General features: G+C 38.0%; 65 protein-coding genes (2 of these 65 cut by a window edge). 24 read left to right on the plus strand and 41 right to left on the minus strand.

The window, feature by feature from the left end:
* The 5 genes in view from ACK3CR_RS19075 to ACK3CR_RS19095 are tightly spaced (at most 21 nt apart) and all read right to left on the minus strand, a layout consistent with a single transcriptional unit that may run on beyond the window.
* Positions 1-4,541: the 5' portion of an amino acid adenylation domain-containing protein gene (locus ACK3CR_RS19075; protein WP_488975952.1), read on the minus strand. Its footprint begins 2,587 nt before the window's first position; 4,541 of the gene's 7,128 nt are visible here — the first part of the coding sequence; the start codon lies at positions 4,539-4,541; its stop codon lies off the left edge, out of view.
* 16 nt (positions 4,542-4,557) lie between these two features.
* A complete protein-coding gene (locus ACK3CR_RS19080; protein WP_243518689.1) occupies positions 4,558-5,439 on the minus strand; it encodes an isochorismatase in 882 nt (293 codons plus the stop codon).
* A gap of 16 nt (positions 5,440-5,455) precedes the next feature.
* Positions 5,456-7,075 (minus strand): (2,3-dihydroxybenzoyl)adenylate synthase, encoded by a 1,620-nt coding sequence (locus ACK3CR_RS19085; RefSeq protein WP_243518687.1) that lies wholly within the window; start codon positions 7,073-7,075, stop codon positions 5,456-5,458.
* Complete coding sequence (gene dhbC, locus ACK3CR_RS19090; protein ID WP_328122610.1) at positions 7,072-8,247, minus strand: isochorismate synthase DhbC; 1,176 nt, start codon at positions 8,245-8,247, stop codon at positions 7,072-7,074. The genes ACK3CR_RS19085 and dhbC overlap by 4 nt, the downstream gene beginning before the upstream one ends.
* Before the next feature lie 21 nt (positions 8,248-8,268).
* Entirely contained in the window at positions 8,269-9,048 is a 780-nt protein-coding gene (locus tag ACK3CR_RS19095) for a 2,3-dihydro-2,3-dihydroxybenzoate dehydrogenase (protein WP_243518685.1), read from the minus strand.
* 444 nt (positions 9,049-9,492) lie between these two features.
* On the opposite strand from ACK3CR_RS19095, the gene ACK3CR_RS19100 reads away from it, so the two are divergent.
* The 5 genes from ACK3CR_RS19100 to ACK3CR_RS19120 are packed head-to-tail and all read left to right on the plus strand — an operon-like array spanning position 9,493 to position 14,154.
* Positions 9,493-10,449 carry an ABC transporter substrate-binding protein gene (locus tag ACK3CR_RS19100; protein ID WP_243518683.1) on the plus strand — a complete coding sequence of 319 codons (957 nt, stop codon included), beginning with the start codon at positions 9,493-9,495 and terminating at the stop codon, positions 10,447-10,449.
* Between the two features lie 18 nt (positions 10,450-10,467).
* Positions 10,468-11,475 (plus strand): FecCD family ABC transporter permease, encoded by a 1,008-nt coding sequence (locus tag ACK3CR_RS19105; RefSeq protein ID WP_268583913.1) that lies wholly within the window; start codon positions 10,468-10,470, stop codon positions 11,473-11,475.
* Positions 11,468-12,490 carry a FecCD family ABC transporter permease gene (locus ACK3CR_RS19110; protein WP_488975953.1) on the plus strand — a complete coding sequence of 341 codons (1,023 nt, stop codon included), beginning with the start codon at positions 11,468-11,470 and terminating at the stop codon, positions 12,488-12,490. Before ACK3CR_RS19105 ends, ACK3CR_RS19110 begins: the two co-directional genes overlap by 8 nt.
* Positions 12,491-12,500: 10 nt before the next feature.
* Positions 12,501-13,328 (plus strand): ABC transporter ATP-binding protein, encoded by an 828-nt coding sequence (locus tag ACK3CR_RS19115; protein ID WP_243518677.1) that lies wholly within the window; start codon positions 12,501-12,503, stop codon positions 13,326-13,328.
* A 19-nt stretch (positions 13,329-13,347) separates the two neighbouring features.
* Complete coding sequence (locus tag ACK3CR_RS19120) at positions 13,348-14,154, plus strand: alpha/beta hydrolase (RefSeq protein ID WP_243518673.1); 807 nt, start codon at positions 13,348-13,350, stop codon at positions 14,152-14,154.
* 29 nt (positions 14,155-14,183) lie between these two features.
* Here the strand turns inward: ACK3CR_RS19120 and ACK3CR_RS19125 are convergent, their stop codons facing one another.
* Together ACK3CR_RS19125 and ACK3CR_RS19130 are read right to left on the minus strand one after the other, a co-directional pair.
* A complete protein-coding gene (locus ACK3CR_RS19125) occupies positions 14,184-14,501 on the minus strand; it encodes a thioredoxin family protein (protein WP_243518670.1) in 318 nt (105 codons plus the stop codon).
* A gap of 39 nt (positions 14,502-14,540) precedes the next feature.
* Positions 14,541-15,242, minus strand: coding sequence for a copper homeostasis protein CutC (locus ACK3CR_RS19130; RefSeq protein ID WP_243518668.1), 702 nt, complete (start codon positions 15,240-15,242; stop codon positions 14,541-14,543).
* A gap of 174 nt (positions 15,243-15,416) precedes the next feature.
* Between ACK3CR_RS19130 and ACK3CR_RS19135 the strand changes: the two genes are divergently transcribed.
* From ACK3CR_RS19135 to ACK3CR_RS19160, 6 genes are all read left to right on the plus strand, one after another.
* Positions 15,417-15,980 carry a biotin transporter BioY gene (locus tag ACK3CR_RS19135; RefSeq protein ID WP_488975955.1) on the plus strand — a complete coding sequence of 188 codons (564 nt, stop codon included), beginning with the start codon at positions 15,417-15,419 and terminating at the stop codon, positions 15,978-15,980.
* 28 nt (positions 15,981-16,008) lie between these two features.
* Positions 16,009-17,448: an AMP-binding protein gene (locus ACK3CR_RS19140; protein WP_488975956.1), complete on the plus strand. Its 1,440-nt coding sequence runs from the start codon at positions 16,009-16,011 to the stop codon at positions 17,446-17,448.
* A complete protein-coding gene (locus tag ACK3CR_RS19145; RefSeq protein WP_243518662.1) occupies positions 17,445-18,536 on the plus strand; it encodes an acetyl-CoA C-acyltransferase in 1,092 nt (363 codons plus the stop codon). The genes ACK3CR_RS19140 and ACK3CR_RS19145 overlap by 4 nt, the downstream gene beginning before the upstream one ends.
* Positions 18,533-18,919 carry an FAS1-like dehydratase domain-containing protein gene (locus ACK3CR_RS19150; protein ID WP_243518660.1) on the plus strand — a complete coding sequence of 129 codons (387 nt, stop codon included), beginning with the start codon at positions 18,533-18,535 and terminating at the stop codon, positions 18,917-18,919. The genes ACK3CR_RS19145 and ACK3CR_RS19150 overlap by 4 nt, the downstream gene beginning before the upstream one ends.
* Positions 18,916-19,263: a MaoC/PaaZ C-terminal domain-containing protein gene (locus tag ACK3CR_RS19155; protein ID WP_328122607.1), complete on the plus strand. Its 348-nt coding sequence runs from the start codon at positions 18,916-18,918 to the stop codon at positions 19,261-19,263. The genes ACK3CR_RS19150 and ACK3CR_RS19155 overlap by 4 nt, the downstream gene beginning before the upstream one ends.
* Positions 19,264-19,491: 228 nt before the next feature.
* Positions 19,492-19,782, plus strand: coding sequence for a HesB/YadR/YfhF family protein (locus ACK3CR_RS19160; RefSeq protein WP_040056535.1), 291 nt, complete (start codon positions 19,492-19,494; stop codon positions 19,780-19,782).
* 24 nt (positions 19,783-19,806) lie between these two features.
* Here ACK3CR_RS19160 and ACK3CR_RS19165 read toward each other — a convergent pair whose 3' ends face one another.
* The 6 genes from ACK3CR_RS19165 to acnA all read right to left on the minus strand — a co-directional run bounded on the left by ACK3CR_RS19165 (position 19,807) and on the right by acnA (position 24,485).
* A complete protein-coding gene (locus ACK3CR_RS19165; RefSeq protein ID WP_488975957.1) occupies positions 19,807-20,226 on the minus strand; it encodes an acyl-CoA thioesterase in 420 nt (139 codons plus the stop codon).
* 96 nt (positions 20,227-20,322) lie between these two features.
* Positions 20,323-20,556, minus strand: a complete 234-nt coding sequence (tlp, locus tag ACK3CR_RS19170; RefSeq protein ID WP_243518655.1) for a small acid-soluble spore protein Tlp — start codon at positions 20,554-20,556, stop codon at positions 20,323-20,325.
* 85 nt (positions 20,557-20,641) lie between these two features.
* The gene (locus ACK3CR_RS19175) at positions 20,642-20,785 is read right to left on the minus strand and encodes an acid-soluble spore protein N (protein ID WP_019392050.1); all 144 of its coding nucleotides are present in this window, start codon (positions 20,783-20,785) and stop codon (positions 20,642-20,644) included.
* Positions 20,786-20,841: 56 nt separating this feature from the next.
* The gene (locus ACK3CR_RS19180; protein WP_019392049.1) at positions 20,842-20,973 is read right to left on the minus strand and encodes an FbpB family small basic protein; all 132 of its coding nucleotides are present in this window, start codon (positions 20,971-20,973) and stop codon (positions 20,842-20,844) included.
* 83 nt (positions 20,974-21,056) lie between these two features.
* On the minus strand, positions 21,057-21,617 hold the full coding sequence (locus ACK3CR_RS19185; protein ID WP_243518653.1) for a TlpA family protein disulfide reductase: 561 nt from the start codon (positions 21,615-21,617) through the stop codon (positions 21,057-21,059).
* 147 nt (positions 21,618-21,764) lie between these two features.
* Positions 21,765-24,485, minus strand: a complete 2,721-nt coding sequence (acnA, locus tag ACK3CR_RS19190) for an aconitate hydratase AcnA (RefSeq protein WP_243518651.1) — start codon at positions 24,483-24,485, stop codon at positions 21,765-21,767.
* Between the two features lie 390 nt (positions 24,486-24,875).
* On the opposite strand from acnA, the gene ACK3CR_RS19195 reads away from it, so the two are divergent.
* Both ACK3CR_RS19195 and ACK3CR_RS19200 read left to right on the plus strand, forming a co-directional pair.
* Positions 24,876-25,019, plus strand: coding sequence for a small acid-soluble spore protein P (locus tag ACK3CR_RS19195; protein WP_019392045.1), 144 nt, complete (start codon positions 24,876-24,878; stop codon positions 25,017-25,019).
* Positions 25,020-25,122: 103 nt separating this feature from the next.
* Entirely contained in the window at positions 25,123-25,518 is a 396-nt protein-coding gene (locus tag ACK3CR_RS19200) for an Hsp20/alpha crystallin family protein (protein WP_328122606.1), read from the plus strand.
* Between the two features lie 29 nt (positions 25,519-25,547).
* Here the strand turns inward: ACK3CR_RS19200 and ACK3CR_RS19205 are convergent, their stop codons facing one another.
* Positions 25,548-25,706 carry a hypothetical protein gene (locus ACK3CR_RS19205; RefSeq protein ID WP_243518647.1) on the minus strand — a complete coding sequence of 53 codons (159 nt, stop codon included), beginning with the start codon at positions 25,704-25,706 and terminating at the stop codon, positions 25,548-25,550.
* Between the two features lie 120 nt (positions 25,707-25,826).
* Between ACK3CR_RS19205 and ACK3CR_RS19210 the strand changes: the two genes are divergently transcribed.
* Positions 25,827-26,255, plus strand: coding sequence for a DUF2621 family protein (locus ACK3CR_RS19210; protein ID WP_480380412.1), 429 nt, complete (start codon positions 25,827-25,829; stop codon positions 26,253-26,255).
* A gap of 34 nt (positions 26,256-26,289) precedes the next feature.
* Here the strand turns inward: ACK3CR_RS19210 and ACK3CR_RS19215 are convergent, their stop codons facing one another.
* The 4 genes from ACK3CR_RS19215 to ACK3CR_RS19230 form a co-directional block, all read right to left on the minus strand.
* Complete coding sequence (locus ACK3CR_RS19215) at positions 26,290-26,778, minus strand: CcdC family protein (protein WP_019392041.1); 489 nt, start codon at positions 26,776-26,778, stop codon at positions 26,290-26,292.
* A 119-nt stretch (positions 26,779-26,897) separates the two neighbouring features.
* Positions 26,898-27,470, minus strand: coding sequence for a DUF2179 domain-containing protein (locus ACK3CR_RS19220; protein WP_019392040.1), 573 nt, complete (start codon positions 27,468-27,470; stop codon positions 26,898-26,900).
* A gap of 215 nt (positions 27,471-27,685) precedes the next feature.
* Positions 27,686-28,054: a response regulator gene (locus ACK3CR_RS19225; protein WP_488975958.1), complete on the minus strand. Its 369-nt coding sequence runs from the start codon at positions 28,052-28,054 to the stop codon at positions 27,686-27,688.
* An 82-nt stretch (positions 28,055-28,136) separates the two neighbouring features.
* Positions 28,137-28,847, minus strand: coding sequence for a cytochrome c biogenesis CcdA family protein (locus ACK3CR_RS19230; RefSeq protein WP_328122605.1), 711 nt, complete (start codon positions 28,845-28,847; stop codon positions 28,137-28,139).
* Positions 28,848-28,988: 141 nt separating this feature from the next.
* On the opposite strand from ACK3CR_RS19230, the gene ACK3CR_RS19235 reads away from it, so the two are divergent.
* The gene (locus ACK3CR_RS19235) at positions 28,989-29,189 is read left to right on the plus strand and encodes an aspartyl-phosphate phosphatase Spo0E family protein (protein WP_206765231.1); all 201 of its coding nucleotides are present in this window, start codon (positions 28,989-28,991) and stop codon (positions 29,187-29,189) included.
* Positions 29,190-29,448: 259 nt separating this feature from the next.
* Here ACK3CR_RS19235 and ACK3CR_RS19240 read toward each other — a convergent pair whose 3' ends face one another.
* The 8 genes from ACK3CR_RS19240 to yneA all read right to left on the minus strand — a co-directional run bounded on the left by ACK3CR_RS19240 (position 29,449) and on the right by yneA (position 35,612).
* On the minus strand, positions 29,449-30,582 hold the full coding sequence (locus ACK3CR_RS19240) for a site-2 protease family protein (RefSeq protein WP_488975959.1): 1,134 nt from the start codon (positions 30,580-30,582) through the stop codon (positions 29,449-29,451).
* Between the two features lie 175 nt (positions 30,583-30,757).
* Positions 30,758-30,946 (minus strand): DUF4083 family protein, encoded by a 189-nt coding sequence (locus ACK3CR_RS19245; protein ID WP_488975960.1) that lies wholly within the window; start codon positions 30,944-30,946, stop codon positions 30,758-30,760.
* A 210-nt stretch (positions 30,947-31,156) separates the two neighbouring features.
* Positions 31,157-31,378: a YneF family protein gene (locus ACK3CR_RS19250; protein ID WP_026009529.1), complete on the minus strand. Its 222-nt coding sequence runs from the start codon at positions 31,376-31,378 to the stop codon at positions 31,157-31,159.
* Between the two features lie 81 nt (positions 31,379-31,459).
* Entirely contained in the window at positions 31,460-31,906 is a 447-nt protein-coding gene (gene sirA, locus ACK3CR_RS19255) for a sporulation inhibitor of replication protein SirA (protein WP_243518630.1), read from the minus strand.
* A gap of 148 nt (positions 31,907-32,054) precedes the next feature.
* The gene (gene tkt / locus ACK3CR_RS19260) at positions 32,055-34,061 is read right to left on the minus strand and encodes a transketolase (RefSeq protein WP_243518627.1); all 2,007 of its coding nucleotides are present in this window, start codon (positions 34,059-34,061) and stop codon (positions 32,055-32,057) included.
* A 185-nt stretch (positions 34,062-34,246) separates the two neighbouring features.
* The gene (locus ACK3CR_RS19265; protein WP_243518625.1) at positions 34,247-34,480 is read right to left on the minus strand and encodes a DUF896 domain-containing protein; all 234 of its coding nucleotides are present in this window, start codon (positions 34,478-34,480) and stop codon (positions 34,247-34,249) included.
* A 76-nt stretch (positions 34,481-34,556) separates the two neighbouring features.
* On the minus strand, positions 34,557-35,228 hold the full coding sequence (locus tag ACK3CR_RS19270; protein WP_040056542.1) for a YneB family resolvase-like protein: 672 nt from the start codon (positions 35,226-35,228) through the stop codon (positions 34,557-34,559).
* 66 nt (positions 35,229-35,294) lie between these two features.
* Positions 35,295-35,612: a cell division suppressor protein YneA gene (yneA, locus tag ACK3CR_RS19275; RefSeq protein ID WP_243518620.1), complete on the minus strand. Its 318-nt coding sequence runs from the start codon at positions 35,610-35,612 to the stop codon at positions 35,295-35,297.
* Between the two features lie 161 nt (positions 35,613-35,773).
* Between yneA and lexA the strand changes: the two genes are divergently transcribed.
* The gene (gene lexA / locus ACK3CR_RS19280; RefSeq protein ID WP_488975961.1) at positions 35,774-36,397 is read left to right on the plus strand and encodes a transcriptional repressor LexA; all 624 of its coding nucleotides are present in this window, start codon (positions 35,774-35,776) and stop codon (positions 36,395-36,397) included.
* 58 nt (positions 36,398-36,455) lie between these two features.
* On the opposite strand, the gene ACK3CR_RS19285 is transcribed toward lexA, so the two are convergent.
* Positions 36,456-36,668: a hypothetical protein gene (locus ACK3CR_RS19285; protein ID WP_019392027.1), complete on the minus strand. Its 213-nt coding sequence runs from the start codon at positions 36,666-36,668 to the stop codon at positions 36,456-36,458.
* A 153-nt stretch (positions 36,669-36,821) separates the two neighbouring features.
* Between ACK3CR_RS19285 and ACK3CR_RS19290 the strand changes: the two genes are divergently transcribed.
* The gene (locus tag ACK3CR_RS19290) at positions 36,822-37,793 is read left to right on the plus strand and encodes an LCP family protein (protein ID WP_243520765.1); all 972 of its coding nucleotides are present in this window, start codon (positions 36,822-36,824) and stop codon (positions 37,791-37,793) included.
* Between the two features lie 157 nt (positions 37,794-37,950).
* On the plus strand, positions 37,951-39,156 hold the full coding sequence (locus tag ACK3CR_RS19295) for a Gfo/Idh/MocA family protein (RefSeq protein WP_488975962.1): 1,206 nt from the start codon (positions 37,951-37,953) through the stop codon (positions 39,154-39,156).
* Positions 39,157-39,264: 108 nt separating this feature from the next.
* Here ACK3CR_RS19295 and ACK3CR_RS19300 read toward each other — a convergent pair whose 3' ends face one another.
* From ACK3CR_RS19300 to ACK3CR_RS19330, 7 genes are all read right to left on the minus strand, one after another.
* A complete protein-coding gene (locus ACK3CR_RS19300) occupies positions 39,265-39,768 on the minus strand; it encodes a DinB family protein (RefSeq protein WP_243518616.1) in 504 nt (167 codons plus the stop codon).
* Positions 39,769-39,993: 225 nt separating this feature from the next.
* Positions 39,994-41,439 (minus strand): DHA2 family efflux MFS transporter permease subunit, encoded by a 1,446-nt coding sequence (locus ACK3CR_RS19305; RefSeq protein ID WP_243518614.1) that lies wholly within the window; start codon positions 41,437-41,439, stop codon positions 39,994-39,996.
* 43 nt (positions 41,440-41,482) lie between these two features.
* The gene (locus tag ACK3CR_RS19310) at positions 41,483-42,049 is read right to left on the minus strand and encodes a TetR/AcrR family transcriptional regulator (protein WP_019392022.1); all 567 of its coding nucleotides are present in this window, start codon (positions 42,047-42,049) and stop codon (positions 41,483-41,485) included.
* A gap of 210 nt (positions 42,050-42,259) precedes the next feature.
* Positions 42,260-42,661 (minus strand): hypothetical protein, encoded by a 402-nt coding sequence (locus tag ACK3CR_RS19315; RefSeq protein WP_488975963.1) that lies wholly within the window; start codon positions 42,659-42,661, stop codon positions 42,260-42,262.
* A 26-nt stretch (positions 42,662-42,687) separates the two neighbouring features.
* Positions 42,688-42,966, minus strand: a complete 279-nt coding sequence (locus ACK3CR_RS19320; protein WP_328122597.1) for a hypothetical protein — start codon at positions 42,964-42,966, stop codon at positions 42,688-42,690.
* Between the two features lie 195 nt (positions 42,967-43,161).
* Entirely contained in the window at positions 43,162-43,662 is a 501-nt protein-coding gene (locus ACK3CR_RS19325; RefSeq protein ID WP_488975964.1) for a cupin domain-containing protein, read from the minus strand.
* A 197-nt stretch (positions 43,663-43,859) separates the two neighbouring features.
* The gene (locus tag ACK3CR_RS19330; RefSeq protein WP_243518604.1) at positions 43,860-44,162 is read right to left on the minus strand and encodes a hypothetical protein; all 303 of its coding nucleotides are present in this window, start codon (positions 44,160-44,162) and stop codon (positions 43,860-43,862) included.
* A gap of 199 nt (positions 44,163-44,361) precedes the next feature.
* Here ACK3CR_RS19330 and ACK3CR_RS19335 point away from each other — a divergent pair, with 199 nt between their 5' ends.
* Positions 44,362-44,556: a hypothetical protein gene (locus ACK3CR_RS19335; protein ID WP_243518602.1), complete on the plus strand. Its 195-nt coding sequence runs from the start codon at positions 44,362-44,364 to the stop codon at positions 44,554-44,556.
* A 55-nt stretch (positions 44,557-44,611) separates the two neighbouring features.
* On the opposite strand, the gene ACK3CR_RS19340 is transcribed toward ACK3CR_RS19335, so the two are convergent.
* Together ACK3CR_RS19340 and ACK3CR_RS19345 are read right to left on the minus strand one after the other, a co-directional pair.
* Complete coding sequence (locus ACK3CR_RS19340; RefSeq protein ID WP_243518600.1) at positions 44,612-44,899, minus strand: hypothetical protein; 288 nt, start codon at positions 44,897-44,899, stop codon at positions 44,612-44,614.
* Positions 44,892-45,734: a TrmB family transcriptional regulator gene (locus ACK3CR_RS19345; RefSeq protein ID WP_328122595.1), complete on the minus strand. Its 843-nt coding sequence runs from the start codon at positions 45,732-45,734 to the stop codon at positions 44,892-44,894. The genes ACK3CR_RS19340 and ACK3CR_RS19345 overlap by 8 nt, the downstream gene beginning before the upstream one ends.
* Positions 45,735-45,871: 137 nt before the next feature.
* Between ACK3CR_RS19345 and ACK3CR_RS19350 the strand changes: the two genes are divergently transcribed.
* On the plus strand, positions 45,872-46,813 hold the full coding sequence (locus ACK3CR_RS19350; RefSeq protein ID WP_061805282.1) for a DMT family transporter: 942 nt from the start codon (positions 45,872-45,874) through the stop codon (positions 46,811-46,813).
* A 61-nt stretch (positions 46,814-46,874) separates the two neighbouring features.
* Here the strand turns inward: ACK3CR_RS19350 and ggt are convergent, their stop codons facing one another.
* The gene (gene ggt / locus ACK3CR_RS19355) at positions 46,875-48,455 is read right to left on the minus strand and encodes a gamma-glutamyltransferase (RefSeq protein ID WP_488975965.1); all 1,581 of its coding nucleotides are present in this window, start codon (positions 48,453-48,455) and stop codon (positions 46,875-46,877) included.
* On the minus strand, positions 48,452-49,699 hold the full coding sequence (locus ACK3CR_RS19360) for an MFS transporter (protein WP_488975966.1): 1,248 nt from the start codon (positions 49,697-49,699) through the stop codon (positions 48,452-48,454). Before ACK3CR_RS19360 ends, ggt begins: the two co-directional genes overlap by 4 nt.
* A 218-nt stretch (positions 49,700-49,917) precedes the next feature.
* Here ACK3CR_RS19360 and chrS point away from each other — a divergent pair, with 218 nt between their 5' ends.
* The 4 genes from chrS (at position 49,918) to ACK3CR_RS19380 (ending at position 52,076) form a co-directional block, all read left to right on the plus strand.
* Complete coding sequence (chrS, locus tag ACK3CR_RS19365) at positions 49,918-50,394, plus strand: chromate efflux transcriptional regulator ChrS (protein WP_061805278.1); 477 nt, start codon at positions 49,918-49,920, stop codon at positions 50,392-50,394.
* Between the two features lie 19 nt (positions 50,395-50,413).
* Positions 50,414-51,004, plus strand: a complete 591-nt coding sequence (chrB, locus tag ACK3CR_RS19370; protein WP_328122591.1) for a chromate efflux transporter ChrB — start codon at positions 50,414-50,416, stop codon at positions 51,002-51,004.
* Entirely contained in the window at positions 51,004-51,540 is a 537-nt protein-coding gene (gene chrA, locus ACK3CR_RS19375) for a chromate efflux transporter ChrA (protein WP_410914710.1), read from the plus strand. Before chrB ends, chrA begins: the two co-directional genes overlap by 1 nt.
* Before the next feature lie 161 nt (positions 51,541-51,701).
* Positions 51,702-52,076: a hypothetical protein gene (locus ACK3CR_RS19380; RefSeq protein WP_488975967.1), complete on the plus strand. Its 375-nt coding sequence runs from the start codon at positions 51,702-51,704 to the stop codon at positions 52,074-52,076.
* Positions 52,077-52,148: 72 nt separating this feature from the next.
* On the opposite strand, the gene ACK3CR_RS19385 is transcribed toward ACK3CR_RS19380, so the two are convergent.
* The 3 genes from ACK3CR_RS19385 to ACK3CR_RS19395 all read right to left on the minus strand — a co-directional run.
* Positions 52,149-52,427, minus strand: a complete 279-nt coding sequence (locus tag ACK3CR_RS19385; protein WP_243518584.1) for an AbrB/MazE/SpoVT family DNA-binding domain-containing protein — start codon at positions 52,425-52,427, stop codon at positions 52,149-52,151.
* Positions 52,428-52,617: 190 nt separating this feature from the next.
* Entirely contained in the window at positions 52,618-53,814 is a 1,197-nt protein-coding gene (locus ACK3CR_RS19390; RefSeq protein ID WP_243518581.1) for an HD-GYP domain-containing protein, read from the minus strand.
* 311 nt (positions 53,815-54,125) lie between these two features.
* Positions 54,126-55,264 carry the 3' portion of a nucleotidyltransferase domain-containing protein gene (locus ACK3CR_RS19395; protein WP_488975968.1) on the minus strand. It continues 103 nt past the right edge of the window, so 1,139 of the gene's 1,242 nt are visible here — the last part of the coding sequence; its start codon lies off the right edge, out of view; its stop codon occupies positions 54,126-54,128.

A 55,264-nucleotide genomic window follows, 5' to 3' on the forward strand; every position in this document is an offset into this window, starting at 1 on the left:
GCTTTCTCTTCAAATAATTGAGCAATTGTAGCCGGACTGTCTTGTGTAGCGATGCTTGGTTGTTTTACTAGTTTTGTTTTTTCTTCCTCTGTTAAGATATCTAAGAAGGAAATGTGCTCATCTTGATGATCTACGGCTTCTTCTAAAAGTTTGCACCATCTTTCGACCATTTTTATGGCACTCTCTTCTGTAAACAGATCTTTGCTATACTCTAAAAAGCCGTGAATTCCTTGCTCACTTCCGTTTTTGTCATACTGCTCGCGCAGCTCAATTGTTAAATCAAACTTTGAAGCTCCCACATTAGGCATTTCCACTTCTGCTTCTGTTCCCTTAAGCACGAGAGAAGGTTCTGCCGTATTTTGTAGAGCCAGCATAACTTGAAACAGAGGATGTTTTGATCTTGAACGCGTTGGATTTAATTCTTCTACTAGTCGTTCAAATGGTATATCACTATGTTCGTATGCATCTAAGTTCACCTTGCGAACGCGTCCAAGCAATTCGCGGAACGTAGGGTTTCCTGACGTGTCTGTTCTAAGGACAAGCGTATTAATGAACAAACCAACAAGCTCTGTTAAAGCATCGTCATTTCTTCCTGCAACAGGTGACCCAATAGCAATATCTTCTCCTCCTCCAAGTCGCGTGAAGAGAGCGGAAAGTCCTGCTTGCAGTACCATAAACAAGCTTGTGCCATTTTCTTTTGCGATTGCACTAAGTTTTTGATGAAGCTTGCTTTCGACTGAAAATGGAACCGTTCCACCTTGATAGCTTGACTGAACTGGTCGTGGGTAATCGGTTGGAAGCTCGAGCTCCTCCGGCAACTGTGCCAACTCTTTTTTCCAAAATGAAAGTTGTTCTTCAATTCGGTCTCCTTCTAGAAAACTCTTCTGCCATAACGTATAGTCCTTATATTGAACAGGTAGCGGCGTAAAACTAGGCGTTTCTTGCTGACAACGAGCGTTGTATGCAAACGCTAAATCTTTCATAACTGGTGCAAGCGACCATCCATCACAAGAAATGTGGTGAAATAACAGCAACAGTACATGCTCTTGTTTATTTAGGCTAAAAAGATAAGCGTGAAACGGCGGTTCTTCTGAGAGACGGAACGAATAGCGAATAGCCTCTTGAAGCCTCTCATCAAGTTCACATTCTTCTACTTCCTTTACTGTCAAAGGTAATAAGCGTTCCTCCCTTATTTCTTGATAAGGAACTCCTTCTCTTTCTTTATAAAGAGTGCGAAGTGGAGCATGTCGTTCAACTACATCTCCAATTGCTGATTTTAGCGACGTAACGTCAAGTTCTCCTTTAATTTTAGAAACGACTGGAATGTTATACGTTGGACTCCATCCTTCTAAATAATGAAGAAACCATAAACGCTGCTGTGCAAAGGAGAGTGGCACTTCTCCACTGTAATTCACTTTCTGAATAGGTGGTCGAGCTGCTTTTCCCTCTTCTAGTAGAACGGCAAGCTCGGCTACTGTACGATGATCAAAAAGCGCGCGTAAACTAATTTCCACACCAAACGTCTTACGAATACGCATTAATAAAACAGAGGCTAATAGAGAGTGACCTCCAAGATGGAAGAAGTCATCGTCAATGCCAACGCTTGTCACCCCTAGTACATCGATAAATAAATCTCTTAGTATCTCCTCCTGAGGCGTACGAGGCGCTCTTCCTTCTAGAACCGAAACGTCTGGCTCTGGTAGAGCCTTACGATCAATTTTTCCATTTGGAGTTTGCGGAAGCTTATCCATCGTCATAAAGATAGCTGGAACCATATATTCTGGTAATTGTTCACTAACGTACTGACGCAACGCTCGCGTATCAACTTCTTCTCCCTCTAGAGGAACAATATAAGCAACAAGCTGGTCTGAGCCAGCATCTGTTTTCCGTACAATAACTGTACTATGAGATACAGTCTCATAAGCTGAAATCACGTTTTCAATTTCTCCCAGTTCAATTCGGAAGCCGCGCATTTTGATTTGATGATCCGCTCTGCTTACATATTCAAGTGAACCATTTTGACTAAACCGCACAATATCACCAGTGCGATACATTCTTGTTCCAGGTTCAAAAGGATTTGCAATAAAACGCTCGCTTGTTAAAGAAGGTCTATTAAAATAACCGTGAGCAAGTCCTTCTCCCCCAATATAAAGTTCACCAAGCGTACCGTACGGGACAGGCTGTAAGGCACTATCTAACACATACATTGTTGTATTTAAGATCGGTGTCCCAATGTTCGGTGTCTCGTTACCATCTTTAGAGAATGTGACAGAAGACGACCAAATCGTAGTTTCAGTTGGGCCATAAAAGTTCGTAACTTCGCAATCTAGTTCTCGGAAATGTCCTAAAAGATCTCCTGGTAGTGCCTCTCCTCCGACAAGCACACGAAGTTCTCGTACGGCTTCTCTACTATAAGAAAGAAGGGCTCTCCACAACGTTGGTGTAGCTTGCATAACCGTCACTGCTTCTTTTTGTAGAAGGGACGCAAGCTGTGCTTGATCTTGCACTTCTTCCTTTTTCGCAATCACGCACTGTGCACCGCTTAAAAATGGAAGATAAAGTTCAAGAGCTGAAATATCAAACGAAATGGTTGTTACAGCAAGCAACTTATCCTCTTTTTTCATCGAAACATCATGCTGCATAGCATGCAAAAAGTTGACTAAACTCTTTCTTGAAATGACAACACCTTTTGGATTTCCTGTTGAACCAGAGGTATAAATCATATAAGCAGGAGACTCCTCTGAAACAAAAACAGTTTCTTCCTGAGTGACCTCATAAGAGGCGAGTTTATACTGAACATGTTCTTCATCTAGTACAAAACGATCTACAGTTTGATCATCTAAAGAAGGGACAGACTTCTCATCTGTTAGAACAAGCGAAGGTTTTGCATCTTGAAGCACGTAAGAGATTCGTTCTGCTGGATACTCTGGATCAATTGGAACATAGGCAGCACCTGCTTTTAATACAGCAAGCATCGAAATAGCCATGTCTACCGATCGATCCATCATAATTCCAATAAAATCTTCACTCTTTACTCCGTGCTCTCTTAGCAAACGAGAAAGTCGATTTACTTTTTCATTTACTTCTTTATATGTAAGAGAAACAGAGCTGTCTGAAAAAGCCGTTCTTCCCTCATATTGTTTTACACTTTGTTCAAAGAGTTCTACTAGCGTTTGAGGTGGAAGCTTTACAGTAGTATCGTTATATTCCGCTAACTGCGCTTGCTCTTTTTCAAGCAAAAGAGGTACTTTTCCAACAGTAAGAGATGTTTGGCTTTTCATAAATGTTTGAAGGAGCTGTAAGAAACGTTCGCTATGAAGGGCAATATCTTCTTTTGTATAGATAGAAGCATTTCCTTCTACATCAATACGGAGACCATTTTCATCTTCTTGGTCGTACACATTAAAAGTAATATCATCAACTGGACCTGTTGCAAGCTTATGTGTAGTAGCTTTATATCCTCCAAAATTCAGCGCATATTGAAAAGGCATAATGTTAATTTGTGGACCAAAGATACGTTCATTTCCGCCGACCTTTCCTAGCTTTCTTCGCAGCTCCTCATGTCTATAGCGGCGATGTGGGCGTATTTTTCGCATCTCGCTTGAAACAGCTTCGATAACGTCTAAGAAATTCATGCTCGAAGTAATCTGAAGACGGAGAGGAAGAAGATTCAAAGCCATCGTTGGAACGTTTAGAGCAGCAGACCCTAATCTGTTCATCATTGGCAAACATAGTACAACGTCTCTTGTCGATGTTAAACGATGGATGTAAACCGCGAGAGCTGCTGTAATTGTTTCGTGCCAATTTCTGCTTGAGACATAAGATGATTTTACTTCTCTAACAATGTTGCTTGGCAAATATACGGTATGTTGCACAATATCTGAGGAAGGATTAGAAACCTCTTCCCCTAAACTCACAACATCAGGATTATCTTCAAAATAGTTCATCCAAAAGCTCTCATCATCACGAAACTTCTTTGATTGGTGATACGCTACATCTTCTTCTAATACGTTGGTGAAAGGAGAAAAGGTTCCTGCCTCTTTCTCTCCCTTAAGAAGAGATGTATAAAGGCTTGCTACTCTTTTTGTGATAAGCGAAAAACCAAATGCATCCATAGCAATATGGTGAATACGTTGATACCAGAAGAAGCGCTTGGACTCTATTTTAAAAACAGCTTGTAAAAAAAGAGGATCTTTCTCTAGTGAAATAGGTTTAGCTAAGTCTTCACGCATCCACTTCTTTGCTTTTTCTTCTGCATTTTCTTCATGACTTAAATCTATGTAATGAACGTTCACAGGCTTTGAATCATCGAGGAGTTGAAAAGGTCCGTTTTCATCCTCTGAATAAGAAACGTGCAAGGCTTCAGCTTCTGAAACAGCTATTTTAATTGCTTCTTGAAGCTTTGTGACATCTATATCGCCATTAAGATCTATGTATTCACCTGTGTTGTATATCGGATCCTTCGGGTCTAACTGCTGTGCAAACCAAATACCAGATTGCGCGCCGGACAGAGCCCAGCGCGTTTTTTCACTTTTCTTCATCTCATCAACTCCCTACTCATTCTACTTTTGCAAACGTTTTTTCTTTGCCTTGTGAAAGCAGTTTCGTCCATGCGGCTATCGTTGGTTGCTCTGCAAGCGTCATGAAAGTAATCTCTTCGTTATGATCTCTCCATTCTTCTACGAGACTCATAATTCGAATAGAATCTAATCCTAGATCTGTTAAATCGTCATTGTCATCGATTTCTGATTGTGAAATTTCAAGAAGAGAAGCTACCTTTCCTTTGACGTCTATTCCATTTTTGCTTTCTAACTGATGAATTAAATTGTTTGTTGATAATGTAAAAGCGCATCGTTCTGAAGCATACTTCAGTGCCATATTGTGGTTTTCTAAAGAAAAATCTCCGAGTGCATCGCCAACAAAAAAGGCTTGGATATCTTCCATAAATGCTTCTCCTGCCGTTATCAAGCAGCCAATATGTGCATAAACACCGCAAATGATAAGCTGATCGCGTCCTTCTTTTTTCATTCTTTCTAACAAGTCCGTGCGTTTAAAAGCACTATATCTCCACTTTGTTAGCACAACATCCTTTTCTGAAGGTGACAGCTCTTTTAAAATCGACGTTTGTTCTGGATCATCTTTCAATCCTTCTCCCCAAAAGTCTTGTAACAGCGCACGATCACGAGGATCTTGGTTTCCAGGCTGAGCTGTATAAACAACAGGGATACCGAGGTTATCGCACGTTTTTTTCAATAAAGAAATGTGCTCTACAAGCTCGGGAACTGGCGACTGTTCTCTATCAAAAGAATTTAGGAAATATTCTTGCATATCATGTACAAGTAGGACGGCACGGCTTGCGTCAGGCGTCCAGTTTACTCTGTTTTTTGGAAAATCTTTTTCAGTTGGCATATTGTACGATGTAATAGATGGAAGACCCATCAAAATCACTCCTTTTTTATACTAAAGTTTGTTGGTTAAGCTTTTCTTCAATCATTTGTCGTAAACTCTTTTTATCCACTTTTCCAAGCGGGGTTTGCGGGAATTTTTGAACAAATTCAATTCGGTCTGGAATTTTAAATGCCGCAAGTCCGATCTCTTTTAGAAACTTTTTAAGACTCGCTGCTTTCACTCCCTCACGATGCGGGATAATATAAGCGCATGAACGCTCTCCTAAAAACGGGTCTGGCATAGAAACAATCGCCGCATCATAAACATCCTCATGTGCAAGCAGATGGTTTTCTACTTCTTCAGCCGCGATTTTCTCTCCGCCGCGATTAATTTGATCTTTATGACGTCCTTCTACTGTGATGTAACCCTCTTCATCTACTTTGACAAGGTCGCCTGTACGGTAAAATCCGTCTTTTGTAAATGCTCGTTCGTTATGAGAACCGCCTTTATAGTAACCTTGAATTGTATAAGGACCACGTGTTAATAGTTCACCAACTTCAGAGATTCCAACGATTTGGTCATTTTCATCCACAATACGAATTTCATCGTACTCTGACATCGGCTTTCCTTGGGTGAAAATAACTCGCTCGTCTGAATCATGAAGACGCGTATAGTTTACAAGACCTTCTGCCATTCCATACACTTGTTGAAGCGTGCATCCAAATGCAGGAGAAATACGTTTCGCCGCCTCAGCGCTTAGCTTCGCACCGCCAACCTGTATCACTTGTAAACTTGATAAATCTTCATTTCTCGTTTTTCTTGCTTCTAGCCAAATAAGTACAACAGGAGGAACAACACCTGTAATTGTGACGTTTTCCTTTTCGATAAGTGAAAAGGCTTCATCAGGGCTAGGATCTCTCGCAAGAACAACTTTCCCTCCCCCATATAGCGTTCCAAGTACACCTGGTGAGCTTAAGGGATAATTATGCGCAACAGGAAGAACGGTAAGATATACGCTATCTTCATTCATTCCGCAAATTTCATTGCTTTTTACCAAACTATAAATATAGTCATTATGCATTCTCGGAATCAGTTTTGAGCGTCCTGTGCTTCCTCCTGATAGCTGGAGAAAAGCAAAGTCATTTGGCCCAACATCTGCTGTAAAAGAAGCCTCTTTTTCATACACATCGCTAAGTGAGAGGAACTCTTCCGCCTCTCCTACTACAATGACATGTTTTAAAGAAGGAGCCTCTTTTTGAACTTCACGTGCAAGCTTCCGATAATCATATCCACCATGCTTATCGTAAATAATGTAAGCAGTAGCTTCTGCAAACTCACAAAAATATTGAATCTCACTATAGCGGTGTGACGGCAAAGCAAAAACAGGAAGAACACCTAACCGGAATAAAGCAAAGCATACTTCAAAGAACTCTGCTTCATTTGGAAGCTGCAAGACGACTTTATCGCCTTTTTTCAATCCAAGCTTTTGAAATCCAGCGGCAAGCTCATCTGCTTTTTGATCTAACTCTCTATAGCTCAACTCTTTTGTACTACTTTTTACAGCTATTTTTTCTCCATATGTTTTAGCGCGGTCTTTCAACATGCTGCCAAACGTTTCGTTTGTCCAACATTCTGTTTCATAAAAATGAAAAAGCTCTTCCGGCCACGTTGGAAATCCTGACGTCATTCTTTTTCCTCCTCATTAATCCCCATTGCTCGCAGCATTGTTTTAAACTTTGCCGCTGTTTCCGCTCGCTCCTCGCTTGGAATGGAACCTTCAACAATTCCAGCACCAGCGAAAAGACGAAGAGATTCTTCTAGTACTTCAGCACAACGAATCGTTACAATCCACTCTCCATCCCCATTCTCATCGCACCATCCTACAGTGCCAGTGAAAAAGCTCCGGTCAAACGGCTCAATATCCTGAATCTTCTGACGAGCTTGTTCAGTCGGTGTCCCGCATACAGCAGGTGTTGGATGAAGCACATGAGCAAGATCAAGCGAAGAAATGCTGTCATCTACTACTTCTCCTGTTATCACTGTTGATAAGTGCCACATTGTTTCGGTATGAAGAAGCTCTGGTTTTTCTGGCACATGTAAATTTTTACAATACGGCTTAAGTGCCCGAGCAATTTCTTGAACAACAAACGCATGTTCATATAAGTCCTTTTCAGAAGAAAGAAGCTCTTCACTTCTTCGTTTATCTTCAATCGGATCTTTGCTTCGCGGTCTTGAGCCTGCTAGAGGATTTGAAACAATTTGGTTGCCACGTTTGGCAATTAAAAGCTCTGGACTTGCTCCTACAAGCGTTTTGTTATCTACCTCATCACTAACGTTAGTGGCAAATGTATAACCATGCTGATTTTTTGAAGCGAGCTTATATAAAAGCTCTGGTACGTTAATTGCTTTTGAAGCGGATACTAACAGGGAGCGAGCTAGGACAATCTTGTTGATTTCTCCCTCTCGGATACTTTGTAATCCAGCTTTTACTCCTTCTTCATATTCTTCTCCGCTTGGAAAAGAGCGTACTTCATATTGAATGTCCTCGTTAGAAAAAACGTGTTCTTTCACTTTTTCTGTTTCTTCAATATGAACATGTTCAGGAATGATGAGCTTAGACGGTTGAGACGGCAAAAATGGAATGGCTCCAACAGCAACTGGCTTCTCATATCCTTGTTGTTTTGCATTATGTAATAATTCTTTTACTGTGCTTGGTATTTCGCTTCTTTCTGTAAAAGGAACTTCTTTTACTTTTCCTTTTCCGAGTAACGTTTTTGTTGGTGAAGAAAAGAAAAAGTCTCCTTTCTCATACTGTTCAAGCAATGGTTTTGTAGCTTCCTCCATTACGCTTTGCTTCATCTTTTGTTCCTCCTTTTAAGGTTATACACCTAGGGTTGCGCCCCCATCGACACACAAACTATTCATCGTAATGTGACCTGCTTTGTCAGACGATAGAAATAAAACGGCTTCAGCAATATCTGATGGAGTTGCTATTTTGTGGAGAGGTATACCCGTTTTATACGTTTCAAGTGAACCTTTAATAACATTTTCTTCTCCTTTTTCGTCTTCCCATAGCAACTTCAGCATTTCCGTGTTCGTTGATCCTGGAGCTACAACGTTACAACGAATTCCGAACTGAGCAAGCTCTAATCCTAAGCATTTCGTGAACATTGTTGCAGCTGCCTTTGATGAAGCATAAGCAGCCATATCTATTCTTGGCATATGACCTGCATTTGAACTAACTGTTACGATAGAGCCGCGTCCTCTATTGATCATATAGCGGCTCACTGTTCGAGACATAACAAATACTCCTGTTGTATTGACTGCAAAAGTTGCCGCCCAATCTTCATCGCTAAGTTCAACTGTTTTTCCCATCCGAAGAACGCCTGCAACATTTGCTAAACATTCAATAGGCCCTATATTCTTTTCGATATCATCAATGATTTCTTCAACATCTTTGCTTTTTGTAATATCTACTGAAAAAGCTTTTACCTGATAATGTTTACTTTTCAAACTTTCTTCAACAGCGTGAAGATTTTGAACATTTTGATCCAACAAAGCAACAAAGAATCCTTCCTGAGCAAATCTCCTTGCTACTTCTTTCCCAATTCCTTGGGCTGCCCCTGTTATAAGGGCAACACTAGGCTTTCCTTCACCCATATCTTCACTTCCTTTTTTTCTATGCTGAAAAATTGTCTTAGTAGGACTAGATCAATTGATAATGATTTTCACTATCGATTGAACAGTTCAAATGATAATACTTCTCAACTATTCTCGTCAACCCTCTCAAACTTCTTAAAGAAAAAAAACAACTTTTCGACTATCTTTCTTTAAAAGCCTAGAGCTATTTGATTTTTTAAATTCCCCTTATATATAAAGACTTTTCTCTTCTTCCACACTCCTTTTTCCTTTATTTTCTAAGTATAAAGACCTAAACACGTTACCTAAAGAAGCTTTTTATTTTTATTTTTTTCAAATTCTTCCTTGAATTTTAGAAGATTTCTCGCTATATTTGATATTGATAATGATTATCAGTATCAAATTTTAAAAAGGTGAACACGCTATTTTAGCTGTACATAAAAAAATATAAAAGGGGTTAAGAACATGAAAAAGAAAATTGCTCTAATTGGAATGTCTACTTTACTTACACTAGGACTTGCTGCATGCAACACAGAAAAAACAGCTCAGCAGTCTGATTCAAAAGCAGAAGAGACAAGTGCAAAGGAACAAACAATCAAATATTTAGGAAAAGAGTACACTCTCCCTGCTAATGTGGATAAAATTGCAGCAGCAAGCTTAGAATCTATGGAAGATTCTGCGGTGCTTGGCATTAAACCAGCAGCAACAATTACAGTAGGTGGGAAAATACCTGAATATTTAGCAAAAGACTTAGATGGAGCTACAGGCATTGGGGAAAAAATGCAGCCTGATGAGGAAACGCTTCTCAATGTTGATCCTGACGTTATTTTATGGACATCAAAGTCTCCCAAAAACGTGACTGAAAAGCTAAATAAAGTAGCTACAACCATTCCATACTCTCACGTTTCAGCAAACTGGAAAGATAACTTGCTTCTTTTAGGAGGACTAGCAGGGAAAACAGACAAAGCGAAAAAGATTATTAGTGACTATGAAAAAGAAGCAGCTCAGTTAAAAGAAGATATTAGTGGATCTGTAAAAGATAAAAAAGTACTTCTTGTACGCGTACGTGGTGGTAACTTGTATGTTTACCCACAAGATGTATATTTCAACTCTTCTCTATACAATGATTTTGGCATTAAAGTACCAGAAGAAATTAAGCCTGTAAAAACACAAGAACTTGTTTCACTTGAAAAACTTGCAGATATTAATCCAGATTACCTTTTTGTTCAGTTTGCAGATAGCGAAAATGCTAAAACACCAAAAGCATTAGAAGATCTTCAGAAAAACCCAATTTGGAAAAGCATAAAAGCAGTGCAAGATGACAAAGTATTTGTAAATTCTGTTGATCCTCTTTTCCAAGGTGGAACAGCTTATAGTAAACAAGAATTCTTGAAAGCAGCAAAGAAAGACTTAACAAAATAATGTAAGGTGCGTTCACATATGCTAAAAACAAGCGCTATTCCTATTCTAATTTTATGTAGCACTCCATTTCTTGTAATTGCTACGATTCTATTATCCATTTTATATGGAGCAAAAGACATTAGTATTCTTAGCGTTTGGAATGCTTTCATGCATTATGACCCATCGAATGTTGATCACAATGTTATTCTCACCTCTCGTTTGCCGAGAGTGCTAGCAGCCCTGCTTGTCGGGGCTTTTCTAGCTATATCAGGAGCACTTATGCAAGGAATTACACGAAATTACCTTGCCTCTCCTTCTATTATGGGGGTTTCAGATGGATCTGCTTTTGTAATTACGATTTTGATGGTTGTCTCTCCAAACTTAAGTTCAACAACAATGATTCTCTACTCAATCGCAGGATCTGCTCTTGGTGCAGCACTTGTCCTTGGTTTTGGGTCTCTTGTTCCAAACGGCTTGTCTCCAATTCGTCTTGCCATCATCGGAACGGTCATTGGAACATTTTTAAGCGGCATCTCTTCTGCTATTGCCTCTTATTTTCAAGTGTCCCAAAATATAAGTTTTTGGTACAATGCGAAGCTTCATAGTGTTGATATGGACGTTTTAACTCTTTCTGTACCGGCTGGGATTATCGGAATCTTCCTTGCTCTTTTTATCTCTAAATCTGTCACAATTCTTTCACTCGGCGATGAAGTGTCTACTAATTTAGGAGAACGTACAGGATTGATTAAAACACTAGCAATCTTAGCAGTTGTGATTTTAACCGGTACAACTGTTGCACTTGTTGGAAAGATTGGCTTTGTTGGCCTTATTATCCCTCACATGACCCGTTTTTTAGTTGGGATTGATTATAAATGGCTCATTCCTTGTGCAGGAGCTATTGGAGCTGTTTTTCTTGCTCTTTGTGATGTGATAAGTCGTTTTGTAAACTATCCTTTTGAAACACCTATTGGAGTTGTTACATCCCTTATTGGCATTCCTTTCTTTCTATATCTTGTGAAAAAGAAAGGGGGCGAAAAAAATGCCTAAAGATTCATGGCAGCGCTATACGCTTACAATTATCATTCTGTTGCTATTAATCTTAACAACAGGGTATTTTAGCTTAACAAGCGGAGCGTTTGAAATGACGGTACGAAACGTAGTAGAAACACTTTTACGCATCAATGAGGATCCTAAATACGATCTTGTTATATTTGATTTTAGACTTCCACGTATTTTAATTGCTGGATTAGTTGGTTTAGGATTAGGAATTGCAGGAGCCGTTATTCAAGGGATAACGCGCAACGGACTAGCAGACTCAGGGATACTTGGAATTAATTCAGGAGCTGGAACAGCAATTGTTCTATTTATGTTTTTCTTTCAAGGTCAAATCGCTAATGTCGGCTTCTTTTCCCTTATGATTATGCCGATTTTTGGACTTTGTGGAGGCCTTTTAGCCGCCTTCTTAATTTTCATATTTTCATGGCAAAATGGACGAATTGATACAGGAAGGCTGATTTTAACAGGAATTGCGATTAGTTCAGGGTTTGGAGCTCTTTCTCTCTATCTTTCTCTTAAAATGAACTCCTCTGATTTTGAAATGGCAACAGTCTGGCTTTCCGGAAGTATTTACGATGCTAACTGGCACTATGTTCTGTCTGTTGTGCCTTGGCTGCTCATTCTTATCCCTCTTTTATATCGAAAAGCTCATTTGCTCGACCTCTTCCAGCTTGAAGAATCAAGTATCAAAAGCCTTGGTGTTTCAGTTGAAAAAGAGAAGGTACTTTTACTATTAGGAAGTATTGGGATTGTTAGTGCATGTGTAGCTGTCTCAGGAAGCATTGCTTTTGTTGGCCTTTTGTCTCCACATATTGCAAGAAGGCTTGTTGGCGTTCACCATAGACGCGTTATTCCTATTTGTGGCGGAATTGGAATGCTGCTTGTTTTACTTTCTGATTATATTGGAAAAACCATTTTTCAACCGCTTGAGCTTCCGGTTGGTATCGTGTTATCGATTATTGGTGTTCCTTATTTTCTCTATTTACTTTCAAAAGCAAAAGCATAGGAGGAATAAAATGAGTATTTTACGAACGGAAAATCTAGCTGCAAGCTATGAAAAATTCTCAGTGTTTACAGATCTTAATGTAACAATCCCAAAAGGAGAAATCACTACTATTATTGGTCCAAACGGCTGTGGAAAATCAACGTTGCTTAAGACAATGGGCCGTATTTTAAAACAGCAACATGGAAACGTATATTTACAAGGTCAAAATCTAAGCAAGATGGCAACAAAACAAATTGCTAAAAATTTATCGCTTCTTCCTCAAACACCAACTGCACCAAGCGAGTTGAAAGTAGAAGAACTTGTCTCATATGGACGTTACCCACATCGCACAAATAAAAACAAGCTTTCTTCTTATGATAAAGAAATGATCAACTGGGCTCTGGAAGTGACGAGAACCTCTTCTTTTAAGCATCGTGAAATTGGGCAACTATCAGGAGGTCAGCGCCAAAAAGTATGGCTTGCAATGGCACTTGCACAAGAAACAGAAGTACTTCTTCTTGATGAGCCAACAACATATCTCGATATGGCCCATCAGCTTGAGGTATTAGAAATTGTAGAAAATTTAAATAGGGATAAGATGCGCACAATTGTGATGGTTCTTCATGATATCAACCATGCAGCTCGTTTTTCTCATCATATTGTGGCTATGAAAAACGGAGAAATTATTCAAAAAGGAGCACCGCGAGATATTATTACCGAAGATGTGCTGCGCGAAGTCTTTGAAATTGAAGCACGCATTATGATTGATCCATATAATGGCGCACCTGTTTGCTTTGGATACGATAGCATTGGAAAAAAACAAGAAGAGTCATTTGAAAAAGTATATATTACAAACTAATGATGAGAGGAGAAAAAAGATGATTTCTATTCAGTCTGTCAATCACAACGAAGACTCTTTCGACCTTCATTCTAAAGAAGGAGTTTCATATCAAATTTCTGTTTATGTCCCTAATACACCTCCTCCACAGCAAGGATTTCCCGTTTTATATGTTCTTGATGGCAATGCTTTTTTTCGAACATTTCGGGATGCTGTGAGACTTCAAGCAAGACGTTCTGCAAAAACGAATGTTTTACCTATGATTGTAGTTGGAATTGGGGACGCTAGACGTGAAGACTTCGTTTCTGAGAGAAGATGCTATGACTTCACTCCGCCCTCGTCTTCTCTTAAGTTACCGAAGAAACCAAACGGCGAACCATGGTCTGAAACAGGAGGAGCAGATACTTTTCTAGCTTTTCTAGAGGAAACACTGAAGCCACAAATTCTAGAACACTACCCAATTGATACTGAAAATGAAGCACTTTTCGGTCATTCACTTGGTGGACTCTTTGCTCTTTATTCGCTTTATACAAAGCCTTCTCTTTTTAGCGCTTATATTGCAAGCAGCCCTTCCCTTTGGTGGAACGAGCGTGCTATTTTAGCAAAAGAAGAAGAGTTTAGAAAAAACCTCCACAATGAGACTTTACATAAAAAGCTATTTGTGAGCATTGGTTCAGAAGAAAAAGACCATATGGTCACAGATGCACAAGATCTTGCAAAACGATTTTCATCGATAAACAGCAGCCCTTTTTCCTTTTCTTTTGTCGAAGCAAAAGGGGAAAACCATATGTCTGTTGTTCTAGCCGTATTAAGTCAATCTTTGCGGTTTATATCACTTCGCACATAAAAAAAGAGAGGATGATGCCTCTCTTTTTCTTATTTTACAGACTCCAAAAATTCTTCGACAGATTCTGGAGTTTTAGCATTAGCGCTATGTAGATGCGCCATTTTTTCTCCGTTTCGATATACAAGAAGTGATGGAATACCCATTACTTGGTTTTCATCTGCCACTTCTTCAAGCTCATCACGATCAACGGTAAACCACTTTTTATCGTCGTGTTTATTAATGATATCGTCGATAAACATATCAAGGCGCTTGCAGTCTGGGCACCACGTTGTTGTAAAAATCCCAACGCTTATTTCATCACCTGCAATAGCTTGCTGAAACTCTTCTTTTGATGTTAATTTCTTCATACTCTACACCTCCCACTACTCATTATAAAAGCCCTTTACTCATTTTTCACGTTTTTTGTTTATCCATTCAACAATTTCTTTTGCTTTTGCAACACTTTTTGCACTGATTGGTTTTCTCACATGACAAGATTCTCGAACACCTGAAAACAAGTGAACTTCCTCAACATCTGTAACATCTAAAAAAGCCTTTAAATTTTCAGGTTTTAACCCTCGACAAGCCGTTAAATGTGGACGATTGCTTTTCTTTAAAAGCCTTTTAATATGTGGAAGACCATTTAAAGCTGTTCGCTCACGCCCTGATGTCCATACGCTTTTTACTTCTTTATATTGGGCAAGAAGCTCCAAAGCTTCTCCTTGATCTCTTATAAAATCAAAGGCATTGTGAAAAGAAACATGCATCCCTCTTGCTCTATATAAGAGAAGCTCTAACATCTGTTTGTCAATTTCGCCTTCTTTTGTTAAGCATCCAAAAGATACTCCTTCTACTTTTAATTCCTTCATCATTTCAATGTCGCGACACATTGTTTTTACATCATACTTGTTATACGCATATGTTTGACAATGTGGTTGAATAAGAACGCTTAGTGGAACAAATGAAAATTTCTTAATTTCCTCAACAAGGCCAAAGCTTGGCGTTACACCTTCATTTCCAACAGACGACATGACAACCATTCGATCTGCACCATTCTCTTGAGCAATAAGCGCATCTTCCACTGTTGTTACCGCAATTTCTAATAACACAACAGCCACCTCCTCCTGAATTTCTTTTACACTACCCTATCTTTCTCTCAACGAAAAGAGTCCTTTTTGCTAGGTCTTTCTCTTTTTTACGTAAACTAAAATTAAAAATAAGTTGACATAAAAACCATTTTTCTTATAAACTCTTAACAAATACATTGAGGGGGGTTTCGAATAATGAAAACAAAAGAACTTGCTTTTGTGAGTATGATGGCAGCCATTATGGGCGTATTTGGCCTTTTTCCACCTATTATGCTATCTTTTACACCTGTTCCTATTGTGCTACAAAACTTTGTTGTTATGCTTTCTGGAGGACTACTTGGAGCGCGGCTTGGCGCTTTAAGTCAAGGACTTTTTCTTCTTCTAATTGCAGCAGGCATGCCGCTTTTAACAGGTGGACGAGGCGGATTTAGTGTTTTTGTTGGTCCAAGCGGAGGATTTGTATTAAGCTACCCTCTTGCTGCCTTTGTCACTGGTTTTATTGTACATAAAATAATAAAAAAACAGAATTTTTCAAACATTTTTAGTGCTACAATAGTAGGAGGTATTTTGACTACTTATGCAGTTGGTATCCCCGTACAGGCCGCTTTTATGAATATATCTTTTCTTCATGCACTAAAGCTTAGCGTTGTTTATTTACCTGGCGACCTTATTAAGGCAGCTGCTGCTTCCTTTTTTATTTTAAAACTAGCGCGAGTATTACGACCAAAGTTAAAAATACCAACATCTAAAGCATCGTAGAGTGCTCGTTTTTAAAGGTGGAATAATCATGAATGTTACAAGTACATACGAAAAATATGCAGACAGCAATCCACTTCGTCCTGCCCTTGTTACAGCGAAAGAAACCCTTTCTTATAAAGAGTGGAACAATTTAATTCAAAAAACAGCAGGCTGGTTTCAAAACTATTCACAGAAACCTTTAAAAGTAGCCTTTTTGCTCCAAAACAGTCTAGAATTTTTACAAATATTCACTGGGGCATCAAGAGCGGGATGGACAGCTATCCCGCTTGATCCCCGTTCATCACCAATGGAACTAGAAGAACGTCTTTCTCTTTCTTCTCCACATGTTTTACTAACTTCCTCCTCTCTTTCTAGGAAACTCTCTTTTACAAAGAAATTCACCTTAGTAGAGGATTGGAAAATAGATGTAGAGAAAACGTTACCTTCTCCTGTTCTCTCTGTTGACCCACATTCCCCTTTCTATATGGGATTCACATCAGGTTCAACAGGAAAACCAAAAGCTTTTCTACGTTCACAGAAGTCATGGGTAAAAAGCTTTGATTGCAACAAAACAGATTTTCATATGCATAGTGAAGAATGTGTGCTTATACCAGGGCCTCTTGTTCATTCTTTATTTTTGTATGGAGCTATTAGCACGCTCTTTCTCGGAGGAACCGTCCATCTTATGGAGAGATTTTCTTCTTCTGCTGTTTTCTCTCTTTTGAAATCCCAAAATATAACAACCGTATACAGTGTTCCAACAATGATTGAAGCACTGCTTTCTAAAGGAGAAAAAGTGAATTCCTCCTTTAAAATGCTCTCTTCAGGCGCAAAATGGGAACCGTCCACGCGTAAAAAAGCTCTTGCCCTTTTTCCTTTTATGAAGCATTACGAATTTTACGGAGCATCTGAACTTAGCTTTGTTTCTGTGTTGAATAATGAAAATCGAAACCATGCTTCTTCTGTTGGGACACCTTGTCAGCATGTTTCTATTAAAATTGTCGGTGATAAAGGAGAAATGCTCCCTCCTTGTGAAATTGGAACTGTTTACGTAAAAAGCGAGCTGCGTTTTCTTGGCTACTTAAATGGAGATGGAATAGACTCTCCTGATGAGTGGATGACCGTTGATGATATGGGCTATCTTGATGAACAAGGCTTTCTCTACATTATCGGACGAAAGCATAATATGATTCTTTATGGCGGCTTAAATATTTTTCCTGAAGAAATTGAAGAAATATTAAAGAAACATGAAAATGTACAAGAAGCAGCAGTCATTGGGGTAACTGACGCTTATTGGGGACAAAAACCACTTGCTTTTATTGTAGGAAATGCCTCAAAAAGAGAACTTTCTTCCTTTGTCCGAAAGCACCTTTCTTCGTACAAAGTACCAAGGTTATGGCGATTTGTGAAGGAACTCCCGTATACATCAAGTGGAAAGATTGCTCGGCAAGCGTTAAAAAACCACCTAGAAACGGAGGAAATACAGTGAAGGAAGCCTTAATTGTTCAAGCAAAACGAACGCCAATTGGGCGTCAAAATGGCGTCTTTAAGACAAAAAATGTAGAAGAATTAACAGCTCCTCTCCTTTACGAGCTATCGCGCTGTGTTCCTGGAACAATTGATGAAGTCATTTTAGCTCATACCATTGGCCCAGGTGGAAACCTTGCTCGCCTTTCTCTTTTGCAAGGGGGGCTTTCCCCAAGTATCCCTGGCTTAACACTTGATCGCCAATGCGGAGGTGGTCTTGAGGCTATTCGCCTCTCAGCTGCTTTGATTAAAAGCGGCAGTGGAACATGCTACTTAGCGGGCGGTTCAGAAAGTACAAGCACCTCTTCCTACAAAAAAAGAGCGAGATTCTCTCCTGATGAAATTGGTGATCCTGATATGGGCCTTGCTGCAGAATATGTGGCTCAAAAATACGGCATTACACGTGCTAAGCAAGATGAGTATGCTCGCATTAGCTATACGAGGACGTATGAAGCTCTTCAAAACGGTAGTTTAAAAGAGGAAATCCTCCCTCTCTTCGGAATTGATTGTGACGAAACATTAACTCGTAAACCACCTAGTGAGCGACTGTTTTCGCGCGCAGCTCCTTCTTTTTTATATGATGGAACAGTTACAGCAGCAAACTGTGCAGGCATTAGTGATGGCAGCTGTGTTACCGTTGTGATGGAAGGTGAACGAGCGAAAGAACTTAACATGTACAGAGGACTTAAAATACTCGGTACCGCTTCAGTTGGCGTGCATCCTCACTTCCCTGGAGAAGCACCCATTAAAGCAATACGTAAACTGCTTGACGAACAAAATTTAACTGTCCATGATATTGATTTATTTGAAATTAATGAAGCTTTTTCTTCTAAAGTTGTGGCATGCGCTCGCGAACTTCACATTCCAATAGAACGTCTTAATGTAAGAGGCGGAGCGATTGCCCTTGGTCATCCGTACGGAGCATCAGGTGCCATGCTTGCTACTCGTCTTTTTTATGAAGGGCAAAAAAGAGATGCCCGCTACGCGATAGCTTCAGCTGGAATTGCTGGCGGACTTGGACTCTCTATATTATTTGAGGTGATAAAATGATCAATGATAAATTTTCGATTCTGATAACAAAGCAAGATGTTCAAGAGTATGCTAACTCAGTTAACGAAAAAGAGGGTATCTATTTTTCTGAAGAGGAAGCCAAACAACATGGTTTTGCCTCGATCCCCCTCCCTCCTTCTATGCCTTTTCTATTCCTTAAACCGAAAGAAGAAGTATTCCATGGAGTCGTTCATCGAACACAATCTTTTGACTATAATCAACCGCTATACATCGACACAAACTACATGTGCGAATATACCTTTAAAGAAGTGAAAAGACGACACGGCTATATTTTTTACGAACAAAAGCTTACCATTTTTAACGAAAAGGGAAATCAAGTTGCAACATGTTCCTCAACTCTAATCAAAGGAGAAAGAGAATGAAAACTTATACCCTTTTTGTAAGCGAAGAAGATATCAACAATTATGCAAAGGTATCTTCTGATTATAATCCAATTCATATGAACAAAGAAGAAGCAAAAAAGTATGGGTTCAAAGACCGAATTGGGCATGGCATGCTTTCGATGGGGAAAGTAATGGCTGCTCTGTCTTCTTCCATCCCAAAACGCTCATACGTCAAGCAGTATAACATGACCTTTCTTTCTCCTTTATATATAGGACAGTCCATTTCTTTAACTGTAGAGGAAAAAGGAGAAACATTACATGTAAAAGGGGTATGTGAAGGCGAAAACATTGTTAAAGGAAACATTTCATTTTCTTCTTTATAAGATTACAAAGGAAACACATTGAAAGTTGTTCATCTTTTCTAAACACGGTACTTTTACTAACATAATACAGAAAGGAGCAGAACAATGAATCTATAAAAACGTTAGGAAAATCCTTTATATATCTTTTAGAACAACGTTTTATTAAAAAACGCTCAATTCCTTTTCATTCTCTTGTATTTCTCTTATAATAAAGAAAGGGAGAAGAGCTAAGAAAGGGAGTTGATTAGCATGAAATTGACTGTTTCAGAAGAGGCAGCAAACTGGTACAAAGAAGCTTTACATATCGATAACGGAAGTAAAGTTCGCTTTTTCGTACGCTATGGTGGCTGCAGCACTGTTCAAAAAGGATTTTCCCTTGGCGTGAAATCAGACGACCCGCTTAAAATTGGCGCTTCTGACGAACAAAATGGAATTACTTTCTTTATCGAAGATGAAGATCTCTGGTTCTTTGATGAGCATGATGTATCGGTTACACTTGATGAACAAGGGGAAGAACCTCTATTTCACTACAACAAATAAGAAAAAGCGTAGAAGAATATTCTTCTACGCTTTTTTTGCTTTTAAATAAGCTTCATGCCACGTTGGAAAATACTTTCGCATTGAAACTGGGCGAAAGTTTTCTTTTTTTACACACGCATGTTTACTATAGCCAATAACAGATAAATAACCGTTACCATTATAGATTTCATACCCGTATGTTACTCGCACTCCATCATATTCTTCAATCCATGTATGTACAGAAGCTACTTCTCCATATTTAACGGGCTTTTTATATTGAGCATTAATTTCTAGCACAGGCGAAAGAATCCCATCCTTCTCCATATCTGCATAGCGAAATCCAAGCTCTTCAATCAGTGCGGTGCGCCCAATTTCCATCCATATTACATAGTTTGCATGATATACAATGCCCATTTGATCTGTTTCAGCATAGCGTACTTCAATATCTCTTTTGGATAAAATCATAATTTTCCCTTCTATCTTCTAAGTTTTCTCTTTTATTTTATCATATGTTTCTTTTTGAATAAAAAAAGAAAGGCTGCATTACGCAGCCTTTCTCTTTTACGAATAGCCGTTTTCGCGGTCAGCGGCTTCTTCTTTTACTTCATTACGCATCGCTGTAAGGCTTTCTTCTCGACGATGATTTTTCGCTTCAATATCAGCACGGTCCTTGTCAGAAGCATGTTCAAGAGCATCTTCTGCTTTGCACATGTTTTCAACTGTGTTGTTAATTGCTTCTTGAAGTCTTTCTACGTTATCACTACGATCATCTGGATTTGGTTGTTGCCATGCCATTTTTCATTTCCTCCTTTGATGAATAACAATGGTAGTTGAAGAAACTGTTTTATGATGAGCATGGGAGATGTCCCATTTATGTTGGTTATTCGCCTTTTGTTTGCATCACTTGGGCGTGTTTGCCTGATTTATCTTGCATCTTTTTTCCTTTGTTTCCACCTGCAGCACGAGGTTGTGTACCAATGTGACTTGGAACAAAGTGCTGGCTATGTCGTTTTGGATTGCTCATAGTTCTCCCCCCTCGCCCTTTACTATAACCAAGACGAGGGAAAACTATGTACGTATTTATCCTTCTTCCCGACTCATACGTGCTTCAAGACGCTCTTCCAATTTATCCAATGCTTCCTTATCGTTTAATAGCGCCTGCTTGTTTTCATGCAAAAGCTGTGTAAATGAACGTTTTCTAACTTTTCGCATTTTTCTCTTCCTTCCATTTCCTAAGATTCTTTGTATTTTCATTATCCCCAGAAAAACGCGACTCATACAAATCTTCAGACTTTTTAACTTTGAATAAATTCGAGCATCTCTTTTTCAGTGAGCTGTCCATTGATACGTTTAACAATTTTTCCTTCTTCATTAATGAAATAAGAGGTTGGGAATGCCACAGTTTTATACAAATTTCCGTTCACTTCCCCTTCTGGATCAAGTAAAACAGTAAAAGTATATCCTCCTTTTTCAATAAAATCTTCCACACTTTTTACACTTTTTTCGTTGTCTGTTGAGTTGATCGCTAAGATTTCAACTTCCTCTCCATGAGCCTTGCTTATTTTTTGCATTTCAGGCATCTCTTTTTTGCAAGGTGGACACCATGTTGCCCAGAAATTAAGAATCACTTTTTTTCCTTTTAAGTGCTCTAGTGCGATCTCCTCTCCGCTTAGGGAAGAGAGTGTAAAAGATGGAGCCATTTTCCCTTCTTCAATCCCCATCGAGGTTTGGTTATTTTCAACATTTCCATTCTCATATGAACTGTTTGCTTTATTTTCTTTTGGCTGTATCATTTGCCATCCTGTATAACCAATCATAATAAGCAATAATGCAACGGCTAATCCTTTTCTCCACAAGTCTCTCACCTTCTTTCTCAATATTATGTATATATGCATGTGTTTTTTAATCCATACTTTTTATAAAACTTCGCTTTTTCTTTCTCTTGTTCCTTTTTTCATCCATAAAAAAAGAAGGATTCTCTGAAGAATCCTTCTTTCAAAACATTATGCCATTGATTTAGATTGAAGCTTGTCGCGAAGTACCATTTGTAAGATACCGCCGTGACGATAGTAATCAATTTCCACTTCACTATCAAAGCGAACAAGTGCTTCAAACTCTGTAACTTTACCAGTTTCATCTGTTGCTGTTACTTTGACGAAGTCACGTGGTTTTACATTTTCATCAATCGCAATGTTGAACGTTTCTTTTCCTGTTAAACCTAGCTTATCAGCGCTGTCGCCTTCTTTAAATTGAAGAGGAAGCACGCCCATAAGAACAAGGTTGCTACGGTGAATACGCTCGAAGCTTTCTGCAATAACTGTTTTAATGCCAAGAAGATTTGTTCCTTTAGCAGCCCAGTCACGAGAGCTTCCCATTCCATAGTCTTTTCCACCCATTACGATAAGCGGTGTATTGTCTTCTTTATAGCGCATGCACGCATCATAGATAGACATTGTTTCGCCTGTTGGCCAGTATGTTGTATAACCGCCTTCAGTGCCTGGAGCAAGCTGGTTACGAATACGGATGTTAGCAAATGTACCGCGCATCATCACTTCGTGGTTACCACGACGAGAGCCATATGAGTTGAAATCACGAATTTCAACATCGTTGTTTAGAAGATAGCGACCTGCTGGTGATTCTTTTGCAATTGAACCTGCTGGTGAAATGTGGTCTGTTGTTACAGAATCTCCAAATTTACCAACTGCACGAAGACCAACAAGTGGTTTTACTTCTTCAATGTCTTGTGTTAATCCTTCAAAGAACGGTGGGTTTTGAATGTATGTTGAATCATCATTCCAAGTGTAAAGAGGTTCTTCACTTGTTTTAATGTCGTTCCAACGTTCATTATCATCAAACACGCGCTCATATTGCTTACGGAATAATTCTGGTGTTACATTATTTTTCACAACTTCATCAACTTCTGTCATAGATGGCCAGATATCTTTGAAGTAGATTTCATTTCCATCTTTATCTTTTCCAAATGAATCTGTTTGAAGATCAACATCAACCGTTCCAGCTAGTGCATATGCTACAACAAGCGGTGGAGATGCTAAATAGTTTCCTTTTACAAGCGGGTGAATACGTCCTTCAAAGTTACGGTTACCTGAAAGAACAGACGTTATAAGAAGGTCGCTCTTAGCTACTGCTTCTTCGATTTCTTGCTCAAGTGGACCAGAGTTTCCGATACATGTTGTACAGCCATAGCCTACAACGTTGAAACCGATTTTTTCAAGGTATGGAAGAAGACCTGCTTCTTCAAGATAACCTGTTACAACTTTTGATCCTGGTGCTAGTGATGTTTTCACATACTCAGGAACGATAAGACCTTTTTCAACGGCTTTCTTAGCAACAAGACCTGCTGCAACAAGTACGTATGGATTTGATGTATTTGTACAGCTCGTAATTGCAGCAATCGCAATTGCGCCTGTTTTCATCGTTGTTTCACGGCCATCGTTAAATTTCACTGTTACTTCTTTATTTTTCTCTGTTGCTTCTAAGCCGAATCCTTGGTTTCCAGCTGGTGCAACAAGTGCTTTATTAAATTCATCTTTCATTTGAGAAAGTGGAATTAAGTCTTGTGGACGTTTTGGTCCAGACAAGTTAGCTTCGATTTCACTTAAGTCGATCTCAACAACGGACGTGAACGTTGGATCTGGCGTACCTTCTGTATAGAAGAGGCCATTTTTCTTACAGTACTCTTCAACAAGTTTGATTTGTTCTTCTTTACGACCTGTTAGACGCATGTAATTTAGTGACTCTTCATCAACAGGGAAGAATCCACATGTTGCGCCATACTCAGGTGCCATATTGGCAATTGTTGCGCGGTCTGCAAGCGGTAGAGCTTTAATACCAGGGCCAAAGAATTCAACAAACTTTCCAACAACACCTTTTTGACGAAGTACTTGCGTTACTTTTAACGCTAAGTCTGTTGCTGTTGTTCCGTTTGGAAGTGCTCCTGTTAATTTAACACCGATAACTTCTGGTACTGGGAAGTAAGATGGTTGACCAAGCATACCTGCTTCAGCTTCAATACCACCAACGCCCCATCCTAGAACACCGATACCATTAATCATTGTTGTATGTGAATCTGTTCCAACAAGCGTGTCTGGGAATGTTTCAACTTCTCCATCCTCATTTTCAACAGCTTGCACAACATTTGCTAAATATTCTAAATTTACTTGGTGAACAATCCCTGTTGCTGGTGGAACTGCACGATAGTTGTTAAATGCTTTCTGTGCCCAGTTAAGGAAGTTATAGCGCTCTGCATTACGTTCGAACTCAAGGTTCATATTAAAACGAAGTGCATCTTCGCTTCCTGCTTTATCAACTTGAACAGAATGGTCAACAACAAGGTCAACTGGGATTTCAGGGTTAATTTTATCAGGATCTCCACCCATATCTGCCATTGCTTTACGTAAAGATGCAAGGTCAACAACGGCTGGAACACCTGTAAAGTCTTGTAGGATAACGCGAGAAGGCTTGAATGGAACATCTATGTCTTTAATATCTGATGTGCCCCATTTTGCTAAATTCTCTACGTGTTCTTTTGTAATTACGCGTCCGTCTGCTTGGCGAAGAACTGATTCTAGAAGAACCTTCACAGAGTACGGAAGTTTTGAAACTTTTCCTGCTCCTGCTTCTTCAAGCGCTTGCAAACGATAGTAATGATATGTTTTTCCATCTACAGTAAATGATGAACGTGCATTGAATAAATCTTTGCTCATTCGATTACCCCCTTAAGTAATATGTATCAACAGACTTTTCCACCTTGTAAAACTTCTCTCAAACTTATCTTAATATAACCTCATACATAAGTAAATAAAAAGAATGTTATTAGTTGTTATAAGTTTTACTTATTATTAAGTTTACTTTTCTACAATTTTATCTAATAATTTATAATGGTCTGTTTTTTATGATTATTTTTTCTTTTTTCTGGAAGTTCGGTCTTTTCTCTCTTTCCCGAAAAAAAGAAAAGAAAACGTTCTTTTTTTATTATCATTTACCAAACTTCCCACGTCTATTGCCCCCTTTTCCCATACATAAAACTTCTTCATTTTCTCATCCTATAAGAGAGCAGTTCTGCTCATCCTTTACAAGAGAAAGGAAGGCCCACAATGAACAAAAACAACGGTAAAGATATTCGAAAAAACGCACCAAAAGGCGATAACCCCGGTCAGCCTGCTCCATTGAGCGGCTCACATAAAGTAAAAAACAGACAGCACTCGCGTCAAAAACAACACAGTCATCATGACATGTAAAAAAAACAGGATACCTTTTGGTATCCTGTTCTCTTTTTACACACCATTTATTCCCTTGCAGAATACACTGTACGAGGAAGAATACAATGGTGGAGGAAGAATAATGAAAAAGGAAAACGCTCACAATGAAAGTGAGGTTAGCGACGATTTTAATGCATGGGTAGATTATGTGTTTTCACACCCTTTTTTGCATTATGCTGAACAAAACTATGCCCGTATTGATCTTTTTGAAACAGAGCAAGATTATATTATTGAAGCCGAACTTATTGGTTACGAACGAGAGGATATTTCCCTTTTGCTAGAGGAAGATGCGCTTAAGCTTTCAGCTTTTCATTCTCTTTCAAATGAGCAAAAGATAGAACAAATTATCGATTTCCCCTTCAGCTTACAGGAGCGAGAAATTCGCGCTGTTTTTCATAAGTCTATTTTAGAAATCTTTATAGCTAAAACTCGTACTGCTTTTACCCTCTCTTCTCATATCCCTATTACTAGCCGCTAAAAAGGGACGTGTTGCTTAACGTCCCCTTTTTACGTTAGCTGAAGTCCGATTAAACCGATAATCATTACAAGAAAGCTAATAAGAAGCGGTGACTTCTTTTTTTTCTCTTTTTTAAACACTCCATACATAAACGTTGTAGCGTATAAAATGAGGCCCAAAAACCCAAGTGCTGTTAAGAATGCAAACATTATATCACCTCATCTTTCATTTCATATGTAGCATAATCGTTTTTTTCGATAGAATCAATCATGGAAAATCCTGTTTTCATGAAGTAAAATAGAGATAACTTATAAATAAAGGGTGATCATATGCTGTCAGGGTGGTTTTTATGGTTTATTCTTTTTTGGGTGATCATACTTTTTGGCCTATTTGCAATCGGCGGTTTTTTTATGTTTCGCAAGTTTTTAAAACGCCTCCCAAAAGAAGACGGTATGAGCGATCTAGACTGGGAAGACTACTATATTACACAAACTCGACAACTATGGAGCAAAGAACAAAAACAGCTGCTTGAGGAGCTTGTTGAACCTGTTCCAGAGCTATTTCGTGATGTAGCTCGCAACAAGATTGCTGGAAGTATAGGACATCTTGCTTTCAAACGTCGAGTAAAGGAACTGACAGATGATATTATCATTGAAGGCTACATCATCGCAACACCAAAACGCGACCATAAATTTCTTCGCAAAAAGTTAAAAGAAAAAGAAATCGATCTCGCCCAATATCAGCAATTTTTCACGTAAGAATATAAAAAGCGGCCAATCGGCCGCTTTTCTTTTATACCATTTTTGTTTTATTGAACATTTCTTGCTCTAACTTACGGTACGAACGATACATCGCAATGCGCCAAGGCACAATCATACCAAAGGCCAAAATCCAGAACATGCCGCTAAGCTGTCCAATATCAATGGACATGCTTAAATATGATTTAAGACCGATTCTTACAATTAAAAGCGTAATAAGGATAAGCGCAAAAGCTTTAGATCGTTTCAAATAAATAGCTTCATCTCGTATTTCGAATTTTGATGTTTTGATAAGTAAAATAGAAAAGAGCATACCTAAAAGAATAGCTTCTAAAAACTCAGATAGAGAAACTCGAAAAAACGGATCAATAAACATAAGTGCTCCTGTGCTCATAAAAAATGGCGGCAGGATAATTTTTTTAGCATTTGTTGGTTTCTTTGAGGCTTTAATCCGTACCACAATAACAGTAAGAGCCATTAATGTTGCAATTATCGCTGAAAAGATCGTAACTGTATTGACCATTATAATCCTTCCTTTTTTCGATAAAGTTATACTTCTAGTATAACCAATATAACGTTAAAAAAGAAGTGGGACACCTTTTTTATTTGAAAGAAGATCTTTCTTTTGCTTGTGTCCATATATTAAGGATGTGGCGAAGTTGGAGAACTTCCTTCTGGCGTTACAGCATTCTTTTTCACCTTTTGTTTCTTTAGGCTTTTTAAAAGGAAGCCACCTTTAAATTTACGCGGCTCGTAAGAAATAATAAAAGCACGCGCGTCATACTCCTCAATAAGACGAAAAAGTTCGACTTCTCGATTTCGCTTTGTTAGAATTTCAAGCTGGTAGCGTACGCTGTCTCTTCCTTCACCTTCAAAGACCGTGACACCAAATCCTTCTTGGCGAAGACGTGCAATAAGCTCTTCATTTTTATTGTCCAAATTCACAATAAATGTTGTAAAGCCAATTGCTAGACGATTTTCAACATAGCTTCCAATTAAGATTCCAACACCAAAGCCTACTGCATATACAACCATCGCAGCTGTACTTTGATCACCACTAAAAACAAGGGATAATCCAAAAACATAAATAAGAGCTTCCAAAAAACCGAAAACTGAAGCATACGTACTCATCCCTTTAACAAGCAGAAGCGTCCTTAATGTTAAAACAGGAACATACACAAGCTGCAGCAGCAAAATCAAGATAATCTCTTTCAAAAGACCCACCTCTTCGTACCTTTAAGATCTTCAATTATCCATTGAATCGATATTATTTTACCACTCAAGTTCTTCGTTGGAAATAGACTTTTTCATAATTTTTTTTATTATTTTTTTTTAGAGACTCAAGACCTGTCAATCCCTTGTCTTTCAAGGGATTGCGTTACATTCTAAAAAATGAAGAAACGCGTAAAAAAAAACCTGTTTAACAGATGTTAAACAGGTTTTTGAAACAACCGATGAACTGTATCAAGTACTGTTGTTTTATGAAATGGTTTGACGATGAAATCTTTAGCGCCAGATTCAATTGCTTTGACTATCATCCTCTGCTGACTAACAGTTGAGCACATCACAATTTGTGCATCCTGAAATTCACTATGTATACATTTTAATGCTTGAACTCCATCCATTTCAGGCATTGTCACATCCATAATCACAAGGTCAGGGCGAAGAAGTCGATACTTGTCAACAGCTTCTGTCCCTGTCGCTGCTTCTCCTACGACTTTATATTCGCTTGTTTGTAAAATCTGTGCAAGAGTTTGCCGAATAAATTGGGAATCATCCACGATGAGAACACTTGCCACTCTTGTAGCCTCCTAAAAAATCCTTGTACATTCTATGTTTTACTCTACCAACCAATAAGGCCTTTTTCAATGCTTTCCACCATTAAAACCCTTGGAACCCTCCAAAGAGACTTGTAGAGTACACAATTATTTTTGTCATCCAGTCAAAATAAAGAACAACCCCCATTGCTACCATCAAGCCTCCCCCTACTTTTGTGAAGCGGCGGCTATATTTTTTAATCCATTTCGCTCCTCCAATGAAGAAAGAAAGGAGGAAAAAAGGAATTGAAAAACCAAGAGCATATGCTGTCATATAAAGGAGCCCTGAACTTGGATTTGTTGCAGCAAGCGCCATAACAGATACAAGAATAGGCCCTGTACACGGTGTCCATCCTGCTGCAAAGGCAACACCAATTAAAGACGAACCTAAAAGTCCGCTTGGCCTCTTTGTAAAACTAAGTTTTCGATCCTTCATTAAGAAAGTAGGTTTTAAAATACCAAGCACAATCAGCCCAAAAAACACAATGAAAATCGCCCCTATTTGTCTAATAAAGTCTTGATAATTATGAAACCACGTTCCAACAAGAGATGTGGCAAACCCAAGGGCAATAAAAATGACGGAAAAACCTAAAATAAAGAAAAGCGTATGAACCATCGCCATTTTCCGTCCAGATCGCTCTCCTTCTTTTAATTTTTCAACTGAAACCCCCGTTATATAAGAAAGAAAGGCTGGATATAATGGTAGACAGCAAGGAGAAATAAACGACAAAACACCTGCTCCAAAGGCAAGGAAAAGATTAATATCAGAAACCATATATGTTCCTCCTCCTTTTGCTCTACTTTTACATGTAGTATAAAAATACCATATCTAACAATTTTTATTTTAATGCCCTGAATTCCTTTTCTTGAATTCCATAATCTAGTATAATAAAAACAACCTTAAGGAGAAAGGACAATGAGCGTGTCAAAACAGGAAATGTTACTGAAAATCGAAAAAAAACGATCAGAGCTAGCAAAAATTGTTCAACACACAGGATTAAATTCAGATCCTGCTCTTCAAGGAAGTCAGGAACTCGATCACTTACTTAATCAATATAACAAATTATATGAGCAACACCTTCACACAATGAATTACAGCAAAAAGATGTTTCAATAGTAAGCACGTTCCCGACTTGACAAGTCTAAAGTCCGAGAACGTGCTTTATTTTTTTAAAAGATAGTTTCTAGTGCCCCTCTCTTTTTTGATGTCTTTATGATAAGAAAGGAAACAAACTATGAACTACTCAAAGAAGATACGTGCAGAGCAGAGCGCAAAGCGCTTGTTTTAGGGCATTGCGCTTTCTAGGCTTGCCCTCACTTCCTTCATCTCTTTCATCCTATCCCTGTGGTCAGCCATCAAAAGAGGCGTCTCCTCTCTACACTTTATGCACTTCTCTTACAGAAGCGTATTCTTCCTTATGAGAAGTTGAAAAATCCGTTACTTTCCCTTTCATACTCTGTAAAAGCTTTGTTTCTATTTCTCCTGTCATTGCTGGACTTTTCACAAATGCAACTTGCTGTAAGGCTTTATTAAGCGTTTGAACAGCAAGCTTTCGTTGACCGCTTCTTTGATGAAAACATGCTTTGATTTTTAAGGAAGAAATTCGCTCACTTCTATCTTCTAGTGATACCTCTTCCTCATCAACTTCCTCATACTCATAAATCATGTTTTGCATAAAAAGATAGTTAGCGAAAAGCTGACGTTTGTATATACTTTCAAAAGAGGAGGAGAAAGCTTTCTTTAAGAGTCCTGCCCCTTCTCGGTACCGCTCTTGTAGAAGATAGTAAGAACTTATATAAAGCATTGTGAGACAAACTAAATCACTCTGGACACTGTTATCCTTATCAAGCGTTTTCATTTGATCTAACAACTCTTTTTTCATTTTAGAGAAAGCCTCATTGTGAAGCTCCGTTACCTTCTCCCCACTTTCTAAATAGTGACGAGCTTTTATCATATTCGCGTAGAGGCGACTCGTATTGTCATTTTTAAATAAAAGAGTAAGACTATACCCATCAGAATACTCTTTATGATATGTTGCTGGTGTAAGCGATATAACAGCTACAACAAGATTAGAAAGGCCAAGAAGGATAGAGAAGAAAGAGCCGTTTATGAAGAAAGCTACAAAGGCCCCGATAAAGACGAGAACATTAAGCATACTTCCTGACAAAAAATAACCTATATATCTCTTTCTCATTTTTTCATATTCAGCTATCTCTGGCATCATCACAACTTGACCCCAGTTAACCCAGCTCTTGTTCTCTGTCACTTGAAATTTATCCCTCTGTTTAGATACAACAAGAGGACCAATTACAAAACGTTCAAATGTATAACCATTTGCTTTACAAAATAAGAAATGACCAAGCTCATGGCAAAGGACAGCAAGTAAAACAGCAAGAAGTGGGAGCACTCCAATAACGACAAAAATCCCCCAATCAAACGTAACATAAGTAATGAAAGTGAAAATGATAAATAAAACAAAGTAAGGTAGCGGAAATTTAAACGTGTTCACTCTTTTCCATTCCTCCAGTTTTAGTTTCAATCTTTCATATGCCTTACTCTCTAAACAAAGTGAGACAGGTATCTTTTATGTTATGTTTCGTTCTCTCTCCTTCTTTCTCCTTGTTCCATTCAAAGGTTTTCAAAAAAAGAAGAATATAGGAGAGAATGGATGTTTCTTTTTAGACTTACATTTTTCGGTCAACTTTCTCAGACAATTGGTCTATTTTCTGTTCCAATCGTGCTAAATGTTGCTGTTTCTTTTTTTGTTGCTTTATCATCTTTAAGGTGAACTGTATGATAAAGCCTACAATGGCAAGAAGAAGAAGCATCATCAATAGTTGATAAATAGCATCTCCGATAGCAAAGCTTCCCATCTACTTCCCCCTTTACATACCCGAGTTAAAAATATCCAATCACCCTTATAATACCATATATATCCAAAGATTTTAACATAAAAAAACCACCCTCTCTATTGTGATACTGTACAATAGAAAAAGTGATTTTCAGACGGATTCCGCTATTATGGTAGCTTTCACAATCGAGAAACAAACCAAATGCTTGTCCTTTGTAAAGATGAAGACAAATTACTTGTCAATTTGACTGTTCATAGCTTTCATCATTTGGTTAATTTTCTTTTGCGACGGCTTCATGCCCATTTGCATCATCATCATTTTGAGCATTTGCTCATTAATTGGTGGATTTTTCTTTAAGTAGCTCATCATATATTTACGAGCAATGAAAAATCCTAGTGCTATTCCAACAAGTAATGCTAGAACACCAACTAGAATGGGTACCCACATAGTTATATTTCCTCCTTCATGTTGTCTACATTACAGTGTACTAAAACACGTTTTATTATACAACACTTCATCTACAATTTCTCTATTTTACCCAAATTTTCTTTGGTCCTCAACAGGACTTTTCAACCAATTGTAGTGTCCGTTTTCAGAATTTGTAATAAAATAGCGAGAATCATACGTTGCTAACAGTTTTAACACAAGATGCTCTATTTTATACGGGCCGTTTGCATGTAAAATCATAAGATGATCATTCATGCAAAGAGCAGCTTCACTTCCGTTTTGTTGACATACAAGAAGTGATCCTCTCATAAATACCCGAAAGCGAGGAAGCCCCTCAAACCCATCTCGCAAATATTCGCGCACTTCTAAAACCGGCACAAGGTTTGTAATATAGCGTACTTGTTTTTCAATTTCTTTATAATAAACATGCTCTTTATGTTTATATTCCTTTAAAAGACCGCCAATCATTTCTGGTCTCGCCCCGTAGTGAGTCCAAAACGGCTCTTTAATTGAATAGAGTTCATAAGTTCTCAACGCTCGTTCTCCCCTTTGCGTCTTTTCCTATTATTATAAAGGGAAAAAGAAAAAAGGCTTGTCTATCGCTGACGAGGAGAAGCACTTGTTTTGTCGAATTGAAAAAAAGACTGTCATAACGACAGTCTTTTTTTCATTACTGTAGATTTTATGCGTTTAATAAATTTTTCACGCGAGCTACAACATTTTCAGGAGAGAAGCCGTATTCTTCTAATACTTTTTCTCCTGGGCCAGAAGCACCGAAACCGTCAATTGCTAGAACTTCGCCTTCTCCGCCTACATATTTATGCCAGCCGAATGAAGATCCCATTTCAATGCCAAGACGTTTTGTTACAGCGCTTGGAAGTACGCTTTCTTTATAGTCAGCTGATTGAGCTTCAAAACGATCAAATGACGGAATGCTAACAACTGCAACATCGATATTGTCTTTTTTAAGCTCTTCTTGTGCTTTCATAGCTAAACCTACTTCAGAACCTGACGCAAGTAAAAGCGCATCTGCTGTTTCTTTTTGTGCAGGAGAAACAACGTAAGCACCTTTTGAAACACCTTCGTATGCTTCTTCGTGCGTAATATCAAGCGTTGGCAAACCTTGACGAGTAAGCACAAGCATTGTTGGTTGATCAGTAGATTCAATTGCTAAGCGCCATGCTGCTCCAACTTCCATTGCATCTGCTGGACGCAATACAGAAAGATGAGGCATTGCACGGAATGATGCAAGTTGTTCAACAGGCTCATGTGTTGGACCATCTTCACCAACAGCAATGCTATCATGTGTGAACACGTATGTTACAGGTGTTCCCATTAAAGCTGAAAGACGAATTGCTGGACGAAGGTAGTCAGAGAATACGAAGAACGTACCGCCAAATGGTTTTAAACCGCCATGTAAAGCTAAACCATTTAAAGCTGCTCCCATTGCAAATTCACGAACACCGAACCAAATATTACGTCCGCTGTAGTCTTCTGCTGTAAAGTCACCAGAATTTTTAATTGTTGTTTTGTTTGAACCAGCTAAATCAGCAGAGCCGCCGAAGAAAGATGGAATGTTTTCAGCAATCGCGTTTAGCACGTCTCCTGAAGATGCACGTGTTGCAACTTCCTTACCAGCTTCAAAGCTTGGTAAAATGCTGTTCCAGTCTACGTCTACTTCGCCTTTTAAAGCTTTTTCAAACTGCTCAGCAAGCTCGCCATACTGCTCTTTGTATTCTGCAAAAAGCTTGTTCCATTTTTCTTCGCTTTCTTGTCCTTTTTGAACAATTGTACTTTCAAAATGCTCGTACACTTCATCAGGCACATGGAAATCTTGTTCAAATGTCCAGCGATAAGCTTCTTTTGTTAGCTTCATTTCGTCTTCACCAAGTGGTGCACCGTGAACACCTGATGTACCAGACTTGTTTGGAGAACCATAACCAATTACTGTTTTCACTTCAATTAATGTTGGACGTTTTGTATCTTTTTGTGCTTCTTCAATCGCCGCATTAATTTCTTCAATGTTGTTTCCGTCTTCAACACGGATAACTTGCCATCCATATGCTTTGAAACGATCTTCTACGTTTTCAGAGAATGAACGATCAAGTTCACCATCTAATGAGATGTCATTAGAATCATAAAGAACAATAAGACGACCAAGTTGTAAGTGTGCAGCAAGTGAAGCAGCTTCGCTTGCAACCCCTTCCATAAGGTCTCCGTCTCCACAAATCGAATATGTATAGTGGTTTACGATGTCAAAGTTCTCTTTGTTGTAAGTTGCTGCTAAATGTCTTTCACCCATAGCCATACCTACAGCCATTGCGATACCTTGTCCTAGTGGACCTGTTGTTGCTTCAACACCAGCTGTATGACGGTATTCTGGATGTCCAGGCGTTTTACTTCCCCATTGACGGAAGTTTTTGATTTCGTCCATTGATAGATCATAGCCTGAAAGGTGTAGAAGGCTATACAGAAGCATTGATCCGTGACCTGCTGATAACACGAAACGATCGCGGTTAAACCATTCAGGGTTTTTCGGATTATGATTCATAAATTTTGTCCATAAAGCATATGCCATTGGAGCTGCGCCCATCGGCATTCCAGGGTGTCCTGAGTTTGCTTTCTCAATTGCATCAATAGAAAGTGTGCGAATAGTAGTGACTGATAAATCTTCAATACGTTGTGACATTTTCTTTCCTTCCTTTCTGCTAACAAAAATCTAATAATAACTCTATCATACTAATATTGCCTTGATTTGTACAACAATTCAATAGCAATTATATCATTTCTCATTAACGCTGTTTTCACTCATAAAATACACAAAAAGGCCAGAGTATAGCACTATTTCTCCTCTAACCTTTTTATGATAACCCATTAATTTAATTTGTTACGTTTTTGACTCTCTTTTAGCTTTTTCGGTGTAACATCATTGCCTTCTGGATCGACAATTTTGACCGAATGTAAAGAATTGGTCATTGATTTACGAAAAGTTTGTAAATATTCTTGTCGTAAATTTTTTTGTTCAGAAGCTTCTTTTTCTGTTAAACCTTCTGTTTTTGATTTGTTTGCAAGCTCATTAATTCGAGCAATTTTATCTTTTGATAACATTGTATTCTCCTTATAAAAAGTTCTCGTTTATGTACATATCGTACAAAAGAGAGGGTAAATTAGCAAGTAAGTTACCTTATTCTATTTCAATGTCCATTTTTTCATTCTCTTCTTGTTCTTTCATATGTTCCTGATAGCGACGGTGAACTGTTGCTTTGCTAACATCATACCCTAATCCTCTTAGCGTTAAAGCAATATCATAAAACGTCAGCTTTTTAGCTCGAAGTCTTATAATGTCTTCAATAGGAACTTCTTTTTTATCTCGTCCACCGCTTGTTCTATTTTTTAAGTTTAGTTCAGGTTTATATCCGTTTTCTACAGCTCTCTTCATTCCCCGCTTAATTTTAAAGCGAACAATTTGGCGCTGATATTCTTCAACAGCAGCTAAAATATTTAAAACCATTGTGTCACTTTCAGATAAATAAAGCTCACCTTGTTCATTCAACGTATAAACTTTAGCACCCGCTTTTTTCAGCTCATGCATAAGCGCTACTTTACTGTTGCCACGTCCAAGTCTTGTATCATCCTGTACAAGAAGCACATCTCCTTTTCCTTCTTGAAAAAGAGTGAGTGCTTCAATAATTCCATCACGTTCAACGTCATATCCACTATGACGCTCTTCAATAACTTTTATAATTTCAAAACCGTGCTTTTTAGCAAGCTCTTCTAACTCTTCTCTTTGCCTTATTAATGATGTTGTTTGACTTTCTTTTTCCGTGCTTACCCGACAATAAATAATCGCTCTCATATTTCGCCCCTACACAGTGTTTTTAATCTATTATTTCATGAAAGAAAAGAAAACAGCAAGAATCTATTACTGTGTTTTAGCAACAAGCGCATTGTTTAGTTTTTCTTTTAAAACTGGAATATAAATTTCTTCGCCTTCTTTGAGGTCTTTCTTCTCTATATTGTTCTGCTTCTCGACCCAATCTATAAAATCAACGGTTGAAAGCTGATGATTCCCTTGATACTCGTTCGCTAATCCCCAAAGCGTGTCACCTGCTTTAACGGTAACAATCGCATATTGATCAAGCTCTGGCTCTTTTGACACGTTTAATATAATAAATGAAAAAAGTGCAAGTCCTGCAAAAAATGTGACATAGTATGTAAGTGAATTAGTCCTCGTTTTCATCTTTCTCCCACCTTTAAGAATGTATGTTCGGAATATATGTTCTTATTTTATCTCTTTCATTCTTTTATTGTCAACGGATTTTTTTCGAACTTATGTTTGTATCTATGAAAAAACCATGTTATAATCCTAGTAAGATTGAGCTAGATTTGAGGTGAATCCCAATGACAAAGTTATCGAAGAGACAGCAACAGATTTTGAGTCATATAAAAGAATGTGTAAAACTTAAAGGATATCCCCCGTCAGTACGCGAAATTGGTGAAGCAGTCGGACTTGCATCAAGCTCAACGGTTCACGGGCACTTAGCTCGCCTTGAAAGCAAAGGATTAATTCGACGTGACCCTACAAAACCGCGTGCAATCGAGATTCTGGACTTAGATCAAACAAACGATGTTCAAAAAAATAATGTTATTAATGTTCCGGTTATTGGTAAAGTAACAGCAGGACAGCCTATTACAGCTATAGAGAACATTGAAGAATATTTTCCGTTACCTGATAAATATGTGGCTCCTGATGAGCACGTATTTATGCTTGAAATTGTTGGAGATAGTATGATTGAAGCTGGAATTCTAAATGGCGATATGGTAATTGTGAGACAACAACAAACAGCAAGCAACGGCGATATTGTTGTTGCTATGACAGAAGAAAATGAAGCAACAGTAAAACGTTTCTTTAAAGAAGAAAACTATATTCGTTTACAACCTGAAAACGCCACAATGGCTCCTATTATTTTGAACAATGTTTCAATTTTAGGAAAAGTTATTGGCGTATATCGCTCGATTCATTAGAAGGCGTAAAAAATCCCTCTTACTTATTTAAAGAGGGATTTTTTACGCTATGTAGTGATCATGTACAACCTTCGCACTCGTAATAATGATCTTTTGCTTCAATAACTTTGATCAATTTGCCAATCTTCACATCATCTTCATCTGTGAACTCAATATCTGCCACGCGCTCTAGAATTTGAGATGCTGCCTCTTCTTCACTTTGCGCAACAACGCTAAATTCTCCTTCTTTCTTTAGCGAAAGCACTTCGTATTGAAATAAATAACGATTCATTTTCCCCTCTCCTTTCCTATAAAGTATATCCTAATATACACTAGCAGAAAGAATGCGCGCAAGAAATCTGATTACGCTCTTTCTCTTCTGAGATGCCAAACAAAGAAAAGTTTGATACAATGTTTGCTTAAGAGTACAAATGCTACTGGCATCATGATAGAGAAAGTGGTGAAAAGCACATTGGAAAGAACCGAAAGAACAAGAAATAGAAAAAGAAGACGTCGACCAAGATGGGGCCGCATTATTCTAGCGCTCATCCTTCTTGTAGTCGTCGCTGGAGGAATTTATAGCTTTATTCAATATAAAATAGGACTCTCTGAAGCTCAAGATGGAAGTTTCGCAAAAGACGGAGAGCTTTATGATGACTTTAATGGCTCACTTCCTAACGACGGAAAAATGAATGTCCTTTTGCTTGGAAGTGATTCACGAGGTGAAGATCACGCTCGTACAGATTCTATCCTTATTGCACACTATGATCAAGACGCAAAACAACCTAAAATCGTTTCCCTTATGAGAGACATGTATGTTGACGTTCCAGGACACGGAAAACAAAAATTAAATTCTGCCTTTGCTTTTGGAGGACCTGAGCTTTTACGTAAAACAATTGAAGAAAACTTCGGTGTTGATATTAATTACTATGCTGTCGTAGACTTTCAAGGCTTCCCAAAAGTCGTGGACGCGATTGCTCCAGACGGTATTACCGTAACCGTTGAAGAAGAAATGTCTTCTGGTATTGGTATGACCCTTCATGAAGGAAAACAAACATTACATGGTGATAAACTTCTGGGCTATGTTCGCTTCCGTCACGATAGTTTAAGTGATTTTGGACGTGTTCAACGTCAGCAAGAAGTGCTAACAAAACTGAAAAAAGAAGCCGCAAGCATTGGCAGTGTCTTCAAACTTCCAAAATTGCTCGGTCTTACAGATCCGTATGTTGATACAAACATTGATCAAAAAACACTTCTACTCCTTGGAAAAGACTTTGCTACAGGAAGCACTAAGGAAGTTAAAACACTTCGCCTCCCTCTTGACGGTACATTTGAAAATGCCCGTGAAGACGTTGGAGCTGTGTTAAGTATTGATAAAGAAGAAAATAAAAAAGCTCTACAAGAGTTTCTTGATTAAATGAAGGAAGACTCACATTTTCACAATGTGAGTCTTTTTTTATACCAATTAATCTTTTAGAACATATATTAATAGGAACACAAATAACTTCTGTTGTATTTTCTAACAATGCTTTTTATACTTTAATGAGAGTTTCTAAAAAACAGGAGGCATGAATATGGGGGAATTTGAACGTCATAGCACTTTTTTTTCGGGTTTTCTAAACAGCAACTATTTGCGTGAAAAAGATAAACACATTTATAAAAACGAAACACCTCTTTATAAATTTAACATTATTGGTGCCGGGATGATTGGGCATGAGCATATTAAAGCAACAATGTTAGAAGGACGTGCTTCAGTTCATGGCATATATGATCCTAACCAAAAAAGTGTCAAAGAAGCCCTTCATATGATTGAGGAAAACTTTCCGGGTCATATTGTACATGTTTATGATAATTTAAAAGCAGCGTGCGAAGATCCTGATGTTGATGGACTTATTATTTGCACCCCAAATTATACACATAAAGAAATTGTGGAAGAAGCGATGAAATCTGGAAAACATATTTTACTTGAAAAACCAATGGCAACTACGTTGAAAGATGCATGGATCATTCAACAATGGGCTGAGTCTTATCAGAACGTTTTTCAAATTGGTTTGCAATATCGCTACAAAGCGCTTTATCAAGAAGCCCTTTATGAGACAAAAGAGCGCAACTCAATTGGAAATATAAAAACGATGATGATGACAGAACACCGCCTTCCTTTCTTAGATAAAGTCGAGCAGTGGAATAAGTTTTCAGAACTTTCAGGCGGAACTCTTATTGAAAAATGTTGCCATTACTTTGATTTATTAAATCTATTTGCAGATGCTAAACCCTTTTCTGTTTATGCAGTAGGTGGAAACGCTATCAATTTTAAAGACTTTCAATATGAAGGAAAGAAAGCTGATATATTAGATCATGCAAACATCATCATTATTTATGAAAATGGAATACATGCTTCTTTTAATTTGTGCATGTTCTCTCCCCTTTTCCGTGAAGATTTAACGCTGTGCGGAGACCGTGGAAGACTATATGGATATGAAAATGAAGATTTTCTTCCCTATCATAAACCATCTACACATTTAGAAGTGCTTTGTGGAGAAAGCGCTCCTGCTAAGATTACTACTCCTTGCTATCCTGAAATCATTCAAAACAGCGGTCATAATGGCGGAACGTACTATGAACATAGGGCATTTGTTGATGCGATTGCTGGAAAAAAAACAAAAGCAGCTACTCCTGCTGAAGGATTTTGGTCTATTGCAGTCGCAAGCGCTGCTGATGAATCGATCCAAAGCGGAAAAGTCGTAACTATACGCGAGTTTCTAGATAGACACCTTTCATAAATAACGAATCTGTTACATTTTTAATGTTGATAATAAGTCAAAATTAAAGGAAACCCCCTTTCTAAGGGTTTCCTTTATTCTCCTACTAACAAACTATTCAGCATACTATTAAAGCGGTGGATTTTCCACACCTAAACGAATCCAATCTTCTTTTGGTGGTCCATAAACCCCAAAAGGTTTTAGTCCTGCTTGACGCATCAAAACTGTAACTTGGCCGCGATGATGAACAATATGCTTAATTAATCCCATTAGGATCATAGCGTTTGATTCCTCTCTTCCGAACGCTTCTTGTATGTGTTCTAGGGATTCATCTGTCCATTGTTCTTCAATGACTTTGGAGGCATAAGAACTTACATTTTTAAAGGTTTCAGCGATTTCTTTGGCGGAAGTTGGGACATTTCCTGCCTTTTCGACTTCATCTATCTTCAACCCGAAATGAGCTAAGTATTCTGGAATATTTGTTGTGAAATGCCACGCAATTCTTCCTAACGTACGACCTTCTGGATAAACTTGCTGTTTTAACGAATGATCTGTCAAGCCATCTAAAACCTTTTGAGTTAATAAGGCTTCTTTGTTCCACTCTCTAATAAAGTCTGCAATTGTTACATACATATGTAATACCTCCATCATCAATTTTCATTTTGGAAACCACATTCTAAAACGGTCGTTCTCGTTTTTCAAATATCCTTCCTTATTAAGTTCTTAAATGCTTTGTCCACCTTTACAACCAAAACGAACATTTGTTCCCTTTTGATTATAGCAATACTTCCAAAAGGAATCAAATATTAATACTTAAATAAAAACCAAAAAAGCCGATGCATAAGCATCGGCTTTTTATTAATGTGCGCGCTGTTCAACGTTTACTCGCTTAATAAAGAACGAGATAACTAAACCAATAACAGCAACGATAATCGCAAAGATAAAGGCATGTTGAACGCCATTTGTAAATGCAAGAACCTGGTTGAGCGGATCCTTTTGATCAGACACTGTTTCAAGGAAGCTTCTTGATCCTGAAGAAAGGATTGAAATTCCTATTGCTGTACCAATCGCTCCTGCTACTTGTTGTAATGTGTTCATAATTGCTGTTCCATCTGGATATAGCTCAGGTGGCAGCTGGTTAAGTCCATTTGTCTGAGCAGGCATCATAATCATTGAAATACCAATCATAAGCGCGATGTGTAATCCAACAATAAATCCTGTTGATGTTTCAAGCGTTACGGTTGAGAAACCATACATTGTTCCTGCTACAATAACAAGACCAGGAATAACGAGCCATTTAGGACCAAAACGGTCGAACAATCCACCCATAACAGGGGAAAGAATTCCGTTAATGATTCCTCCTGGAAGAAGCATAAGACCAGCGGCAAATGTTGATAATGCTAATGATGTTTGTAAGTACAATGGTAGAATCATCATGGCTGAAAGCATAACCATCATACAAACTAAAATTAAGAGAAGCCCGATTACGAACATTGGATATTTAAAAGCGTTCAAGTTTAACATTGGTTTATCCATCTTCACTTGACGAATAGAGAAGGCAACTAACGCAACAACTCCAATTGCAATGGCAAAAATAACGTTTGAGCTTCCCCAGCCGCCACCTTCACCAGCGCTACTGAAACCATATACGATTCCACCAAACCCAATTGTTGAAAGGACGATTGAGAAAATATCGATTTTTGGCTTTGTTGGTTTTGTAACGTTTTGCATAAAGAAGGCACCAAACACTAATGCTACAATTAGTAACGGCAGTGAAATCCAGAAAATCCAGTGCCATGTTAAAGTTTTTAAGATTAAGCCTGAAACAGTTGGCCCAACAGCTGGGGCAAACATAATCACAAGACCGATAATTCCCATTGATCTTCCACGTTTGTGTGGTGGAATAATCACCAGAATCGTGTTAAACATAAGTGGTAAAAGCAAAGCTGTTCCGACTGCTTGCACAACACGGGCAATCATTAATACGCTGAAAGTTGGAGCAATCGCTGCAATAAATGTGCCAATAATAGAGAACACTAGCGATGTCATAAAAAGCTGCCTTGTTGTAAACCACTGCAAAATTAAGCCTGAAATTGGGACAAGTACCCCTAATGTTAATAAGTAGCCTGTTGTAAGCCACTGTGCTGTTGTTTCATGAATCCCAAACCCTGTAATTAAATCTCTTAGGGCCATATTCAAGGCTGTTTCACTAAACAAGCCGATAAATCCAGCAATAAGAAATGATGTAATAATCGGCAGCGCTTTGATATTAGAATCCATTGCTGCATTTTGTTGATTACTCATATTAATCTGTTTTCCCCTCTCTCTTACGTAATTCTTTTATATGTTAATGAACAAGCAAAGCTGGCAGCTGTTTTGCGACAGCTCGAAGCGGCCAACCGCTCTCATTTGTTTGTGCCAAAATAGACGCACCTTCAAGCAGCGAATTGATAACAACAGCAAGCTCTTTTGCTCGCTCTGTTTCAAAATCAAATCGCTGTAAACATTCTGTATAAAGTGCTTGCCAGTCTTCATAAGCAGATTTGCAAACAAGACGAATGGACTCGTGAGATGATGCCATTTCAGAAGCAATCAAACCAATTTGCAGTCCATCTACACAAGCTTTTCCGTCAAAAACATCCGCAATTTTTGCTACATGATGTTGAAAAGCTTCTATTGCTGTGTCTTTCTCGCTTAAGTCTTCTCGGGCGCTCTCTAATATATGTTGCCCCATTAATTTAATCGCTTCGATAGCAATTTCTTCTTTCCCATTTGGAAAGTGATAATAAAGTGATCCTTTTGGTGCTCCGCTTTTCTCGATAATTTGGTTTAGTCCAGTGCCATGATAGCCTTGACGCTGAAACAGTTCAGACGCCGTATGTAAGATGACGTCTCTTGTGTTCCCTTTCTTCATCCAATCCTACCCTTCCTTCTCCAATTATAACAATTGGTCTATATAATAATATTGGTTTTAGATTGGACTGTCAACAACTTTGTGAAAAAATTCGTAAATGATTTTCCCTACCTTTTAATATAAGAATTTTCTTGCAAAAGATACCACTATATTTTGCAAAAATAAAACATCTAGCCTTTTTTAATTAGGCTAGATGTTCCTTAATATGTTCTAAAATCTTTGAACAGTCAGGGTGGCGTGTGAGGGCGTAAAGGAAAGTTCCTCGTTTTGAACAAAGTGTCCATCTTTTATATTCATTTCAGCATAATGAACAATTTGATCTCCATGTAAAAATACAAGCAAATTAATATCATCTCGAAAACCTAAGCCGCTCCAATCCCTATAGCTTTGAACCCCAAGCTCGTCCCTCATCCCCTCAACTGTTGTATATGGTGGAAAAACATACGCTTTATCCCATTGGAAATCTGTTAAAGACGCTATGTTGACATTATGAACATCACCCTGCAATGCAGTATGTAGAGAACGTTCCAATTCTTTATGACGAATATCTTTGTAGCGTAGCATATGTCCAACTAGTAGACAAAACATAAAAAGGAAAATATATTTCTTCACTGTATTGCTCCTATGTATTTTTTTATCTATGGCATAGAGTCTACTGTACTATCAACCAAAAAGCTTAATACCGCAATCGCAACCATTGTAAAAGTTGAAGAAAGAAGCAGCTTTTTGTATACGATATGATCTGTCGACTTCTTGTAGTAAGTAAAATAAATCACTCCTCCTACTAGAGTTGAAATTCCCCATCCCCATAACCAAGGAGCCGTATAGAGCTTTTCCCATTCAAAAAGCCACAAGTATAAAATAAAAAAATGAAGGATAAAAAGTAAAATTGAAATGGGTTTTAACATTTTTTTCATTAATGATTACTCCTCTAAAAAGTCTTCCTAAGAAATGACGTTTTTTTATTCCATCTGTTTCATATTTTACCATATTATATTTTCAAATTACTTACAAAGATAATTTTTAATTATATTAAGTGAAGGATTTCATTGTTCTCTATTAAAAATAAAAAGACTTAGAAATAAATTCTAAGTCTTTTCCCTTTTATATTCTTACTTTAGGTCTGTAAAATTCATTCCAAATTTCTCCGCCACCTCCACTAACTGTTTCATTTGCTCTGAAGTTGGTGGCTCAGCTTTTGGTAATCCTGCATCTTCACTAACAGGCTTTCCTAGTTCTTTAATAAAACGATCAAAGCCAGCAGGTGATGCGGTTACAAACATTTCAGACACTTCGTCCCCTGCCACAAAATGATGTCTAATCCCTCTTGGAGCGTGCACATAGTCTCCTGCTTTTGCTTCAATGATGTCATCTCCAACAAAGAAAGTGAAGCTTCCTTTAATAATATGGAATTGTTCATCTTCATTCGCATGGATATGTGGCGGCGGTCCCATTTTGGGAGGTTCTTGTACTTTCACTACACAGTATGCGCCATTTGTTTGTTCACCAGATACAAGGATTGTCGACTTCTCTTGCATAAAATGATATGTATTTTGATCATTTGCTGTTCCATGTAAAGGTTTTGTGATTACTTGTTTTGATGTTGTCATCATTATAACCCCCATCTTTACCATTTTATTGATTAAGACTATGAAGGCGTCTCTAAAATATATTATACAGAGAAATATCTATTTTCGGTAAAAAAGAACTGTTAATTTTATATTTATTTCCTGTATGTACAAATTATTCCTTTTCATTAGGTATGATGACTGAACACCTAAATGTATAGGGGAGAAAAGCAAGGATGCCCTTAGGTAGATGCCAACTCCTCATTACTTGATTTAAATCGTTTCACATTATATTCCTTATGTAAGTACGCTTTTAAAATCTTAACATCTTCTCCCAAAGCAAAGTTTGGTCTTTTAGAGAGATGACCAATCTCTTTTTCATCATCATATATCCGGCAGTTAATGGACATTGTTTTTGAATCAAAGCTAATGTCCTTTCCAGAATAATAATATTCATAATAACCATCTTCATCTTGCTCACTTTTATCTTCGAAATGTGTGACTTCGATATAATAAAGTTCTCCATTTAAAGTAATGGATTTCATCGTATATGTTCCTCCCTTGTTTTATTGAACCTATTTAGAATTGTTGATTGCTTATTGGACATGTGCTATATCTGTTTCTCTCAGAAAATCTCTTTTTTCTCAACCATAAAATTTCTCTTACCCTCTGTCCTTCTATCCCTTTTGCATCGTTTTTCACATACTTCCCCCTGACACATACACTATAAAAGCGAGGTGTAAAATGAACGGAGACTTTGATATTCTTGGTCTTGTTATTTCTCTTTTGGACATCATTGTGATTATTTCCATTGAAGATGAACCACTTATTGGAATTATTTTAGCTCTTTTATTAAAAATAGTATGCAAAGACAAACTCATTCGCATTTTGTTAATCTTGCTTGTAGTTGTGCTCGGTGAAGTAATGGGGGATGAATAGCCATCAATAGAATCATTCTCCTCCTCTTCACCATTCAAAATTGTCTTTGACGTACTCATTCCATATTCTTTTTTTGCTCTTGTTTAAAATTTCCACTAAAACATAATATCACAACAACTATATTTCTGGAAAAGAAGAGAAAGAATGAAAAAGTTAGAGGATTAATGCCCCTTCTCTCAATTCTTATTATGATTTTTGTTAATAACAATCCTCCCCTTTTTACACTCTTCTTTATCTCAACCGTTAACTCCTGCGTTTGTCTCACGCTTGCTTTCACTGTTTTTCTACATATAAAAAGAAGAGCTTCCGCTAAATAACTAACAGAAGCTCCTTCTTTATTCAATCAATCCCAATCTGGCTGCAACGCTATACCCAGACGAACCAAACTTAAAGCGATTTCTAAGCTCAATCAAATTCGGGCCGAAGCTTTTTTCCAATGTGTCCCGATGTTCTTTCATCATCTCGTATATATACAAGTCATGTACAATCACTTCTGTAATCGGCATCACAAGACCTGGATGCATTGTCCATGCAGCACGGCTGTCGTCACCAAGTGAGAGAATGCCTGCCACAACTTCTTGATCATCAACGCTTAAAACAAGCCAACGTCCCCCATATTCTTCAGTAATTTCATCACTTGCATCATGTTCATATACTTCCGCGAAATCAAAACCAAGTGTGCCGTAAGAAACAATTAAGATTTGCACACCACGCCCGGCCGCTTCTTCGAGTTCTTTGCGTATTTCTTCTGCATCTTCCATCCAGATTTCGAGGAGAATTCGTCCTTTTGCTTCTTTAATCGCTTCTTTGGCACGATTAATAATGGCTTCATGCCCTGTAATGTTCCAAATGTTTTCTCGATTTAATGAAACATAAGAATAATGTTCAAGCGCCTCTTCTGCTACTTCAAACGATGTTTCTGCTTTTCTTTTTTTTAAGTTAATGAGCTCATGTGGAGGAAGCGGAGTGTAAAGAGCCGGGTTTTCATGACTTATCATGACTTCTCCTCTGTCAACAAGGCCACCAAGTACTTCATAAATTTTAGAGCGAGGCACACCTGAGTTGAGAGAAATCGCGTAACCTGACAATGGTGATTTTTCTAACAATGTTATATATGCTTTTGCTTCATACTCTGTAAAGTTCAGATCTTGCAAAATTTTAATAATGTCTACTTTCATGTTTTCCTCCTTCATTATCCGAGCACTATTAGAGCTATTATATCATTATTGCCCTTGACAGATAATGGCGATAATTATAAGTTATATATAGTCGCTACATTTGTAGCAACTACTTTTAGATTCAATGGAGGGGTAGAATGGATACGGTTTTGAATCAGTATGAACCAAAAGTGAAAGCAAAAAAAGTGAAAAAAGGCCTTACATTATACATAATGGCTACACTTATTGCTGTTCTCTTTTGGAGTACATCGTTTGTAGGTACAAAAATAGCTTATGCATCATTTTCTCCACTTACACTTGGTGCAGCACGTTTTATGGTAGCAGCCATCATTTTAGGAATCATCATGCTCATAAAAAAAGACAAAACAATTCCATCACTTAAAGACATTGGCGTAATGTCACTAAGTGGTGTATTAGGAACAACGCTTTACTTTTCAATGGAAAATATCGGAGTTGAGCTTACAACAGCCTCTAATGCTGCTATTATTATTGCCGCTTATCCAGCTATTACCGCTCTTATTGAATTTATATTTTATAAAGTTAAAATATCATGGGCTAAAGGGATAGGTATTCTAATTGCACTTATTGGAGTTTACCAAATTTCTTATAATCCGCATGTAGCAGAAAGCGGGCATGCCCTACTTGGAAACGTAATTTTAGTTTTAGCAGGTTTCGTATTTGCTTTCTATAATTTTACAACACGTAAAGTCGTTAAAAAATATTCAATGATTACGATTTCCTTTTACCAAACATTAGCAGGAGCGATTACTTTTATTCCTGTTGCTTTTATTGAAAAATCAAGTTGGAAAATGCCAACAATGGAATCATTTTTAGTGCTTCTTTATCTTGGAATATTTTGTTCTGTTGTCGCTTTTCTTCTATATAATTATAGTTTACGAAAATTATCTTCAAGTTCCGCTGTAACGCTTATGAATCTTGTTCCGATCTTTGGAGTTATCTTTTCTGTCATTGTGCTCCATGAAGTGATTCGAACAGCTCAAATTATTGGAGGCATTATCGTTATTTTCGGAGTTGTATTAAGTATGAAAGAAAGTAAAAGTGGGAAAGCTAAAAGTTAATCCCTTTCAATATAGACCGCCTAGTAGTCATTCCCTGCTAAGCGGTCTTTTTATTTATTTTCTATCTCCCAAACGCTCCTCCATCACTCCTTGGATCTACTCCACCATGTAAAAACCCTTGATCATCAATAACAATTGCGTGTGCATGCCCCATCACTCCATCTAAATCACTCACTCTTTTTACAAGATGACCAGCGCGAGCTAGCGATTTTTCCACTTCCTCACTAATGCGCCCTTCGATTTTTAACTCTTGTGTTTCCTCTCCCCATGTTCTTCCCCATAAAAAGCGTGGAGAGCTAATCGCTTCTTGGGGATTCATTCCATAATCAATCATTCTTGTAATAAGGGCTGTCTGGGTTTGCGACTGCCCTTCTCCACCTTGTGTTCCGTATAAAATAGAAGGGTTTCCGTTTTCACAAGCCATTGCGGGCATTAGAGTGTGGAACGTTCTTTTCTTTGGTTCTAGTGTATTCACATGATTCTCATCAAGAGAGAAAAATGATCCTCGATTTTGCATAAGGATGCCGGTATCTCCTGCGATTACACCTGAGCCAAATTCAAAATAGAGGCTTTGAATAAATGACACTGCATTTCCTTGTTCATCAACAACTGCGGCATAAGCTGTATCATTTCCAATTGGCTGTGTTGTCACATCGTTTGTTTTTTCGAAAGTAATCTCATTCGCTATTTCTTTTCCATACGATTTACTTAACAAATTTTGAAGAGGAATGGCTGAGAAGTGAGGATCTGTCAAAAATTCGTTCCGATCTTGGAACGTTCGTTTTAATGCTTCGACTAACAGGTGATAATATTCATAGGAGCCGTGCGGGATAGATCGTAAATCATAGTTTTCTAGCACGTTTAACGTCATTAGTCCAACAAAACCTTGCGAATTCGGTGGCACCTGGTACATCGTATAACCGCGATACGTTGTTGAAAGAGGTTCAACCCATGCGCCTTGGTGCTCAGCGAAATCTTCAAACTCTAATAAACTTCCCTTTTCTTGAAGACTCCTCACAATTCGTTTGCCAAGCTCCCCTTTATAAAAGCAGTCCCGCCCTTTTTCAGCAAGCTCTTTTAACGTATGAGCAAGGTTCTTTTGAATGAACTTTTCATTTACCAGTGGTACACGCCCATTTGGAAGGAAAACAGCAGCAGTGTCAGGCTGTTCCCCCAATAACTTTAAATTGTTCAGCGTGTTTTCATGCTGATCTTTTGAAAATGGAAAGCCAAATAAAGCATAGCCGATAGCTGGTTCAAGAACTTCTGCTAGGGACATCGTCCCGTATTTTTTTAAAACAGCATCCCAGCTGTCAACCATACCTGGGACGGTAATTGCACTTTTAATCCCTCTTGTTGGAATCGCTTTTTCTCCCCGATATTTATCTCTTGTCACTTCACGACCTGAGCGGCCGCTTCCATTATAAACGCGTACTTTTCCCTCTTCTTTCTGCTGCATGAGCCAAAATGAATCTCCACCAAGCCCAGTCATATGAGGATACACAACTGCTAAACAAGCACTCACCGCAACAGCCGCATCAAATGCATTCCCGCCTCGCTGAAGAATTTTATCTCCTGCTCCAGAGGCTAAATAATGTGGACTAACGACCATTGACTTTGTTCCAACAATTGCTTCATTCATATTAAGTTTTCCTCCCCTGATTTATAGTTCTTTTTCACAGCTAGTTGTGAAACTGGACTTTCTTTTGGCCCTTTGTCTGTGAACAGAAAAGCAACAGCGCCAACGAGTAATAATGCTCCAGATAAGTAAAAACCAAGCTCAAGCCTTCCTGTTCGATCTGCAAAATAGCCTGTAATATAAGGTGCAAAAATGGAAGACAGCATGCCGCTAAAATTAAAGAATCCATAGACCTTTGAATACATAGAAGCTGGTGTAATGTCTGCGATGTATGAGATTAGTACAGGGTCAAGAGCTAATTTTCCAAGCAAGCCATATAGGACTAACCCTGTAAGGAGAAGTGAATAACTTTCTGTATAAGGAATAACAATCTGCAGGAAAGCTCCTGCAACAGCTAGAGAGATAATAAGAGGCTTTTTGCTTTTCACACGATCTGAAATGTAACCAAAGAAAATGGCGCCTGGAATGGATGCCCATGGAACAAGTGAAGCAATAATGCCTGTTTGTGAACCATCAACACCACGAGCTGTCTGCAAATAATATGGAAGCCATGTTAACATTCCGAAAAAACCGTAAAGAGAGCAGAAGATAATGATATAGACGCATATATGGTTTTTGGTAAAAAGTTGCTTAAGGCTTACGTTTTCAGTTGGAACAGCAGTTGAAACCCTCTCTTCTTTATTGCCATCCCGAACAAAGACACCAATTAAAATGGCCACAATGACAGTTGGTATGGCAAACAAGTAAAATGAAAACTGCCATCCTTTATCTAACGTGTAAGTAAAATAGCTTGCTGCAATAAGACCAAGTGAAATTCCTAATGCCATCCCACTGTTAATGAGAGCTGAAACAAGACCTCGGTATTTTTTCGGCGTAATGTTAGAAGAGATACCATACTGTGATCCATAGTATGTTCCTTCTCCTAACCCTGTAAGAGCACGCATAAGAAGAAATAAAGCAAACGTTGTGACAGCTCCACTTAGATATGTAGCAACTCCAAAAAGAAGATAACCTGTCACAAGGACTCTCACTCGTCCAACCTTGTCTGCTAAAAACCCTGTTGGAATTTGCATAAACGCATATGAAGCAAAAAAGACCGTAGACATAAGGCCGAGTTCTGTTTGACTTAAATTCCACTCCTCTCCGATATCACCCATAACAGGAGAAAGAATATTTCGATCTGCATACATGAACACCCATCCTAAGAAGAATAAAAAGATAACAAGAGCTGGATTGTTTTTCTTCATTTCGCTCACCTCTATTTTCTGAAAATTATGAATTAATTATATCCAGCACTTTTCTCAAATGGTTTATTCTTGTTAGATTCTCTTCCATTGTTTTTTTACGTTTAGTAATTATATTTTTATTTTTCTGTTGATTCGGAAAAATAAAATGGTAATATGTTTATAAATAGAATGTTTTTCTCTCTATATAATTACATAACGAAAGTGAGGTCGGAAATTCCTTGCATTATGATTATCACGTACCTAATTTAATTTTGGATGATGTGGATAAAACTATCCTCTCTATTCTTCATGAAAATAGCCGAGTCTCTTATACAGATCTCGGCAAAGAAGTTGGGTTATCGCGCGTTGCTGTACAGGCGCGCATTAATAACTTGATGGAAAAAGGCGTTATCGAAAAGTTCACGGCGATCATTAATCCAGCTAAGATTGGGATCCATGTTTCTGCTTTTTTCAATGTGGAAGTTGAACCACAATATTTAGAAACTGTTGCTGAACAACTTTCAGAGGAGCATGCTGTCACAAGCTTGTATCACATGACAGGACCAAGCAAACTTCATATGCACGGCATTTTTGCAGATAACGGAGAAATGGAGCGCTTTTTAACCGAAAAGCTTTATCCAATGCAAGGCGTTGTGAGCGTTGACTGTCAAACACTTATTAAACGCTATAAAAGCAGAATGGGCATGAAGCTATAACAATGGCAAACAAGGGGGAATGAAAGTGAATGCTTATAAAGAATTAATTATTGCAATGGTACGTACAGGAATATTGGGCTTTGGGGGAGGTCCATCTGTTATTCCGCTTATCCGCCATGAAGCTGTTTCACGGTACAAATGGATTGAAGATGATGAATTTGGAGAAATTTTAGCCATCGCAAATGCGTTACCAGGCCCTATCGCAACAAAGATGGCCGCTTATTTAGGATACAGGGAAAAAGGAGCCCTTGGAGCAATCGTTGGGGTGCTCGCTCATATTCTCCCGACATGTCTTTCAATGGTCATCTTACTTACTGTTGTGAATGTTTTAAGCTACTCAGCCGCTGTCGCTGGCATGATTTCCGCTGTTATGCCTGTTATTGCCGTAATGCTCGGCCTTATGGCATACGAATTTGCCGCAAAAGCAGTCAAAGGATTAGGGAAATTACTTGGCTGTATCCTTTTTGTAGTCACCTTCCTTCTTCTCCAAACAATTGCGCTTCATCCCGCATTTGTCATCGTCATCTTTCTCGCTTATGGAACAATGCATTTTAAACTCAAAAATAAATGGGAGAACAAAAATTCAAAAAGTAAGGGGTTGTCCGTATGATGCTTTTACTTAGCTTGTTTTTAGGTTTTTTTATTGCTAATGTACTTGGATATGGCGGAGGCCCTGCTTCAATTCCGCTAATGTATGAAGAAGTTGTTGATCGCTATCATTGGCTCACAAATGCCGATTTTTCAAATATGCTTGCTCTTGGCAACGCCCTCCCTGGACCTATTGCAACAAAGATTGCGGCATATGTTGGTTACGATGTTTTTGGATGGTGGGGATTTCTCATTGCCTTATTTGCAACTGTTTTTCCATCGGCAATTGCTCTTATTCTACTTCTCAAACTTATGCAGCGCCATCGTCAGTCTCAAGTTGTTAAAGGTATGACACTTCTTGTTCAACCTGTAATTGCTATTATGATGCTTTTACTAACATGGGATATGATCAAAGATGCGGTTGGTTCAATTGGGATTTGGCAGTCTCTAATCATCGGCCTGATTTCTCTTTTAGCACTCGCAAAGTTTAAAATTCACCCTGCTTTTATGATTATTGCTGCGTTTGCTTATGGAGGCTTTGTTATTCCGTATCTTTAATCTATCCGTAAAACTCGTTATCTATAATTCAATTCAGTGAGCACACTCCCATTGAGAGTGTGCTCCTTTTGCTTTCATTCTTTAAAACTACTTTGACATGCCCTCTTTTTCTTCTTTATACTATATATGGAATATAATTGAAATTTGTATAGGAGGCACAAATGAATAAAACAAATGTCATCATTTTCATTATATTCATCGTGACGTTTCTGCTCGGGACTTCTCATATGATTTTTAAGATTATGAGAGGAGAAAAAATCGGCTTTCATGAATTTCTTTTCTTCTCTACGTTACTTATACTGTTACTCCCTTCAACTACCTCAAAAGGAGAGAATGATGAAGAAAAGAAAAGAGAAGCCTCTGAGAAAAGTGCTAAAATAAGCTACTTTCTCTTACTATCTCTCTTACTTGTTGCTGTCATAGTAGATGAAATGCTAACAGGAGAAATTAACACTTTGCTAGCTATAGTGTTAACAATTGGGATGGCTACGCTGCCCGTTATAGAATTTTTCATGATGAAAAAATACCGTTCATAATCCTATTTCACACCAAAAGAGGAACAATGGAAGATTCCACAGTTCCTCTTTTTCGATACAACACAAACTATTCTAACTTTCCTGAAGCTTGCTTTCTAGCTCTTTCTTTAATATTTCTGCGCCTTCATCACTTAGCACAATATTCCCTGGATACACTTTGTTATCTGAAGACACTTCTCCTGTAATGATACATTCCAAGTTAGATTTGTATTTTTGCAAAATGATTTTTTCTTCATCAATAAAAATCTCAATCGGATCTTTTTCATGAATAGAAAAGGTTCTTCTAAGTTCTTTTGGCAACACAACTCTGCCTAGTTCATCTACTTTTCTCACAATCCCCGTACTTTTCATAAAACGCTCACCTCTTTTTCTTTTATTTTTACCGCCACAGCAAGTTATATAATCAATCGTTAGCAACAGGTTTAAGAGAGCGGTTGTTGTACTGGTATACTTTTTCCTTTACCTCATTACACTCCAGAGCAAACCTATTCTAGCAATCCTTTCCTTAAACCGATAAAAAAAAGAAGCGCACTCCCGCTTCCTACAAACCTTCTATTCTTTTCTCTCTCTGTTTTCGGCCATACTCTAAGCCATCATAAATTTCTCTAAATCGATTTTTTACATCTTTCAGGGATTCGATCAGCCAAGGATCAAACTGTGTTCCTTTTGCTAACTCTAAACGATAAAAAGCCTCTTCAAATTTGATTCCTCGTCGATAAGAGCGGGTCGTTGTCATCGCATCAAAAGCATCCGCAATAGCCAGAACCCGAGCATCTAGTGGAATGTCTCTTCCTTTCAGACCTGAAGGATATCCTGTTCCATCCCATCGTTCATGATGATAAAGAACACCTGCTTTTAAAAGCTGCAGTCGGCTCATTCGCTCAATGATCTGAGCGCCGGCAGTTGAATGGGTTTTAATTGTTTCATATTCTTTTTCAAGCAGTCTCCCTTTTTTCATTAAAATGTGTTCTGGAACGTTAATTTTCCCAACGTCGTGAAGGAGTCCGCTTAATTTGAGTCTTTTCAAGTCTTGTTCATGATAATCTGGCAAGGAGCTTGCAAGGGCAACAGCATACTGACTGACGCGCTCACTATGACCATATGTATAAACGTCCTTTGCTTCTACTGCCACAACAAACGTATTCACAATTTCTTCAATTGTTGTCTCTGTTGATTCTTTCACAAGGTCTACTTGTCTTCTATAGATAAGATGAAGTGTTTGCAGTACAAGAAAGCTTAAGGTTGATAAAATAAGATACAATAAAACTCGATTTGAAATATCAATGCTGTCTGCCGTATAGTTCTTTTTAGGCAGCTTTATACTGAAGAATGTTAGAAGTCCTAATCCAAATAATGAATAATAAAAAAGGGTCTTCTTTTCTCCATATAGGCCAGCAAGAAGCGGTAACAATAAGAAAAAGCTCCATGCTTCAGAGTAGCCTGACTGAAAATATACAACAATGAGCAATCCAATAGAATAGATGAGAATCATATGCTGATAGATGCTCGCTTTAAAATCAATATATCTTGTTAAACTGCCCATCATAATTAACAGAGCTAAACAAATTAAAAAGGATGGTAAACTAGCTCCTGAGAAGTTTACTTGGAAAAGATAGAAAAACCCATTCCAAGCGCAGCTTAATCCTAAAAAAACAACGATGACCCGATAAAGGTATGTTGTTACTTTCAAACGATGATCATTAAAGTATTCCTCATACAGTTCGTTGTGTTGTGCCATTTCGAGATCTCCTCATTATTCAAAATGCCTTTATATTGTAGCATCTTTTTCCTCTTATGTGGGAACTTTTGTAGAATAATGACGTTTCTTTACATATCGTGATTATTTTCACTGTTTTGTTAAAGAAAAACTAAAAAAGCAGCGTTAACGCTGATACTCTGTCATAAAGCGATAGACTTTCTTCCCTTTCTTTATTCTCTCCTGTGCTAAACTAACGACTTATAAAAAGATAAAAAGAATGCCCTATACCTCTTACATTGTATAAGACATTCCTCTGCTATATTTATATGAAAGCTACTCATTATACATTTTCAAACCTTTTCGACTTTTCCTCTTCCTAAGCTTGCTGATTTTCTTTTCATCCATAAATAAGGGCGAAGCGGGAAGTAGAGAAATTTGAGTGCTTTTGGTAGTTTTAGCTGATCTTCTTCAGAAGCTTGAGGGTATAAATATCTTAAGACTTGAAACCATCGTTGAGAGACGGTTCCTGTTTTATAAACATATGGATGTTGAAAGAGAATAATCTTTGCTTTAAAAAGCTTGGAAAGTAGCAGGAAAAACATGCTCCCTTTATATTCTTCTTCTCTCTTTAGCTCCCTTTCCATGTAATGCTGACTTATTTCCAGAACACATGAAACAGCAAGCTTCGCCAGTTCTTTCGCTTGATTTTCTTCTATTATACTTTTTGCCTCTTCTGGAATAGGAGTCTCAAAAAAAGTGGCAGAAACAAGGAGCGCTTGCCCAACAAGATTGAATTGTTTGCTTGAGCGAAGTTGTTCTACTTTCTTAAATGGTTGCTTTCTTCTCATCATATAATCAACATCAGCAAGCCAGCGCAAGCGGAACCAGCCATGTCTTGTTCCATGAGCAATAAGAAAAATAAATAAATCTTCTTCCCCTAGGAAATAAACAGGCGAACGTGTTAGCTCACTTTTTCTTCTCCGCTCCCATAGCTCATGAAATGTTGGCTGTTTAATTGGAAAGGGTTGTGAACGCCAATGAATTTCAACTTGAATCTTTTTTTGAGGATGAAAGTAAATAATATGATGATGAAGCCATTTCCATTCATTTATAAGAGAAAAAAAGCGGTCTTCTCTTTCATAGCCAAGCTCAATTAGAATATCTTCTGCTTTTTTTATATCTTCGAACCTAATTAACACATCTAAATCTTTCGATGTTCGAAGCGAAATATCTCCGTAGATATCTTGAGCAATTGGAGGACCTTTCAAAAACAGAAGTTTAATATTTTGTTCGCTGAATAATTTGCTCACTTGCTCCATTTCTGCACTCAAATGAAGCATCGAAAATGTATTTTTTTGATATTCTCTCTTTAACACTTCCATTACGAATGGAGGAACAGCTGAATCCCTTAGCTCTCTTAATTTCGCATATACTAAAGGATAAATGCGATGATGCTTCACAAGCTGCAAGAAATAGTGCCAGTCCATAT

The sequence above is a fragment of the Priestia sp. TRM10 genome (assembly GCF_057808375.1).

What these genes read in the sequence shown, in the direction of transcription:
- ACK3CR_RS19080 (WP_243518689.1), bottom strand. Translation starts at nt 5,439, where the DNA reads ATGGGTCTTCCATCTATTACATCGTACAATATGCCAACTGAAAAAGAT.
- ACK3CR_RS19085 (WP_243518687.1), bottom strand. Translation starts at nt 7,075, where the DNA reads ATGACGTCAGGATTTCCAACGTGGCCGGAAGAGCTTTTTCATTTTTAT.
- dhbC (WP_328122610.1), bottom strand. Translation starts at nt 8,247, where the DNA reads ATGAAGCAAAGCGTAATGGAGGAAGCTACAAAACCATTGCTTGAACAG.
- ACK3CR_RS19095 (WP_243518685.1), bottom strand. Translation starts at nt 9,048, where the DNA reads ATGGGTGAAGGAAAGCCTAGTGTTGCCCTTATAACAGGGGCAGCCCAA.
- ACK3CR_RS19100 (WP_243518683.1), top strand. Translation starts at nt 9,493, where the DNA reads ATGAAAAAGAAAATTGCTCTAATTGGAATGTCTACTTTACTTACACTA.
- ACK3CR_RS19105 (WP_268583913.1), top strand. Translation starts at nt 10,468, where the DNA reads ATGCTAAAAACAAGCGCTATTCCTATTCTAATTTTATGTAGCACTCCA.
- ACK3CR_RS19110 (WP_488975953.1), top strand. Translation starts at nt 11,468, where the DNA reads ATGCCTAAAGATTCATGGCAGCGCTATACGCTTACAATTATCATTCTG.
- ACK3CR_RS19115 (WP_243518677.1), top strand. Translation starts at nt 12,501, where the DNA reads ATGAGTATTTTACGAACGGAAAATCTAGCTGCAAGCTATGAAAAATTC.
- ACK3CR_RS19120 (WP_243518673.1), top strand. Translation starts at nt 13,348, where the DNA reads ATGATTTCTATTCAGTCTGTCAATCACAACGAAGACTCTTTCGACCTT.
- ACK3CR_RS19125 (WP_243518670.1), bottom strand. Translation starts at nt 14,501, where the DNA reads ATGAAGAAATTAACATCAAAAGAAGAGTTTCAGCAAGCTATTGCAGGT.
- ACK3CR_RS19135 (WP_488975955.1), top strand. Translation starts at nt 15,417, where the DNA reads ATGAAAACAAAAGAACTTGCTTTTGTGAGTATGATGGCAGCCATTATG.
- ACK3CR_RS19140 (WP_488975956.1), top strand. Translation starts at nt 16,009, where the DNA reads ATGAATGTTACAAGTACATACGAAAAATATGCAGACAGCAATCCACTT.
- ACK3CR_RS19150 (WP_243518660.1), top strand. Translation starts at nt 18,533, where the DNA reads ATGATCAATGATAAATTTTCGATTCTGATAACAAAGCAAGATGTTCAA.
- ACK3CR_RS19155 (WP_328122607.1), top strand. Translation starts at nt 18,916, where the DNA reads ATGAAAACTTATACCCTTTTTGTAAGCGAAGAAGATATCAACAATTAT.
- ACK3CR_RS19160 (WP_040056535.1), top strand. Translation starts at nt 19,492, where the DNA reads ATGAAATTGACTGTTTCAGAAGAGGCAGCAAACTGGTACAAAGAAGCT.
- ACK3CR_RS19165 (WP_488975957.1), bottom strand. Translation starts at nt 20,226, where the DNA reads ATGATTTTATCCAAAAGAGATATTGAAGTACGCTATGCTGAAACAGAT.
- tlp (WP_243518655.1), bottom strand. Translation starts at nt 20,556, where the DNA reads ATGGCATGGCAACAACCAAATCCAGATGATCGTAGTGATAACGTAGAA.
- ACK3CR_RS19175 (WP_019392050.1), bottom strand. Translation starts at nt 20,785, where the DNA reads ATGAGCAATCCAAAACGACATAGCCAGCACTTTGTTCCAAGTCACATT.
- ACK3CR_RS19180 (WP_019392049.1), bottom strand. Translation starts at nt 20,973, where the DNA reads ATGCGAAAAGTTAGAAAACGTTCATTTACACAGCTTTTGCATGAAAAC.
- acnA (WP_243518651.1), bottom strand. Translation starts at nt 24,485, where the DNA reads ATGAGCAAAGATTTATTCAATGCACGTTCATCATTTACTGTAGATGGA.
- ACK3CR_RS19195 (WP_019392045.1), top strand. Translation starts at nt 24,876, where the DNA reads ATGAACAAAAACAACGGTAAAGATATTCGAAAAAACGCACCAAAAGGC.
- ACK3CR_RS19200 (WP_328122606.1), top strand. Translation starts at nt 25,123, where the DNA reads ATGAAAAAGGAAAACGCTCACAATGAAAGTGAGGTTAGCGACGATTTT.
- ACK3CR_RS19205 (WP_243518647.1), bottom strand. Translation starts at nt 25,706, where the DNA reads ATGTTTGCATTCTTAACAGCACTTGGGTTTTTGGGCCTCATTTTATAC.
- ACK3CR_RS19210 (WP_480380412.1), top strand. Translation starts at nt 25,827, where the DNA reads ATGCTGTCAGGGTGGTTTTTATGGTTTATTCTTTTTTGGGTGATCATA.
- ACK3CR_RS19215 (WP_019392041.1), bottom strand. Translation starts at nt 26,778, where the DNA reads ATGGTCAATACAGTTACGATCTTTTCAGCGATAATTGCAACATTAATG.
- ACK3CR_RS19230 (WP_328122605.1), bottom strand. Translation starts at nt 28,847, where the DNA reads ATGGTTTCTGATATTAATCTTTTCCTTGCCTTTGGAGCAGGTGTTTTG.
- ACK3CR_RS19235 (WP_206765231.1), top strand. Translation starts at nt 28,989, where the DNA reads ATGAGCGTGTCAAAACAGGAAATGTTACTGAAAATCGAAAAAAAACGA.
- ACK3CR_RS19245 (WP_488975960.1), bottom strand. Translation starts at nt 30,946, where the DNA reads ATGGGAAGCTTTGCTATCGGAGATGCTATTTATCAACTATTGATGATG.
- tkt (WP_243518627.1), bottom strand. Translation starts at nt 34,061, where the DNA reads ATGTCACAACGTATTGAAGATTTATCAGTCACTACTATTCGCACACTT.
- ACK3CR_RS19265 (WP_243518625.1), bottom strand. Translation starts at nt 34,480, where the DNA reads ATGTTATCAAAAGATAAAATTGCTCGAATTAATGAGCTTGCAAACAAA.
- ACK3CR_RS19270 (WP_040056542.1), bottom strand. Translation starts at nt 35,228, where the DNA reads ATGAGAGCGATTATTTATTGTCGGGTAAGCACGGAAAAAGAAAGTCAA.
- yneA (WP_243518620.1), bottom strand. Translation starts at nt 35,612, where the DNA reads ATGAAAACGAGGACTAATTCACTTACATACTATGTCACATTTTTTGCA.
- lexA (WP_488975961.1), top strand. Translation starts at nt 35,774, where the DNA reads ATGACAAAGTTATCGAAGAGACAGCAACAGATTTTGAGTCATATAAAA.
- ACK3CR_RS19285 (WP_019392027.1), bottom strand. Translation starts at nt 36,668, where the DNA reads ATGAATCGTTATTTATTTCAATACGAAGTGCTTTCGCTAAAGAAAGAA.
- ACK3CR_RS19290 (WP_243520765.1), top strand. Translation starts at nt 36,822, where the DNA reads ATGATAGAGAAAGTGGTGAAAAGCACATTGGAAAGAACCGAAAGAACA.
- ACK3CR_RS19295 (WP_488975962.1), top strand. Translation starts at nt 37,951, where the DNA reads ATGGGGGAATTTGAACGTCATAGCACTTTTTTTTCGGGTTTTCTAAAC.
- ACK3CR_RS19300 (WP_243518616.1), bottom strand. Translation starts at nt 39,768, where the DNA reads ATGTATGTAACAATTGCAGACTTTATTAGAGAGTGGAACAAAGAAGCC.
- ACK3CR_RS19305 (WP_243518614.1), bottom strand. Translation starts at nt 41,439, where the DNA reads ATGAGTAATCAACAAAATGCAGCAATGGATTCTAATATCAAAGCGCTG.
- ACK3CR_RS19310 (WP_019392022.1), bottom strand. Translation starts at nt 42,049, where the DNA reads ATGAAGAAAGGGAACACAAGAGACGTCATCTTACATACGGCGTCTGAA.
- ACK3CR_RS19320 (WP_328122597.1), bottom strand. Translation starts at nt 42,966, where the DNA reads ATGAAAAAAATGTTAAAACCCATTTCAATTTTACTTTTTATCCTTCAT.
- ACK3CR_RS19325 (WP_488975964.1), bottom strand. Translation starts at nt 43,662, where the DNA reads ATGATGACAACATCAAAACAAGTAATCACAAAACCTTTACATGGAACA.
- ACK3CR_RS19330 (WP_243518604.1), bottom strand. Translation starts at nt 44,162, where the DNA reads ATGAAATCCATTACTTTAAATGGAGAACTTTATTATATCGAAGTCACA.
- ACK3CR_RS19335 (WP_243518602.1), top strand. Translation starts at nt 44,362, where the DNA reads ATGAACGGAGACTTTGATATTCTTGGTCTTGTTATTTCTCTTTTGGAC.
- ACK3CR_RS19345 (WP_328122595.1), bottom strand. Translation starts at nt 45,734, where the DNA reads ATGAAAGTAGACATTATTAAAATTTTGCAAGATCTGAACTTTACAGAG.
- ACK3CR_RS19350 (WP_061805282.1), top strand. Translation starts at nt 45,872, where the DNA reads ATGGATACGGTTTTGAATCAGTATGAACCAAAAGTGAAAGCAAAAAAA.
- ggt (WP_488975965.1), bottom strand. Translation starts at nt 48,455, where the DNA reads ATGAATGAAGCAATTGTTGGAACAAAGTCAATGGTCGTTAGTCCACAT.
- ACK3CR_RS19360 (WP_488975966.1), bottom strand. Translation starts at nt 49,699, where the DNA reads ATGAAGAAAAACAATCCAGCTCTTGTTATCTTTTTATTCTTCTTAGGA.
- chrB (WP_328122591.1), top strand. Translation starts at nt 50,414, where the DNA reads ATGAAAGTGAATGCTTATAAAGAATTAATTATTGCAATGGTACGTACA.
- chrA (WP_410914710.1), top strand. Translation starts at nt 51,004, where the DNA reads ATGCTTTTACTTAGCTTGTTTTTAGGTTTTTTTATTGCTAATGTACTT.
- ACK3CR_RS19380 (WP_488975967.1), top strand. Translation starts at nt 51,702, where the DNA reads ATGAATAAAACAAATGTCATCATTTTCATTATATTCATCGTGACGTTT.
- ACK3CR_RS19385 (WP_243518584.1), bottom strand. Translation starts at nt 52,427, where the DNA reads ATGAAAAGTACGGGGATTGTGAGAAAAGTAGATGAACTAGGCAGAGTT.
- ACK3CR_RS19390 (WP_243518581.1), bottom strand. Translation starts at nt 53,814, where the DNA reads ATGGCACAACACAACGAACTGTATGAGGAATACTTTAATGATCATCGT.